The sequence below is a fragment of the Lysobacter sp. Soil_N_51 genome (genome assembly GCF_057655755.1).
This window is the reverse complement of sequence record NZ_JBDGLR010000011.1, coordinates 1-56374: the sequence shown is the minus strand read 5'-3', so window position 1 is coordinate 56374 and position 56374 is coordinate 1. Positions and strand designations below refer to the sequence as shown.

The following is a 56374-nucleotide window of genomic DNA, read 5'->3' as shown; positions in this document are numbered from 1 at the left end:
CAGGAACGTTGTTGCGTGGTCTTTGAGTTTCGCCGTCCAGGCTGCTGAAGATGTTTCGTCGTCATGGCCGTCACCATTGCGACCAACTCCAATTCTAAGCTTGAGGCTTGAGGCTTGAGGCTTGAAGCCGCGCAGTTCATCCAGCGCTGCGACGCTTGTAACTCGCGTTAGCAAAAGCACACCCGAAGGGCGGCGCGCATGGATGCGCGCCGCGCGCCACCGGGACATGGATGTCCCGTGTGGCGCGTGCCTGCGTCAGCACCGATCGTGCGGGCATTTGACTAACAAAAAAGCATTTTTCTTTGGTTACCTTTTGACCGAAGGGAATCCAGACGGACTTTTGTTGCTTTTGACAAAAGAAAGTGACCCGCCGCTTTAGTGGCGGAAGCTTTTGATCCTGCTTGCAGCTTCAAAGCTTCAAAGCTTTAGAGCCTTTGAGGCAAAGGCAACAGCTTTCGTCCGCAAGCGGCCGAGTTACTTTCTTTTGTCAAAAGCGACAAAAGAAAGCTAACCAAAGAAAAACGCTTTTTGTGAATCAAGAGCCCGCGCGTGCGGAGCAGACGCGGGCATGCGCCACACGAGACATCCTGTCTCGGTGGCGCACGGCGCACATCCATGTGCGCCGCCCTTCGGGTGTGCTCTTGCTAACGCGAGTCAGTGGCTTCGCAGCGCTGGAAGCGAAACCTGACCTAGGGCGAAAGCCACATGACCTACCTGTAGGAGCGGCGCGAGCCGCGACCGCGGGGTTGCAACTGCGGCGCGGCTGCGTCGTCACCTTATTCTCGCGGTCGCGGCTCGCGCCGCTCCTACAGTCGGATTGCGTGGCATACGACCGCTATGTGCCGGAATGCGCATAGCGACAACAACAAGAGTTACACCAACCGACCGACCAACGTCGCGCCAGCACAAAAACCGAATCACGCCACGTCCGGCCGACCGCGACGCATCACCGTCGCGATCGACCTTCACCCTCTCAAACCGCCGCCGTCACCACGATCTCAACCCGGAACTTCGGATTGGCCAACGGCGCCTGCACCGTCGCGCGCGGCGGCGTGTGGCCGGGGACGACCCAGGCTTCCCACACCGCGTTCATGCCGGCGAAATCGGCCATGTCGGCCAGGAAGATCTGCGCCATCAGAATCCGGCTCTTGTCGGTGCCGGCGCGTTCGAGCAAGGCATCGATCGAGGCCAGGGTTTCGCGGGTCTGGCCAGCGATGTCCAGGTCCTCGCTGTCGGGCACCTGCCCGGCCAGGTAGACGGTGCCGTTGTGGATCGCCATTTCCGACAGGCGCGCGCCGACGTCGAATCGCTGGATCATGTGTCACCTCATGCGTGTGGGGCGCCCATTGTGGGTCAGATCGGCGCCGCACACACCTCGTCGCGACGGGAGCGATGTCGTGCGAGCATCGCGACAGGCCGCGCTCGCAGCGAACGCGACCTCGTCGACACGATCGGCTTTATCGACTCCCGATTCCCGATTCCCGATTCCCGATCAAAAACGCTACAACTCCGGCGTACTCGACCGAATGATGCGTTCGTTCTCGGCGCGCTCGGCGCTGCGATCCGGACCGGCCAGGGCCGCGTCGGCATTGGCGCGGTGCTGGGCGCGCACCTCCGGCGGCAGCACGTCGATCTGGCGATTGCGCTGCGCCATCGCGCGCTCACCCGGCGGCAGCTGGCAGTTGCGGCTGAGGATTTCCAGTTCGTCGCCGGTGCGCGCCGCGCGGCTTTGCAGATTGACCACCACGCCGAGGGTGTCGCCCAGCGGTTCGAGCTGGGTGCAGATCGCATCGATGGTGTCGTAACTGCGCTGCGTGTTCTGGTTGACCAGCGCGAGCAGGTTCTCGCCGTCGATCCACACCACCGAGTTGACGCCCTTCACGCTCTTGGCGGCGACGCGCGCGTTCTCGCGATCGACCTTGCGCGCTTGATCGGCCAGGCGGATCGAACGGCTGACGTCGTGATTGAGCCCTTCCAGATTCTTCTGCAGGCCCTGCTGATCGCCGGCGAAGGCCTGGGCGCGCATCTTGACCAGACGCTCGGCGGTCTTGGCCGCGTCCAGCGGTTCGCCGGCGCGTTCGGGCTTGGGTTTGGTCGGCGCGGCGGCCTGCGGCGCGCTCGCGCGGTCGCAGGCGCTCAGCGCCAGGGTCGAAGCCAGCAGCGCGGCGGCTGCGATTGCGCTTGCTTGGTTCATCGCTTCACCTCGTGATCTGGATGGGCGTGATCTGAAGGACATGCCCCGGGAGAACCGGCGGACGTCGCGCCCCTGTATCGCCCGGGTTTTATACCGCGCCGCAGCGCGAAAGGGTTGCCGCATCGCAACGCGAATGCGACCGGGGTCGCGACTGCGCATCGCCGCCGTACGCCACCGCACCGCCATCGCGTTTTTCGCGACCGCCGCCCGGATTCAGCCGCAATCGCGCCGTTACAGTCGCCGGCAGGTCGCTCGCGACCGTCGCCACCACCGATCGTCTGTCACTGGCCCGCAACGGCCGGCAACGGGCGCGGAACCGCCCGGATATCGCCCCGGTCGCGGCGATGGACCGCCATCGCGACCGCCGCGTTCATAACCATAAGAAACATCGCTCGCAACACACGCATCCGTCATCGCTGCATGGCGTGCGTCGCCCGGGGGGACTCGCGCCCACACCCTGAGGATACGAAATGAACGCACGCATCACTACGCGCGGCCCGCGCGCCTGGGCCGGACACGGCCTGCTCGGCTGGTTCGGCCTGCTCTACCTCCCCGCCGCCTACGCCGCGCCGCAAACGCCGACCGATCCGGCCCCGAGCGCGTACACCAGCACCGCCGTGGTCGCGCCCGCGGCGACCTGCACCTTCGTCACCTGGACCCGCGGGGTCAACTACACCCTGGGCACGATCGTCAAATATCCGCCGAACAACCAGTACTACAAGCTGGTCAACGTCGGCACCAACGGCAGCGACGGCACCGACCCGACCATCAGCACCTGGTACTGGCAGCCGACCAACTGCGACACCACCAATCCGCCGACCGGCGGTTTCGTGGTCACCGAAGCGCAGTTCAATCAGATGTTCCCGAACCGCAATTCGTTCTACACCTACGCCGGCCTGGTCGCGGCGATCCGCTCGTATCCGAATTTCGCCAAGGAAGGCGGCGACACCATCGCGCGCCAGGAAGCGGCGGCGTTCCTGGCCAACGTCAATCAGGAAACCGGCGGGCTGGTGCATATCCGCGAATTGAATCAAGCCAACTGGGATCACTACTGCCAGCCGCAGGGCAGCTGCGGCGGCAAGCAATACTACGGGCGCGGCCCGATCCAGCTGAGCTGGAACTACAACTACGCCTCGGCCGGCAGCGCGCTGGGCCTGGACCTGCTCAACAACCCCGACCTGGTCGCGACCAATTCGGCGATCTCCTGGCAGACCGCATTGTGGTACTGGATGACCCAGCGCGGCGGCGCCAGCAACACCCCGCATCAGGCGATGGTCAACCTGCGCGCGTTCGGCGAAACCATCCGCGCGATCAACGGCGGCATCGAGTGCAACGCCACCGGCCTGGGCCATCAGCAGATGCTCAACCGCGGCGCGTACTACCGCAATTTCGCCGCGATCCTCGGCGTCGCCCCGGGCAATAACCAGACCTGTTGATCGGGCTGCGCGCCCGGCCGCCTGACGCGGCCGGGCGTGGAACTCGCGCAGTTTTCGCGTGGCGACGATAGCGCCCTGTAGGAGCGACGCGAGTCGCGACCGCGTAATTGCGGCTGCGACGAGACCTTCTAGTTCCCACGCAATTGACGGTCGCGGCTGCGACGAAACCCTCGTCGCCTTGCGCAATTCGCGGTCGCGGCTCACGCCGCTCCTACAGTCGGATTGCGTGGCTATGAAAAAGCTCGGCGACGCCGATGCCCCGGCCGCATCGCCGCGCCCCCAGCCCCCTGTAGGAGCGACGTGAGTCGCGACCGCGACATCGCGGCTGCGACGAGACCTTCCAGTTCCCACGCGATTGCCGGTCGCCGCTTCGACGAAACCTCCGCCGCCTTGCGCAATTCGCGGTCGCGGCTCGCGCCGCTCCTACAGTCGGATTGCGCGGCTATGGAAAAGCTCGGCGACGTCGATGCCCCGGCCGCATCGCCGCGCCCCCAGCCCCTTGTAGGAGCGACGTGAGTCGCGACCGCGACATCGCGATTACGACGACACCTTCCAGTGTCCACGCGATTGACGGTCGCGGCTGCGACGAAACCTTGTCCCCGCCACCCGAGCCGCCTCAGGCCGACAAGCCCAACGCCAGCGCCCACACCGCCCAACGCGCGATCGAATGCGTCATGCCCGCCTCCCGATGCCCGACCGCCAGCCCACTACCGAAGCAACGCACGCCGCGCCGTCGCCGCCACGAGCAACGGCCAGCCCGGCGCAACGTCGACCCGCGGACCAATACCGCGGCAAAGCGAGCATCGCGCCACATTTCCACATCGATCATCGCAACCGACTCACCGGGGCGGGCGTACAAGCAGCACACGAAGGCGCGCCACCGCGCCGCTTTCGCCTCCGGCGGCCGCAACGGCCCGCCACTTAAACGCACCCGCATCGCCCAAGGAAAGGAGCCCGTCATGTGCACCAACTTCTTGCTCGCAGTGCCCACCATCCCCGCCGTCCAAGGCAACCCGACCCAGTTCATCTCCACGCGCTGCATGGAACTCACCGGCGGGCTGGCGACGAATCTGTACCTGGTGCCCGCTCAGCAAACCTTCCCCATCGTCGCCAATCAGTCGAAAGGATGGATCGGCAGCTACGGTTTCGTCGGCCTCGGCGATCCGCAGTCGATGGCGAAGACCCCGTGTTTCGTCGACGGCATCAACGAAGTCGGACTGTCCTGCGCGGCGCTGTGGCTGCCCGGCACGGCCTACCCAAGCAGCGCCAGCAGCAATCCTCTGGAGTTCTGCGATATCGCCGCGTGGGTGATGAGCCAGTTCGCCACGGTCCCCGACGTGGTCGCCGCGCTGGCCGGCGTCAACGTGATCGGCCCGGCGGTCGGCACCGAAAGTTATCTGCCGCTGCATTTCATCGCCACCGACGCGACCGGCGCCAGCGTGGTGATCGAATTCGTCGGCGGCGCGATGAACGTCTATCCGCCCGACTACGCCGACGGCGCCACCAGCGACGGCGTATTGACCAACGCACCGACTTACGACTGGCAACGCACCAACCTGAGCAGCTACGTGCATCTGAGCGTGGAAGGCGCCGGCACCAGCACCTCGAACGATTCGGGCCCGCCGGTCGGCAGCGGCCTGCTGGGCCTGCCCGGCGACATCATGTCGGCCTCGCGCTTCGTCAAGGCCGCGACCTTCCGCCAGGGCTTCGGCCTGCTGCCCGACGACGGCGAAGGCTGGCTGCCGACACCCGCGACCGCCGGCGCCACCGACAGCACCCAGACCATCGTCAACGTCGCCCTGCAGATGGTGCAGATGATCCAGGCCACGCCTTACGGCACCGCGCTGCTGAGCCCGACCCATGCGTCGCTGTCGCAGTCGCCGCATCCGCACCTCAAGCCGCGCGCACCGAGCGTCGGCGACTGGACCATGTGGCAGGTCGCGCGCGATCACACCAACTTCGTTTACTACTACAGCACCGCGTTCAACAGCATCGTGCAGAAGGTCGACCTGACCAGCCTGAATTTCGGCGGCGGCAGCGTCGCGGCCAGCGCGCTGAAGTCGATCCAGGTGATGCCGGCCAGCAGCGCCTGGTACAACGACGCGAGTTCCAGCTTCGCTTGAACGCGCCGCGCCGATCGCCATCGCGCGCTCGGCTGCAACGGAACGACGCTTGACCGCATCTTCGAAGACAACGCTCCCGCATGCGCGGGCCGCGAACGGCAAGTCCGGCACCGACCGGGCTTGCCTCGTCCGTCGTGCCTGCCGCTCGCATGCGGCGGGTTCTTCCAAGGAGGTTTCATGCGCGTCGTTCCGCTGTATTCCCGTTCATTGCGCAATGCACTCAAGTGCTCGGCGCTGCTGTGCCTGTCGCTGCTGTCCGCCGCGACGCAGGCGGCCACGCCGTCGCCGCGCGCGACGGTCACCGAAGTCGCCGATGCGATCCAGACGTACTACTACGACATCGACCGCGCCAAGCAGATCGCCACCGCCTTGCGTGGCGAAGCCGCTCAGGGCCGTTACGACCGCTACGCCGATCCACGCGATCTGGCCACTGCGTTGAGCGAACGCATCCGGCCGCTGGACGGCCATTTCCGGGTCAACTGGCGCGCGCCCGATCCCGCCGGTAAAGCGCCCGGCCCGGGCATGCGTCCCGGGCCGGGGCCCGGTCCTGGACCAGGTGCCGGCCCCGGCGGTGCCGCGCCGGTCGACTTCAGCCCGCGCCGCAATTACGGCCTGCGCCGGGTCGAAGTGCTGCCCGGCAACGTGGGTTACATCGACCTGCGCGAATTGCCGCACTTCGAATTCGGCGACCCGAACGAGCCGGCGCGGCGCGCGTTGGAAGCGGCGCTGCAACTGGTGGCCGCGACCGACGCGGTGATCATCGACCTGCGCGATAACGGCGGCGGCTCGCCGGCCTCGGTCGGTTACCTCACCAGCGCCTTCACCCCCAAGAACGCCGACATCTACAACCGCTTCCGCCTGCGCCGCGGCGACGAGATGCGGTCCGAATCCGAAGCGCCGGCGGATTGGTATCCAACGCCGCGCCTGCAGGTGCCGTTGTACGTGCTGACCAGCGCGCGCACCGGTTCGGCCGCCGAAGCGCTGGCGTACACGCTCAAGAACGCCGGCCGCGCCAAGGTGGTGGGACAGGCCAGCAGCGGCGCGGCCAATCCCGGCGGCGACATCCCGCTCGCCGCCGGTTTCAGCGTATTCGTCTCCTTCGGCTCGCCGGTCAGCCCGATCACCCACGGCAACTGGGAAGGCACCGGGGTGATACCCGATGTCGCGGTCGCGCCGTCCGACGCCTTGGCGACCGCGCAGCGATTGGCGCTGGAAGCGGCGCTCAAGCAAGGACTCAGCGGCGCCGCCGCGGTCGACACGCACTGGGCCCTGGACGCGTTGCAGGCCCAGGCAAAACCGGCCGACAACGCGAGCCCGGCCGATTACCTGGGCCAGTACGAACGCATCCAGATCGGCCAGGACGGCGGCCGGGTGATCCTGCGCAACGGCAAGCGTCCGCCGCAGCCGTTGGCGGCGCTGCAACGCGATCTGTTCTACGTCGCCGCCGATCCCAGCGTGCGGGTCAAGTTCGAACGCGCCTCCGACGGCCGCGTCGCGGCGCTGGAAATCCTGCGTTCGGACGGGTCGTCGAACCGTTATCGGATGCACGACGCACCTTGAGGTCGCGACCGTCGCGATGTTCGACGTCGCTGTCGGTTGCGGTTGAAGTCGTACCTTCGAACACGCGCTTCACAGCGTCACCGCCGCGGCGTTCTCCCCAATGCAGGGCGTCGCGGCCGTGGTCTGCCCCCTATCCGATCGCAGCCGCCATGGTCGCCGACGCTCTGCTTCGTCCCGTTGCGTGGTGGGACCCCGCGCGCGGGAGCCAGCCGGATCGTGCTGCTCCCACGCCCTCGTCGGTCGCGATCGGTCGTCGCGGGCAAGGCGTTATGCGGAGGTGGCTTACGACGGATTTGTTTGGGTCATGAATCGCGGTTGCGAATGCGACGGTGGCGCGAGGGTTGCGTCGTGGATGAGGTGTCGCGGTCGCGGCTTGCGCCGCTCCTACAGTGGGATACGTGGCATCAGTAGCTTCCTGTAGGAGCGGCGCAAGCCGCGACCACGACACCGCGCCTACGACGTCACCTCACGCCAGCGATAAAACCGCCGATCCGCTAGCGCCAGCAACTCGCGATCCTCGACCGTATCGCCATAGGCATGCACGCTCGCGTAATCCCGCAAAGAGATCCGCTCGCGTACCCGCCGCGATTTTTCCGGCCCGCAGCAATCGCGGCCGAGGTAACGCCCGGTCAGCACGCCGTCGCGCACTTCCAGATGAGAGCAGATGTACTCCAGCCCCTGCTGTTCGCACCAGGACGACACGAACAGTTCCAGATTGGCGGTGACCACCACCACCCGGTCGCCGCGGTCGCGATGCCAGGCGATGCGTTCCAGCGCTTCAGGGCGAATCTGTTTCGCGACCACTTCGCGCAGATAAGCCTCAGCGGCCGCGCGCACCTGGCTTTCGCGACGGCCGCGATAGCCGAACGCGACGATGCTACGGCGCACCGCTTCGCCCGATACCCAGCCGAGCTTGTAGCCGATCACGCGCGGCGCCAGCAGCAACCTGCCCCAGCGCAGCCGTCGCCGGTCGACGGTGGCGCGCACGAACCCGGGAAAGGTCTCGCGCTCGGTGATGGTGCCGTCGAAATCGAACAAAGCCAGATCCATGCACGACGAAACCATCGCGGGCCACGGCGGCCCGCGCGGAGTCTAGCCCGCCGCGCTTATCCGGCGCAGCCGCCGCCGTGCGCCGCCGCCCGGCTCACTTGCGCAGCGCGACCTGCGCGAACTCGTAGCCGCGCCCGTGCTCGACGATGCCGCGGATCTGGCTCAACGAAATCAAGATGCAGCCGCAGGCGCAGAAATCGCCGTGCCGCGCCGCTGCCTTACCGTCGAGCAGATGCGCCGGATCGCCGGTCACGATGGTGGTCGGCCCGTGCACGCCGCATCGCACCGCATCGCCCAGGCGCGCGCAGCACGCATCGATGCCGGCGCCCGGCGCCACGTCGGGGCGCGGCCCGCCCAACACCGTGCCGCCGCCGCTGGTCGTATCGCCGACCGTGATTCGTTGCCGCATCATGACCCACCTCCGCTACCGGCTTCGTCAGACCCCATGCGGAAAAACGCCGCCGCGCCGCGCGCGTGACCGACCCTTCCGCGTTGTTCGACCGGGATCATCTCTAACGGCCTTTTCGGTTGCGATCAAGAGCAATTAATAGTTGCACCTCACCCAACCTCACGCTTTGTGTGCCCGACGTCATACGCCGGCGCCGAGCGCGATCGCCGACCCGGTAAAGGGCAATACGAGGTCGTACCTGGGTGGATGCGGCGCGATCGCGCGAAGTGCGACGGGCACCGTGGAAGCGCTGCCGAACTGGGTGACGCCGCGGCCGAGCAGCTGCGCCAGATCGTAGCGGCGGCCGCCGAATTCGAACGGCCGGCTGTCGGTCAACAAGGCGCTGAACACATTGTCGGCGAACACTGGCACTGCGCTGGTGCCGACCTGCGCGCTGAGCGTGGTGCCGACCACCAGGCCGGTGCGCCGGAAGGTCGCGATGCGTTCGCCCTGGGCGAACGACTCGGGCCAGTCGAAATCGCCCGCCGGTTCGCGTTGCAGGTACACCGAAAACTCGCCCGCCGGGTCCAGGCCCAGCTGCAGCGCGCCGTTGCTGACGCCGCCGGCGACGAACGGCTTCGCGGCGAAAGTGAAATGCGCGGTGGTTTCGCCGATCGCGCCGGCGAACAGGCCGGCGTCGATACCCGACAGGTGCAGGAAGTAGCCGTAATCGGCCAGGGATTGATCGGGTCGGCGGTAGAAGCGGCCGGTGACGTACCAGGCCAGTTCGGCGGGAGACAACAAGGGCATGGCGAAGCTCGCTGCGTGGGGACGGCGTGGGCCGGGCGCGACGCCGGACGGCGTCGCAAACGATCAACGCACCCAGGCGGCGGTCGGAGGACACGGCCGCGGCGCCAATATCGCGAACCGTGCGCCAGCGCTCACTCCGCGTGGCCGCGCGCGGCGCGAGGGCGGTTCGCCTTGCTCAGTCGAGCGCGGATGTTTCCATGCCGCGCTCGCTGGCGACTTGTTCGCCGATCGCGTGCTTGCCGATCTGGGCGACGAATTCGTCCAGGTCGGTGGCGTCGGTGTTGGCCAGCACGACCACCGTCAACCCGGCTTCGACGATGCGATACAGCTGCGCCTGCGCGCCCATGATCCGGCCGGGCCGCTTGACCGCGCGGTAGCGGCGGCCGTCGATGCGCACCGGGTACGACCACACGCCGAAACCGTAATCGTCCAGCCCCGGCGCGATCATCGCCGCCAACGCCTTGTCGCCGATCAGACGGCCGCCGAACCAAGCGTCCGCGAACCTCGCCAGATCGGCCGGGGTGGAATACATCGCGCCGGCCGCGTACCAGTTTTCCGGATACGCCGGCAGATCCGGCGTCAGCGCCTTGCTGTCGTCGCGACGGAAATAGGTATCGGCCAGCCCGGCGACGATGTCGCGCTGATGCAGCATGCCGGTGTCCTTCAATCCCAGCGGATCGAGAATGCGCTGCTGCAACACCTGTTCGTAGCTTTGGCCGTAGGCACGCTCGATGATCAGACCCAATGCGATGTAGTCGCAGTTGTTGTAATCGAACTTGGTGCCGGGTGCATGCACCAGATCGCCGCTGCAGTAATCGTCGAGCAACTGCCGCGCGGTATGCGGCAGTTGGTAATTCGGCAGGCCGTTACGGATGGCTTGCGCCGCATCGGTGACCTGATCAAAGTTGACCAGCCCCGAGGTGTGGTTGAGCAACTGCCGCACGCTGACCCGGTCGCCGCCGCTGCCGCGGTAATCGGGCAGATAGCGGCGCATCGGCGCGTCCAGGTCCAGCCGGCCCTGCTCGTGCAGTTGCAGGATCAGCAGCGCGGTGAAGGCCTTGGTGATCGAGGCGATCTTGTACTTGGTCGACGCGTCGTTGGGTATCGCGAACGTGCGGTTGGCCAGGCCGTACTGGCGCGCGAGCAAGGGCGTGCTGTGTCGCACGATCAGCACCGAACCGCTGAAATCGTGCTGGCGTGCGTAGTCGTCGACGAAGGCGAGCAACTGTGCGGGATTGGATGTAGTCGGCGTCGACGGGTTCGAGGGCGTCTGTTTTGAAGCTGTCTGTTTCGAAACGGCCTGCGCGCGGTCGCTTGGCTCGACCGCGGCCTGCGCAAACGCGGCGTTGGCGGCGAGCGCCGCCGCCAGGGCGACGACAGTGATCGTATTGATCCGCGAATAGCGCATGCCAATGTCTCCCGTAAAGTCGCCGACGCCGGGCGCTGCGCGATCGAATGCCGTCGGCGCAGGCCTGTTGCCAAGCAGGGATACGGCCGGCGCGCGCGCGGTTGCGGGCGAGACCGCGCGGTGTGCGCTGCGCCCGGCGCATGCGACGATGCGGCCTGTCGCGACTCCAGTCACCCGGCCGCCATGACAGATGCCACCTGCTGCCGCGACCCGCGCAAAACGGGACTTCCGACCCAGGCATGGCGCAGCGCACGCTGCCACAGTAACCGCCAGCACACTTCGTTCAACGGACCCCGCCATGCGCCGACTGCTGTGTAGCCTGTTGCTGTGCCTGCCCTGGATGGTCTTCCACGCCGACGTGCGCGCCGATCCGCGCAAGGATTGGGACGACTTCCGCGCCGGCCTGACCGAACAGGCCGCCGGACCGACCGGCATGTACGCGATCCAGGACGTCGCCGTGATCGCGCCGGGCGAAGCGGCGCATCTGGCGGTGGCGGCGCGCCCCGCCGATGTGCGCTGGGCCAAACAGCGCGGCGATGCCGGCGCGATCACCCTCAGCTACCGCGACGGCAAGGCCGTGCTCGAAGGCAAAGGCATCGCCACGGTCGACCTGATCCAAGCCAAGGACCACCAGCAGACGCTGCCGAACGGGCTGACGGTGCGGATCACGCCGTACGAGGACTCGCTCAAGGCCTGGCTGTACAACCCGGCGCTGACCGCGCAACGCTTCAAGGGCCTGTCGTTCTTTCCTTACGATCCCAAGGGCGTGGTCACCGGCCGCTTCACCCGTAAGGACGTGCCGGTCGCGGTGAGTCATCTGGATTCGCGCAACCACACCGGGGTGATGTACTGGATCGGCGACGTCGCCCTGCCGATTCAGGGCAAGACTTACACCCTGCGCGCGTTCAACAAGCAGAAGGACTGGAAGCGGATCGACCACGTGCTGCTGTTCTTCACCGACAAGACCTCGAAGAAAACCACCTACGGCGGCGGCCGCTCGCTCGAGACCCACTTCCCCGCCGGCGCCGCGCCGCAGTCGATGACGTTCAACTTGAACACGATGTACAGCTTCCTGTGCGCGCATTCGCAGTACTACAACTGCCCGATCAACCTGACCACCTTCGTGCCGGTGGAGTTGAAGTACGGCGAGAAGTATCCGCCGTCGGCGAAGTAGACGCGCCGAAGACGAAGTAAATCCGGAAAAGACGTTTGTCGCACACCGGTTCCCCCCTTTGAAAAAGGGGGGCCAGGGGGGATTTGCTTTGGCTTTGGCTTTGGCTTTCCTCAACCAGAGCGCGGAGCAACAGCAAGAGCAAATCCCCCCTAGCCCCCCTTTTTCAAAGGGGGGAACTGCATGCGTGGCTCGAGGGGATTCGTCGGGGAACAGACACGACGTCACCGCCGATGCGTGAGGCGACGTCGATCGTCCGCGCAGCCCAGATGAGCCCGCTCAAGTCGCAAGCGCAAAGGCAGTCTGCGTTAGCATGAAACTCCCATCGCAAACCGCCAGCGCTACGATGCCGCAGGAACACAACCACCAAACACATCTTGCGCTGGCGTGGATCGGCGGCGTGCTGGTGTGCTGCGCGACATTGCTGTTTGTCTCGCACACCTGCTTCGACTACAGCCAAGGCGTAATACCCCTTTCCAGTAACTCTTACCTACGGGTACAAGGGCCGTTGCTCGACTTGATACTTCCAATGGCCTGTCTGTGCATGGCGCTAGGACTTGCAGCGCTGATTTATTCGCGACTTCTCCGCGCCGGCTGAGCGCAACCGAATCGATCGCATCACCACGCTTCAAGCTCAACCACTCGCGCCCGCGCCCGCCCTCGCCCATCGCGTCAAACCGGCAACGCACTCGCCTGGTACTGCTCGACGAATTCCCCGCTCGGCGCGATCGGCGTGATGATGTCGATCAATACGCCGTTGGGATCGGCGGTGATGAAGTGGCGCTGGCCGAAGGCTTCGTCGCGCAGGCTCAGCAGGATCGGCAGGCCGGCGGATTGAAGCCGCGCATGCACCGCGTCCACGTCCTCCACTTCGAAGTTCAACAGCAGGCCGCTGACCCGCCCGCGCGCCACCTCGGGGATGGTGTGATGCGCGCCGTCGAGCACGGCCAGGTTGATCGAGGGGTCGGCGGCCGACTGCAGATGCACGTACCAGTCGGCGGTGAACAGCGCGACGAAGTCGAAATGGGCCTGGTAGAACGCGGCGGTGCCGGCGACGTCGGGGGTCATGATCACCGGGTAGTAGCTGGTCGCTTGCATGGTTGTGGGCCTCGGCATGGGTGACATACAGTCTGTATGTAGATTGAAATTAACATACAGGCTGAATGTATGCAAACCCCCGAGCGCCCCAACGCCCCCCGAACCAACCTGGAGCGCACCCAGGCCACCCGTCACGCCTTGCTCGAGGCCGCGCGCGCCCTGTTCGTGGAAAAAGGCTACGCCGACACCTCCACGCCCGAGGTCTCGGCCGCCGCCGGCACCACCCGCGGCGCGCTGTACCACCATTTCGTCGACAAGCGCGACCTGTTCCGGCACCTGCTGCTGCGCGAGGCGCAGGCGGTCAAGGCCGACATCCTCGCCGCCAGCGCCGACGGCCTGAGCCCGCGCCAGGCGTTGATCGACGGCGCCCAGGCCTACCTGCAGGCGATGACCGTGCCCGGCCGCACCCGGCTGATGCTGATCGACGGCCCGGCCGTGCTCGGCCTGAGCGACGCCACCGCGATCGACGACGACAACGCCGCCGACACCCTGCGCGAGGGCCTGGCCGCCGCGCTCGACCGCAACCCCACCCAGATCGACGCCTTGGCCAAGCTGCTGTCGGCCGCGTTCGACCGCGCGGCATTGGAAATCGACGCGGGTGCGGAACCGCAAGCGATGCGGGAGTCGATGTCGTGGTTGCTGCGGCGGGTGTTAGGCGATAGCGGCGAAGCAGTCGATTGACCGAAATAAATCGGCAGCACGTATCCGCAACTCCGCAGCTACTGAAGCATCTTCGCGTTCGGTCGTCGCACCGTCGCATCTCTCCTGACAAACCCTGTCAGCGGCACCGCCTAACGTGATCTGGAACCGGGCATCTCCCCACCCGCGCCTCCCATAACGCCGGAGCTTCGCCATGACCGATCCCAACTTCGTCCTGCTCTACGTCGACCGCCCCGAGGCCAGTGCCGACTTTTATGTCGATCTGCTCGGGAAAACGCCGGTCGAACGCTCGCCCACGTTCGTCTTGTTCGCACTCGATTCCGGCATGAAGCTCGGCCTGTGGTCCAAACACACGGTCGAACCCGCCGCTCCGCCGGTGTTCGGCGGCGCCGAGCTCGCATTCCAGGTGGACGATTACGCGCGGGTCGATGCGATCCATGCCGACTGGGCCGCGCGCGGGCTGCCGATCGCACAGGTGCCGACCGATCTGGATTTCGGCCACACCTTCGTCGCGCTCGATCCCGATGGCCATCGTTTGCGCGTGTATTCGCGCGCGTCGGAGTAAGTCGCGCGCGTGTCGGCGGCCCGCGTCATGCGCGGCCGTCGGCAAATCGCCGCGGGCCGAAGTTCAAGCCGCGGCGCGCGTGATCCACGCGGCGAACGCGTTCGCGCCGTCGCCGACCGGCTTCAACGCCAATCGCGTCAACCAATAGCCGCCCGCATCGAGTTCCACCGCGAACGGCTGCACCAGCCGCCCTTCGGCGAGCTCGCGTTCGAACATCTTCGGCGGCGCGAGCGCGATGCCCAGGCCCTGCAGCGCGCACTGCACCATGGTCAGCGACGAATCGAAGATCGGGCCGTTGATCGGCCCGTCGGGCACTGCGTCCGCGGCTTCGAACCACAGACGCCAGTCGTCGACGAAGTACGAACGCAGCAGCGGGAACCGCGACAGATCGGCGGCGTCGCGCAACTGCGCTGCGAGCTTCGGCGTGCACAAGGGCGAGATCGGCGCATGCATCAGAAAATCGGCCTGCATCCCGGGCCAGGTGCCGCGTCCGTAGCGGATCGCGAAATCCAGGCCCTCGGCGGCCGGGTCGACGCGGTTGTTGTGGGTGCTCAGGCGCACGTCGACCTGCGGATGCAGGCGCGCGAACTCGGCCAACCGCGGCAGCAGCCAACCGCTGGCGAAGGTGCCGACCGCGCCGACATGCACCACTTCGCGCGCGAGGCCGTCGCCGACCCGATCCAGCGCGGTGTCGATGCGTCCGAATGCTTCCTGGATCGCCGGCAGCAGGCTCAGTCCTTCGTCGGTCAGGGCCAGGCCGCGCGGCAAGCGCCGGAACAGTTCGACCCCGAGCTGATTTTCGAGCAGGCGCACCTGATGGCTGACCGCCGCCTGGGTCACGTTGAGTTCGTCGGCGGCGCGGGTGAGGCTCAAGGCCCGTGCCGCGGCCTCGAAGGCCTTGAGTGCTCCGAGGTTGATCCGTGTATGCGCCATCGCCGCTCCAATGCAAAAAAAGTGAATGCCGCCGCGCGGCCGCGATGCGAAGCAAGAGGCCACGACGAACCGCATCGACGATGCGCAAACAACGCGACAGCGCAGTGCCCGCTTCGGCGCACCACGTTGCGCATCGCCTCGCGTATTCAATCCGAACCCGCATTATCGCCGCGATCGACGCGGGCGACGACACTTCAGTCGCGGCGATCCGCGGCGTTCACGGCGTCGGCCACCGGCACCCGCCATCCGATCTCCGGTTCGCCGCCGAGTTCGACCTTTTTCTCCAGCAAATAGCCGTACCACTCGGCCTGTATGCGATCGAGCGGCCCGATCGCCGCTTCGAACGCGGCCACCGAGCCGTCGCCGCGCAGCAGTTGCCGATAGCCGCGCGCGTACTTGCCGCGTTCGTAGTGGAACAGGAAGTGCGACAGGCTCCAGTACTCGATGTAGTACACGTTCAAGTAACGGCCGGAAATCGGCGGGCCGGTGTTGGCGATCAGATCGCGCAGCGGGATCAGCGCGCCTTGTTCGAGATCGCGCTGCAGCGCGCCGCTGAGCGGCATGTCGGCGACCCACCAGATCGGATAGGCGTCCGCATCGATGCTACCGGGCGTAAGCACGCCCTCGCGCAGGCGGCTGGCGCCGAAATAACTCGCCAGGCCTTCGTTCATCCACTTGGCCTTGGCGATCCCGGCGACCTCCGCGTTCAACTGATGGGTCGCCTCGTGCAGCATCCAGTGGTACGGGTTGGCAACGCCGTGGGTGTAATAGGCATGGCAATACGGCGTGCGGTAATACGCCTCGGCCCAGGGCATGCTGGCGTTGTAGGCGGAAAATTCCTGGCGATCGCGATACAGGATCAGCTTGAGCTTGTGCTCGCGTTTGACGTCGGTCGGCAACTGGAAGAAGCCGTGATACGCGCCGTACAGACTTTCCACCGCGGCGGCGACCGCCTGGGTGGCCTGGTCTGTCGTGGTGCTGGAAATCGTGTAGTGCCCGGTTTCGAACGGCTTGGCGTGGGCCGGCATGATCGGCCGCGCCGCGGGTTTGTGCGCGGACGTCGGGGCCGCGCTCTTGCGCTCAGGATCCTTGCCGCAGGCGACACAGGCCGCCACCACCAGACACGTCGCCGTCAGACGATTCCATCGCATCGCGTTCTCCCTGTCCCAGGCGCAAGCTTGCATCAGCGCGGGTTTACTCGAAACCCCGGGGCAGCGGCGGGCGATCGCCCCACTCCGCGCAAGTGGCCTGGCCGGCGCGCTCAGATTGGCCCTGGTCCGTGCGCACCGCGCGGCGCAGATTGCCGCGATACCGCTCAGTCGAGCCATCGAGGTCCGCCATGACCATGACCGCCCGGATCGCCGGCCCCCTTAGCATCGTCATCCTGTCGTGCGGCTTGATCGCCGCCCTGTGCGTCCTGCCCGCGTCCGCGCAAGGCTCGCCCGAACCGATCACGGGCGAACGCAAACTGCCGCTGCCGAACGGCCCGGGCGGCTTCGACTTCGAGATCGGCCGCTGGAACAGCGTGGTCAAACGCCTCAAGCGCCCGCTGAGCGGTTCGCACGAATGGGTCGAACTGCGCGGAACCACGGTGGTGCGCAAGCTGCTCGACGGCCGCGCCAACATCGCCGAACTGGATATCGCCGGGCCATCAGGGCGCATCCAGGGCGTGTCGCTGCGCCTGTACGACGCGCAGTCGCGGCAGTGGAGCATCCACTACGCGAATATCGCCGCCAGCGCGCTGACCGCCCCGATGGTCGGCGACTTCAAGCACGGCCGCGGCGAGTTCCACGGCGACGACAGCCTCGACGGCCGTCCGATCAAGGTCCGCTTCGTGATCGAGTGCGAGCGTCGCGAGTCGTGCCGGTTCGAGCAGGCGTTTTCCGCCGACGCCGGCAAGACCTGGGAGTTGAACTGGCTGGCGACCGACACGCTGATCGGCGCGCTCGATCCTTCGCCGCGTTGAGCCGCATCGCCCGACACAACGACCGATTCGGCAAAGCCCAGCCTGGACGCGACTCACCGCGCCCGTCCGATACTCCGTCCCTGAAAACCGCGCTTGTCAACGCCTGACGCGGCGCGCGCATCTGCCTACAATGCCGCCCCCATTGCAGCAACGCGGCCGGTTTCATGGACATCGTCATCAACGAATCGCTCAAGGCCTATATCGACCCGTTGACCGCCGACGAGTACCAATCGCTGGAGCAGAGCATCCTCGCCGAAGGCTGCCGCGATGCGTTGGTGCTGTGGGGCGAGATGCTGGTCGACGGCCACAACCGCTACGGCATCTGCCGCAAGCACGGCCTGCCGTTCCAGACCGTGCAGAACACCCGCTTCCGCTCGATCGAAGACGTGCATCTGTGGATGATCGATCAGCACCTGGGCCGGCGCAGCGTGTCGGATTTCCAGCGCGGCATCCTGGCGCTGCGCAAGCGCGAGATCCTGGCCGAACGGCGCCGCGCCGAGGCCGAGGCGCAGCCCACAGAAGAAAGCGAAACCCCGGCCGCCGTCGACGATCACGACGACAGCCCGCCGTGGTCGACCGATGCAAGCGCCTTCGACAGTCGCGAAGCCCTGGCCAAGGCCGCGCGACTGAGCAGCAACCAGGTCGGCCTGATCGAGAAGATCCAGAAACAGGCCACGCCCGAAGTCGTGGCGGCGGTCAAATCCGGCACGATCTCGATCAACGCCGCCGCCGCGGTTGCCACCTTACCGGCCGAAGAACAACGCGCCGCGGCGATGGCCGGCGGCAGCGAGTTGAAGGAAGCGGCCAAGCGCGCGCGCGAATCCAAGCGCAAACCGCGCGAACCCAAGGAACCCGCGCCGCAGCCGCAAGACGAGGCCGCCGACACCGAACTGCACGCGCTGCGCCAGCGCGTCGCCGAATTGACCGCCGAGAATCAGGCCTTGCGCGACGAGATCGCGCAGTTGCAGGCGGCGCTGGCCTGAGTCTTCACCGCCGCGGATAACGCCGCGCCGCGCGCATTACTCCGCCGGCTTTTCGCACTTCCCGTCGCGGAACAGCGCCCACTCCTCGCACACGCGTCCGTCGGGCAGGTTGCACAGGCCGTACTGGCCGCCGTCCTTGCCGGTGCGGATCTCGAGTTTGCCGCCGAGCGTTGTGCAATGCACCGAGGCCGGGTTGGCCATGCCGACACGGGGTTCTATCGGTTTGGCCTCGGCGGCGGACGATGCCGGGGTGGATGCGGCCGCGGCCGGCGAGGCTTGCTTGGAGGTGTTGCATGCGGCCAGGCCCAGGCTCAGACCGATCAGCAACAGCGGCAGGCCGCGGCGATTCGAAAGACGATAGCGGTTCATGGCGAGGGCACCGTGGAAGTGGCGATCACTATAAATACGGCCGGCGTCATGGCGCGGTGACGCACGGTCCGCCATGCATCGGACCGGTCGCCGGATCGCTCGCCGCGGCTGAAACCCGCTCCGGTCAAACCTCGTCGCCGACTGAAGCGATCCGGCCAGGCATTCGCCGCATCAAGCAGCCTTCAACAAGGATTGATACGCACCGACGCCCGCCATCGCCCCGGCCGCCAACGCCAGGGCCGCGCTCTGCATGGCCGCGGCCGCATCGCCGGCGGCGAACACGCCGCCGACGCTGGTCGCCTTCATCGGATCGACCCGCACGTAGCGGCCCAGCGGCCCATCTTCGAATTCGCAACCCAGTTGCTCGGCCAACGGGCTGGCCATGCGGCTGGTCGGCGCGGTGAACAAGGCCGCCAGCTCGATCACCCGGCCGTCGGCGAGCCGCACGCCGTCCAGATGCGGCGCCGAGCCAAGCAGCTCGACCACCGGCACGCGTTCGATCGTCACCCCGCGTCGGGCCAGATGCGCGGCTTCGGCCTCATCGGGTTCGAACGTGGCCTGGGTGAAGTACGTGGTCGGGCCCCAATCGGGAATCATCCCGGCCTGATGCGCCGACAAGGGATGATTCGCCAGCACGCCCAGGGCGCGATCGGCGTACTCGAAACCGTGGCAGAACGGACAATGCAGCACCGACACGCCCCAGCGCTCGTGCAGCCCCGCGATCGCCGGCAATTCGTCGCGGATGCCGGTGGCCAGGATCAGGCGCGATGCGCTGCGTTCGCTGCCGTCGTCCAGATTCAGCACAAACCCACCCTCGTGTTCGCGCGCCGCGGTCGCGGTGGCGTTGACGAATTCGACGCTCGGATACGCCAGCAACTGCGCCCGCCCTTCGTCGAGAATCTGCGCCGGCGATTTGCCGTCGTGACCGAGCATGCCGTGCGCCGCCGACGAATAGCGATTGCGCGGTAGACCGGCATCGATCACCAGCACCCGACGGCGCGCGCGCGCGAGCTGCAAGGCCGCGCTCAGGCCGGCGAAACTGCCGCCGACTACGGCTACGTCATGACGCATGACCACCTCCTCCGATTTTCATATGGCGCCTGCCGTGCAGACGTTGGGCATGAGCGGCCAGATCGGCCAGAGTGAGCGTGGCGAGGCGGCGATCGAGCACCTGCTCGGCTTCGCGCATCGCCTCGTCGAGCACATCGACCACGGCGCGGACGATCAGGCATTGCGGCGCGTCGTGCTTGGCCGCGAGCGGCACCATGCGCTCGCCGAGCGCCTGCTGAATCTCGGCCAGACTGACCTGATCGGGCGCGCGCGCCAGCCGCCAGCCGCCGCCGTGCCCTTTCACCGAACTGACCACGCCGGCCTCGCGCAAACCGGCGAAGCTGCGGCGGATCACCACCGGGTTGGTGCCGACGCAGGCAGCCATTTCTTCCGAGGTCATCGGCTGTTCGGGCCGCTCGGCCATGTGCAACAGCACGTGCAGGGCGACGGACAGGCGTTCGGGGGCTTTCATGTAACTTACATTATTGCGTGAAAAGACGCGCGTCAATAACGATGCGAAATGCCCATGCCACATGGCCATGCATCTGATAAAACCCGGAAGCCTCGGCAGATGCAGCGGCGGACACGTCGACGCGTGGGCCGAGCGATGCGGCGGCCCACGCGTCGGTTATTGCGTCACGACGTCAAGGAACGCAACGCGCATTCAGCGCAGCAATCAACTGAACATTCGCGCCATGCAGGACTTGCGCCAGAGCTTCAAGAGCTTCGTTCTGCGTGCCAGCCCAGTTAACCGAGGATTCCGACGTCCGCAACAAAAACGGTGACTGATCGTCGATGCCGACGGCATAGACCGCTATCGGCACCTTGGAGGTCATGCTCTGAGTCAGATACAAGCGCTTCAACTGCACGGTCACCTTCGGCGCCGAGGGGACGGATTGGTCCCTCAGCCCGGCCTTCGACAACTGCGCCTTGATCATGGCGCGCGCGTCACCGAGCACCAGCTGATGACGCCCCAGCCCGCCCACATCGTCTCCGTTAGGGCGCGCATCGATTACATCGACCAGACGATAAGCGCAACGCAGCCCGGGCATCGGCTCCGGACTATTCAGCCGCCTGGTATCCACTCGCACCTGATGCACCTGAGTATTGCAGCCCGACATAGAGAGCATCGCCGCAACGATTGCGCTGCGATACAACATCGTGGTCATGGAGAGCCTTGCTCCTCCGACGGAGCAACGGCCGGAGCATCCTGAGCGGGAACTTCGCCATCCGGCGCGGCGCTGGCCGGCACGGACGCTTCGGCGGTGGGCGCGCCTGAGATGGGGTAATAACCGATCAGCGACTGATACTTACCATTATTGTTTCGCGTCCAAGCCCAGTCCGCTTCGCCGCGAATACGACGGCCGACGTACGTCTCGCCCTTCAACAAAGTTCTTTCGGCGCCGACCCGCTTCGCCGCCTCGGCTCTTCCCTCGGCGGAAAGATCGTAGATCAACATATCGGTCACTTGCTGGGTCGCGCGATCGAGCAAGGCATGCAGCGCGGGCTTGCCCATGCCGATCCAGCGCTTCGCGTCTTCGTCGGCCGTGCTGCCGACGATTTTGTCCATTGGGATACGCAACGAATAGTTGCGAGCAAAGCCGACATCCACGTCGGGCTTGCCGTTTGGCTTGACCCTGCGATGCACCATTCCGACACTCAACGCCACGGTCATCGATTCAAATGTATTGGTCAGCGCATAGGTCGGCGTCAGGACCAGGGCATCGGCCGCGAAGTCGCCTCGCTGCTCGGGGCTCAGCGTTTCCCATGAGCGCTTGCGCACGGTGAACACCGGATCGGGCGAAATGCCGGGGGACGGCAGCTTGGCGCGCAGTGCCTGTTCGAAGCGATCGTTGAACGGATAGTCGATCAACATATTGCGAATTTCGGCCACGCGTTTTTCGCCGTTGGCGACTTGAGTCTGGCTTATGGCGACGCCGACCAAGGCCCCGACCAGACCGAAGGCCCCGGCGGGATTGGGTGGCACGGTGACCGCGATTTCCTCCTGCGGGAGGACGATATCGACTGGAAGCTGCTGGGCGATCGGCATCGGCAGAACCGCGGATTTCGCCTGGACACCCTGAATCGGCAGGCAAGCCAAGGCAGCCGCCATGATTGTACGCTTGAGCATGTTTTCCCCTGTTTTTTCGCTGCGACGCTCGCCGATGCCTTCCATTGGCGATTCCCCGTGCCGCGACCGCGGAATCATTTCATGACGAAACGCACATAACAACAGGACTTATCTCAAGATTACTGGCGCCTGGGCTCCTCCCGACCACGGTGACCCAACCTCCATTCATGGTGGGGCGGCCGCCTCGCTGGCAACTGCCGCCCATCAGTCAATGAATGAATCATTCTTGGCTATTCCGCTGACCGGCTACCAAGCGCGTCGATCGCTCACCCAGGCGATGCCGCGTTTCTTTCGAATGCCATGTGCTGCTGCATCCGGTCCGCCCATTGCACGTCCGCCGAGGCCGGCGGGAAGGTGCTGATCATGGTCAGCGAGGTGTCGACGTAATCGGGGAACTGCCCGGCCCACTGCTGTGGATTGTTGGGCAAGGCATTGGCCAGCACCGTGGTCAGGTTGACCAGGGAGTGGCGCGACAACAGATGCGGGAACCATTCGCCAGCGACATAGAACGCGGTGCGGAATCCGCTGCCGACCGCGCGGTAGTCGAACTGCGACGGCGGCAGCGACGGCACGTAGTCCCAGTAGTTGTACACGCGCAGGCTGGCGCTGTCGGCGATGGTCTGCTCGTACACGGTCTGCCAGTCCTCGGTGCCGACCATCGGGCTGGAGAAATTGAGATTGAGCGAGGACAGCGGCTGACTGATCGCCAGATCGAGCGAGAACAACTGGCTCAGCGCCGCGCCGAGGCTGTGGCCGGTGACATACACCTGATTGGGCGCGTACTGAGCGATCAAGGCGAACAGCTGCTGACGCATCGACTGGCTCATGCCGCCGCCGACGCCGTCGTAGATGCCGTAGAACCCCGACGACACCCGCGGCGTGGGGCTGATGCTGCCCTGGGTCGGAACGAAATCGGTCGGGATGAAATGTGCGTCCTCGTAGGCGTCCATGTCCGAGTCGGTGCCGCGGAACGCGAAGATGTAGGTGCCCGGATCGTTGATCGCCTGGAATACCAGGCCGTACTTCTCTTCCGAACCGCTGAAAAGAATCGAGTCCCAACCGGTCCACGCGCCGACCTGCTGGTAACCGTCGGGCGAAGTGAACGGCAGGCCCTGGTAGTAGTCGTAGGCGGCCTTGGAGGCGATCGCCAGAGCGATGGTCAGGGCCGGATCGAGTTCGGGCTGGACGGTGCTGACAGTGTTGGGGCTCATGAAGTGTTCCTCGTCGAAGGGAAGACGAATGCATGACCACGGGTGCGACGCATCGGCGTTACGCACGACCGCATACGCTCCGCGGCGGCGGCGCAGCGCGGCATCTAACAGGCCGTCGGACCGCGGCGCGCAGCCTCCCTTACAACGCGAAACCATTGAGCCTGAGGCCAACAAAAAGGCAGGCATGGCGGCATCCCCCGCCATGCCTGCCTTGATTGCCATCACACCGGCGCACGCCCGCGCGAAGGACTGCATTGCAGCCGATCGAGAACCGTGACCCTGACCTCGAATCCCTAACCTCGAATCCCGAATCCCCAATCCCGAATCCCCGCCCTCAAAGCGGCGTGTCCTGCAGCACGATATCGTCGAGATAGAACGAGGCGCCGATCCCGGCCGAGCCCGAACCGACCACCACGATCCACACGCTCGCGGTCGCCGGCGGCGGCACCACGTCGGTCACCACCTGCTGCCAATCACCGGTCAGGGTCGGCAGATAGACGTTGCTGACCGAGGTGTCCGGGTCGCTGGTCGCCGCGCTGCCGTCTTCCTTCGCCCAGCGCAATTGCACGCGCGCGTTGGCGGTCGGCAGCGGCGTGCCGCTGGCGTGCTTGACCCAGAAGCTCAGGCGCTTGCTGCCACCGTCGGAGCGATAGCCGGGATGATTGGCGATCTGCACGCCCCAGTAGCTGTCGTCGACGGTCACCTGCAAACCGAAGGCGCCGCCGTGGGCGACGCCGACGCGGGCGAGATGCGCGCCGTACCACTGCGACCACAGGCCCGCCGAGGCTTCCAGGGTCGCGGTTGGCGTATCGATCACGTTGAACAACGCGCCGTCGGTGGTGCTGCCGGCATCCTGCAGATACGGCGCGGCCCGCCACACCGGAAAGCTGATCGCCTCGCCGTAGCGCTTGGCGAAGCGCCACGGCCCGTAGTAGTGGTTGTTGCTGAAGCGGTTGTTGTTGTTGAACATCACGTCCTGCTGCACTTGCTGCACGGTGTACGGCGACCAGGCGATGTTGTCCGTGCCGGTCGCGTACAGCGCCTGCGCGCCGCAGTAAGCCGAATTTCCGCACGGCACCACCGCGGGATCGAAGTAGAACTCGTTGTTGCTGACCTCGATGTTCTGCGCGCGCCAGCGACAATTGGCCTTCAGACTGGGGTCGCTGCCGATCTGCGTGTAGCACGGGTGCAGATTGCTGACCGGGTCGGGATAGACGCTGGGATGCGCGGGATCGGGACGGACGATCACCGAGGGATGCACGAACGGCGTGCAATAGGTCGAGCTGGTGTTGCCGTTGGAATTGCAGAAGCGGTTGGCGTTTTCGTAGATGGTGATGCCGGAGAAATTGTTTTCGAAATAATTGTCCTGCACGCGCAACTGGGTCGAACCCGACACCGCGCTCGCCAGCCGGCTGTCGCCGCCGGATTCGGACAGGTAGATCGCCGGCGCCGGCGAACCGGTGTCGCGGTTGCCCGAGGCCCAGGCGTTGTTGATGAAGGTGTTGCTGCGGATCGTGGCGTTGTAGCTGATCTCGTACCACAGCCCCACGCCGTCGTTGTCCTTGATGTAATTGCCTTCGAACAGGAAATCGATGTTGTTGGTGTCGGCCCACAGCCCGGTGCCGTGGTTGCCGTGGACGTAGTTGCTGACGACCTTGGCCCCGCCCACGTCCCAGAACTTGCCGCCGCCGGTGCAGCCGCACTGGGTCGAGGTTTCCCAGTCGTCGGTGTTGTTGCCGGTGATTTCGTTGTGACTCAACTCGATATCGACGATCGCCGAACGGCCGGGCACTTGTTCACCGGGCTGCGGCGCGGTGCTCGGCACCGGCGGCTTGTACATGCTGAAACCGTACTGGCCGTTGTCCTTGAGACAGTTGAAGCGGACCGTGTTGTGGCTGCCGAGGAAGACGCCGGCGCCATCGTTGTCGATGATGGTGTTGTATTCGACGGTCCAGTTGTCGCCGGCGTCGTGGTTGACCACCGCCTGGTCGAAATTGTCGCGGCCGCGGCCGAAATTGCGGATGGTCAGGTAACGGATGGTGACGTTGCTGGCGGCGTTGGTGAAGGCGTACAGGTTCTTGTTCTGGCCGTCGAGGATCGCGCCGGGCGCGCCGAGGTACACGTTGTTGTTCTGGGCGATGATCTGGCCGTAGATCTCGTCGCTGAAGGTATGCACGCCGGGCTCGAACCAGAACGTGGTGTTGGCGCGGCGAAAATCGACGTTGCTGTTGTCGCCGGCCGGCACCCGCACCGCGTTGGCGGGCATCGGGTCGGGATTGCTGAGCAAGGCGGTGTTGCCGCAGATCCGCGCCGGCGGTTCGGCCGGCCACAGCGCGCCCAGGTGCGCCTGGCCCTCGCCGCCCACGCGTTGCGCGGCGGCGGGCATGGCGATCAGCGAGCCCAGCAGCAACGCCGGCAGGCTCAACCGGGCAAGGCGGGTATGCAAGAAGCGTTCGGGTCGTTCGGTGGCCACTGCGTGAGTCCCCATGATGGCGAGCGTTGCGAAGATGGAAAGGCCGCGGCGCGCGGGCGCTTTCATCGCCTCGCGCGCCCGCGCCGGTCGGGCCAGCGCGATATCCCATGCCGTGCCGGCGGCCGATAGTGGTCGCTGTCATCCCTCGCGGGTGATAGCGGCGAAGCTGTGACTCGAATCGCAATCCATCGCGGCGGCGGTCGCGATCGTCGTTGCGCGCTCCCACCGTCCCGCTAGCGCCCGAGCATCGCAACGATCTCGCGTCGACGGGTTCGCCGCGCCGGCGCGCCCGCGATTGGCATCGATTGCGCTTCGAATCGCCCGCGATCGCGAGCAGGGTCAATTGTCGCCGCCGAGCAGGCGGCTTCGCGATGTCGGCACATCGTCGGCCGATCGGCTTGGCTACCGTGCGTCCACCCTCCGCAGCACACAAAGGAATGGTCATGACCCACCGCATCAACCGCAGCCTGCTCCCGCTCGCCCTGTCCGCGCTGGCCGTGTGCGTGAGCGGCAGCGCGTTCGCCGCCGGCCCGGGCAACGCCGCGCCGCAAAGCCTGAGCGGCGACAACATCCTCACTCGGATCTGCGCGCGCCAGTTCGAAATCGCTCAGCGCACCGACATGGAGTCGTTCCGCGACTACGACGCGGAAACCTTCCGCGCCGTCCACGACGATCGCGCCATCACCGTGTTCGACAGCGGTGCGACCCGCATCGGCATCGACGCGATCATGACCGCCCTGGCCAACCACTTCTCCGGCCGCGAAGCCAAGTGGAGTTGGACCGAACGCTACCGCGTCGTCGACGGCTGCCGCTCGGCCTTCATCCTGTACGAAACCACCTACGAGATTCCGCGCATCGGCTACAAGCAGAAAGCGCTGACCGGGGTGACCTACAGCCACAACGGCCTGCGCTGGCTGGCGATCGCCGACCAGGGCACCAAGTTGCCCTGAGTCGGCCCGCGCATCGCGCGACTGGCGATGCGGGTATCAGCGAAAAGGCGGCCTTGGCCGCCTTTTCTTTTAATCGCGGGTACTACGCGGCCTTGGTCGCCTTTTTCTTGTATCGCAGGTACTCGGCGGCTTCGGCCGCTTTTTCTTTTACTGCGCAAATCCCGCGGCGCAGATCGCATTGTCCTTCATGACATGTGTCAGGACGCTTCGGCCGCTCTTTTGCATAGTCTGTATCGGACGGCCTCGGCCGTCTTTTTGCTTGTGGCGCATAAGCGCGCCCATGTCGAAAGTAACGCCTTGTACGCGCAACCGCCCCGCGCTCGACCGCATCACTTTCATCGACGCAAGCGAACCATCCGGTCGCCGTCGTCATCGCAGTATCCACCGCCCCGTCGCCCCACCTCGAAACCGCGTTCTGGAGTTCCCTCATGAAGACGATGCATCTGCTGATCGCCCTGCTGTTGAGCTTTGCGCCCGCGGCCCAGGCCGCCGAATGCAAGGACACCTCCGGCTACGCCAAGGCCCGCGAGATCGTCGAGGACTTGAACCGCATCGTCGCTCCGAACGGCATTCAGGAGGCCTACGCTGCCCGTATCGGCGGCGTCGAACAGTGGATCAGCGTGCGCGGCCAGGACAAGGCCAATCCGATCGTGCTGTTCACCCACGGCGGCCCGGCCTCGCCGCTGATCCCGACGATGTGGCAGTACCAGCGTCCGCTCGAGGAGTACTTCACCGTGGTCAACTGGGACCAGCGCGGCGCTGGCAAGACCTTCGCCTCGCACGACCCCGACGCCTACGCCGACACCCTGAAGATCGACCGCTACGCCGACGACGCGATCGAAATCGCCGAATACGTGCGCAAGCGCTACGGCAAGCGCAAGCTCATCCTGATAGGCCACAGCTGGGGCACGGTGGTGGCGATGAGCGCGGCGCTGAAGCGGCCGGACCTGTTCTACGCCTACGTCGGCATCGGCCAGGTCATCAACGTGCGCGAGAACGAACGCATCAGCTTCGAATTCGGCCTGCAGCAGGCCCGGGCGCGCGGCAACACCGAGGCGGTCGCGGAAATGCAGACGATCGCGCCCTACCCGGGCAACCAGCCGATCACCCGCGAACGCATCATCACCGCGCGCAAGTGGGCGCAGTACTACGGCGGCATGACCGCCTACCGCAACGAATCGCTGTATTACTACCGCGCGCCGCTGCTGTCGCCGGAGTACAACGACTGCGACCGCGCGGCCGTCGACCGGGGCAACGAATTCAGCCTGGGCCGGATCCTGCCCGAATTCCTCGACGTCGACTTCACCAAGGTCAAGGAATTCCCGATCCCGGTGGTGATGTTCATGGGCCGCCACGACTACACCACGCCTTCGCAGCCGACCGCCGACTGGCTGGCGCGGACCAAGGCGCCGTACAAGCAGGGCGTGTGGTTCGAAAACGCCTCCCACATGATCATGTGGGAGGAACCGGGCAAGACCTTGGTCAGCCTGCTGCAATACGTGCGGCCGTTGACCGACGAGGCGAAGTCGAATGCGCCGCATGAAGCGAACACGAGCAAGCGCTGAACGTTCCCGGACAGGCGCGGCTTCGCGCCTGTCCGGATGCCGCCGGCTCTGACGCCGCCTGCGACGCGGAACGCGAAGACGTTTTCGTCAGTGCTTTACCCGGCGGCGGAAATTCCAGCGGCATTGCGCGATTCAGGCGACTGACCGCGACGCGGCATGACGCCATGCGCGTCGCGGTATCGCTCACTCAAGAACCCTTGCCCGAAGCAGGCCGTCGGAGCCGATCGAACCACGCTCAACGCTGGCTGTCGCGCTCACGGCAACTCAGGCTGGCGTACTTGCCCTTCGGCAGGTCGTTGGCGATATCGAAGTGCTTCAACTCCGCGCCGGGGTCGTCGAGCTCGCTGTAGCTGCAGGCGTTGTCCTTGGCGAACGCCTTGAGCTTGCCGGCGTCGCCGTCCAGCCGCACCGTCACGCCAACGCCTTCGCTGACGCAGCAGCCGATGTAGGCGGTCATGTACTCCTCTTCGATCACCACCAACGTATGGCCCATCAGGGTCGCCGGCTTCTTCACCAGCCGGTAATCGGTGTAGTCGGCGCGCGCGTTGGGCTTGGCGTCCAGGTAACCCGCGCGGATGTAGGCCTGCAACGCCGGGCCGGGGGGCGCGACGCGCTCCTGACGCTTGGCGTCGAAGCGCAACGCGTCGATCAAACCGCTTTCCATCGCCTTGCCGCCCTGCGCGCTGGCGAGGGGCGAGGTGGCGATGAGCAGCGCGAGGGTGGTCGAAGTGAATGCCTTGATTCTGGATTGCATGCGAGGTTCCTGCCTTGGAAGATCGCGTCCGGACGAATGGGCGCCGGACGGCGTGTCGGGGCGGCCAGCGCGATCGCGCCGCCGCTTGGGTGAAGTGAGCGATGCCGTCGCGCTTACCCCGCCGCGAAGAACATCAGATACACCAGACGGCCGTTGTGCAGGCTGTCGCCGAAGCCCGGCCCGGCCGTATGCCACAGCCACGGACGCAACAGTAGCAGCCGCCGGTTGAAACGCATCGGCACGCTCATCGTCGTCTTCCAGCCGCTGTCGTCGAGGCCGTCGCGCTCGATGATGTCGCGAGGGCCGCGTCGCGCAGTTCGGCCGCTTGTTCGAGGAAATCATCGACGGCGATCAGGGACGTGGTCATGGGCCGGTGGAGACAGAACGGGAGGCGACGGAAGTCCGGCCATGGTAGGCGAGCGGCGGCGCGCAGGCGATGCCCGGCGGGGTTGCCGCCGCGCCGCGCACATCGCGGCATGGACGACGCGCGGCCGGCATGCGCGCCGCAAGCCCGCCATCGCGCATGAAAAAGGCCGGCGCCTCGCGGCGGCCGGCCTTCGTCGTTCGCGGCGTCGTGCTCAGCCGCTGGACTGCTGCAACTGGATCTTGTGCTTCTTGGCGTAGGCCATCTGGGCGTCGTTCAACGCGCTCATCTGGCCGTCCAGCGCCTTGCCCAGACGCTCGAGTTCGCCGCCCAGCGGCGCGAACTGTTCGTCGGCGAAACCATCCGGCAACGCGGCGACCTTCTGCATCGTCTCGTACAGGCTGTCGGCGGTCTTCAGGTAGGTCACGGTCAGGTCGCGCAGCGCCACCGCATCCTCCGGCGGCGGGTAGGTCTGCACCTGGACCAGCACCTGCGCCAGTTCGGCGCGCGCGTGGCCCAGCGGGCTGGCGTACTGCTTCAGGCCCTTGCGTTCCTGCAGCGAGCGGGTCAAGGCCTCGCCCTGTTCGCCACCGGTCCAGCGGTTGACGTATTCGGTCACGCCGTTCCAGGCCGAGACGTTGTGCAGCAGGTATTCGTCGGGGGTCATGGTGCTGCGGCCGCCGCTGGAACACGCGGCGACGAGCAACGACAGCAGGCCGATCAGTACGAGGGAACGAAACTTGTTCAAGACGATGTCCTTTCAGTGAGGTGAATGCTTCCGATGCCGGACCGCGCCCTTGCGCGATCCGCGGGTATCGAAGCCGATGACGAACGCGCTCGTCCCGACCGATCGCGCGCGACCTCGCGCCGCCGTGAGCCACGGCGGCGTCGATCTCGGCGGAACGATGCGCGAGCCGCAAGCGCGGATGCGCGGGAACGAACACAAGGGCGATGAAATCGCGCTTGCATGGTAACCCGCGCCTGTTCGGCGACCAAACCCGGGCGCGGACACGGCCGACTCGGCAAATGCGGCGATCCGCGGCGATGGTGGCCGATAAGCTCGATCCGGCGCGAGGAATCGTTGCGAAGCAACCGAACGCAAACCTGCGGCGAGCCGTATCCGTACGGCAGCCGCTCCACGCCGCCTAACCGAGGCCTCGACGCATCCCTATGTCGGCCGTCGATAACCGTTGCTCACGATTCGCCGATGTTTGCAGCCGTCCGTCGCCTGCCCGCCAGCCCATGGCGCTCGCCATCGATCGCGCTATCGCGCATCACAGTTTCCGGAAAACTCCCGGACTAGGCTGACCGCGACAACAAGGCCTGCGTGGATTACGGCCGCCTATCAGGACAGCCCCTGCGCCCGCCCAATCCCTTGTCTTGCGCTCGCGAGAGCGCCAACGGGAGCGTGCGATGAAACCGATACGCCGCAGTCGATCAAACAACAATCCATCCTCGAGCCACAACGCCTCACTCGCCCGCAGACCAACGCGACGATGCCTCCTGGCCGGCGCGTGGCTCGCTGCGTTGCTCGCGCCGACGGTCGCGAACGCGAGCTGCGCCGTCGACACGATCAACCAGAAAACGGTGGTCACCGCGACCGTCGTGCTCGGCCTGAGCGAACGTTGCGAAGCCCCGATCCCGGCGTTTCCGGCGCCCTTCACCTGCGCGACCGAACTCATCGGCACGCGTTCGGGCGGCAGCGACTCGTATCATCTGTACGACACCGACATGCTCGACATGGCCGAGTGCACCACCGAGGACGGCATCGAATACTGCTACGCCGACGGCGCGGTGCCGCCGTCCGAGGTCGCGTTCCAATGCGTCGCCGAGATTCACCGCGCCCTGCTCGATCTGTTTCCGGCGAGCGCGCAATCCTGGTGCGGCTGCGCTTCGTTGAAGCAGGCCGGGCGATAACGCGACGACGGCCGCGGTTCGAACCGCGAGCCCTCGCCCATAGGTGCAATACCCAACCCGCCTCCCCAGGCCCACCATCGGAGCGATCCGATCCGTTGTCGTCGAACAGCCTGGGGAGGCGCTCATGTTCCGCAACACGCTTACGAACACGCTCACGCTCGTATCGTCCGCTCTGACGGATCTTCGTCGCCGATCCGCGGCGGCTTCGGGCTTCGCAATCGCCTTGCTGTTGCCTGTGGTGGGCGGCGGCGCGCTGCTGATGCCGTCGAGCGCGCAGGCCCTGGATTGCGGCAGCAACAACGGCTACACCTGCCTGGGCACCGCCAGCCAGTACGCCGGCGGCTTCAGCCCCGGCGTGGGCAGCGGCGGCTTCGGCGGCGGCGACTGCATCGCCACGCGCACGCCGGTGGTGTTCGTGGCCGGCAACGGCGACAGCGCGATCAGCTTCGATATGCCGCCCGCCGCGGTCAGCGGCTACACCACGCCGGCCAATTCGGTGTACGACGAACTCAAGGCACGCGGCTACAACGATTGCGAACTGTTCGGCGTCACCTATCTCAATGCCGACGAACGCGGTTCGCCGCAGAACAACTACCACCAGCCGGCCAAGTACCAGATCCTCAAAACCTTCATCGACAAGGTGAAGACCTACACCGGCCGCAGCCAGGTCGATATCGTCACCCATTCGCTGGGTTCGTCGATGACCCTGGCGATGTTGAAGTACCACGGCTATCAGGCCAGCGTGCGCCGTTTCGTCAACATCGGCGGCGGCCTGCGCGGCCTGCAGACCTGCCTCAGTACCGGCTATCAGTCGCCGTATGCGCCGACCTGCAACGCCGAAGCCTATGTGTTCCCGTACGACTACTACACCTTCGGCCTGTACCCGAGCAGCGGCGTGGCCTATTACGGCTACAACCGCTGGACCGGAAGCGGCAGCAACAGCCTGCGCGCGATGCCGACGATGTACAGCTCGATCTCGTTCTACACCATCACCGCCGGCCTCTACGACCAGGTGCAGTGCTTCACCACCAGCTACTCGGCCGGCTGCAGCAGCGGCGCGCTGTTCACCGCGGCGAGCAACGTCAAGGCGCAGGTCGACATCGGCGTGGGCAGCAGCGCCTACGCCTACGACTGGAACTGGAGCGACGGCAGCCCGTACAACGCCGGCGGCGGCGACACCAGCAACGGCATCGGTCATTTCCGCTCCAAGACCAACGCCGGCCGCATCGTCTACAACATGCTCGCCACCACCTGCACCACCGGTTGCGCGAACGGCTACGTCGGCGTCAACGGTCCGGCGGTGAATCGCTGATACACCGGTATTCGCCCATGACACCGGCACGAACGAATCGTGCCGGTGTCGCGATTGCCCCTGAGCGGGTCATCCGGATCGCCAGCAACACCGTCAGACCATTGATGTCCGAGCGCATCTGATCCTCCGGCGAACTGCCGACCGAAGCGAAATCCTCGCGCGAGCTCCACCGGACAATGCTCCGCTCCGAGTCGCGATCGAGCGACACACCGCATCCAACGCCCCTGCTTTTGTGATCTCAATTACAAATCGCAAGCTCGCGCGCGATTTGTGTCCGTTACCCCGTGGCCGGCCCGTTCACACAGAGAACACCGATCCTGATCGGCGCGGCGCCAACCGTCGACGCCGACCGTCGACACCGAGCGCCCGCGGCGACGCGCCCGCCACGGATCGCCGATCGCCGATCGCCACCACCACAGGGGAGCACCACTCGATGCGCTACACACGCCGCGATTTCATGACCACCGCCGCCACCGCCGTGGCCGGCACGATGCTTCCGCTCGGTTCGCTGCTCGCCGCCGGCCCCGGCGCGCAGGGCTCGGACCCGACCGCGCGCTATCGCCGCCACGACGTCGCCACGCCCGAAGGCCAGCGCATGCTGATCAGCTACGCGCGCGGCGTCGAAGCCATGCTCAAGCTGCCGGCCGAACATCCGCACAACTGGTTCCGCAACGCGTTCACCCACTTCCTGGATTGCCCGCACGGCAACTGGTGGTTCTACGTCTGGCATCGCGGTTATGTGGGTTACTTCGAACGCAGCATCCGCAAGCTCAGCGGCGACGCCGGCTTCGCCATGCCGTTCTGGGACTGGACCCGGCATCCGGAAATCCCGGCCGGCATGTTCGACGGCGTGCTCACACCCACCGACAGCGCCTATGCGCCGTTCACCGGCAACCTGCTCAAGTTCACCGAGTTCGTCAAACCCTCGCTGCTGAAGTACTGGAACAGCCTGAGCAGCGATCAGCGCGCGCAACTGAACTCGCGCGGCTATCCGACCTTCGACGACGCCTGGAACGACGTCACCGGTTACAGCCTCGCGCAGAAAGCCGGCCTGTCGGGCAACCAGAGCTACGCCATCACCTGCGGCGCGCGCTATCTGTCGCGCTCCAATCCCAAGCTCGACGCGAAGACCGCCTACGACGTGTCGCCCGATATCGTCAGTTCCGGACTGACGCCGACGCTGTTCTACGATCCCAGCATCAGCAACAGCTTCGCCAGTTCCAAGACCGCCACTCATCTGGTCCAGCCCGACGGCTCGACCAATTTCTCGATCCTCGAAGGCTTCCCGCACAACAAGGTGCACAACTACATCGGCGGGGTCGGCGCGATCGACCCAGGCCCGTACGGCAACATGACCAACTTCCTGTCGCCGGTCGATCCGATCTTCTACCTGCACCATTCCAACATGGATCGGTTGTGGGACCTGTGGACCAAGAAACAGCTCGCCGCGGGCCTGCCGATCCTGCCGACCGGCGCCGACCTTGCGACCTTCATGGACGAACCGTTCTTGTTCTACGTCGACGGCGATGGCGGCTTCGTCGGCCCCGCCAAGGCCGGCGACTACGTCAGCACCCGCGTGTTCGACTACGACTACGGCCCGGGCTTCGGCAGCGAGTTGCCGGTCACGCCGAAGCGAAAGTCCAGCGCGGCGAAATACGGCGTGATCAAGGGCGGCATCGAAGCCGGCGCGGCTTCGGTGCTGCTGCCCAACGCGCTGGTCGAACAGCATCTGGCCAGCGCGCAACCGGCATCGTTGATCGCCGAAGTCACCTTGGATCGCCCGGAGGGTCTGGCGGTCACGCGCGAATTCGACGTGCTGGTCAACGCACCGGCCGATGTCGAACGGGTCGATGCGAACAGCCCCTACTACGCCGGCACCCTCGCCTTCTTCGGCCCGACCATGCCGAACATGGCGATGTCGCACTCGGCCACCTTCGCCGTTCCGTTGCCCAAGACCCTGCGCGCGTTCTCCAACGCCAAACTGCTCGGCGCGAACGCGCAGTTCAACATCCGCCTGGCGCCCTCGGGCCAGCAACCGGCCGATCCGGTGCCGGTGCGCGGCGTGTCGATCAAGCCGGCCGGCTGATCGCCATGCAACGCGGCGCGTTCGCCCTCGCGCCTGCCCTCGCACTCGCCCTGCTGCTCGCGCAGGGCGGGTGCGTGGCGAGCGGTGGCGCACGCACGCTCACACTTCCGCGCGCGCTCGACGCCGCCGACCGCGTCTATCTGGAAGTGCGGCTGGGCGCGCTGGCCGGCGGACAGGAGATCGAACTGAGCACCGACCGCGGCCGCCGACTCGGCGTGATCTCGCCGCACGCCATACGCCCAGGACGCGAGGCGGGAACCTACACCGTTGCGTTGCCCGTCGATGCGATTCGCGACGGCCGGGTGCGCATTCGGTTGATTACCACGCTGGCTGGTGGGAAGGCTCGCGATGCGACTGCGGATGAGGTGCCGGAGATTCGTTTGATCGTGAATACGGACCGCGCGAATCCGCAGAAAAAACCATGATCCCAACAGCCAGATTCAACTCCGGAAAAATCAGTCCGGCAACTCGGCATGCCCCGCCTGACCGTTCATGAGCCAGGCCCGGGCCAGATCCAAGCTCGCATGCTTCTTCGGCAATGCCCCTGATGGCACGGCTGGATCGCGGCTCACGAGCGCTTCGCTGTTCCCCAGCGCCATGCCGATGCCGCGCAACAGGCCGGCCGCCGTAAACCCCCAAAGACACCGACCACCAGCGCAGATGGAAACTCTTTGATGGCCGCGGCGGCAACTGCAACGGCCGCAGGCTTGGTATCCGACCGCTGTGGAGACGCGTAGTATCCAATGGCGCCTTGCCAACCGGCCACTGGGTAACAAACGCCTATGAAAGAAGCCGATGAAAGAGCTGATTCAAGCACTGGTGGACAGCGACATGCCGACAGCCAGGTTGCGCGAACACTATCTCGGTCTGGCGAAAAATGTCCGTGCCGGCCATCAGGCCGAGCTTGAACTGACCGGAAATGCATTCAACGTGACCTTCTCACGCGAAGGCGTCCGGATAACCTCCATCTGGGACGATGACGCCGCGGGCGGGCGGATGGACCTGGATGAATTCATACGCCGGCTATCGGCTTGGCCGGCGAGATAGAGCGATGTGAGAACTAACGCGCCGCGGCCTGCGCCAAGGCGCGCAGCGGCGCCGATACCCTCCGCGATGGCGCCCGTTATGCCATCGCGGATGATTTGCCCGCATTGCGCACACACCGCGGTTGTCGCGATTGCGGCGCGCCATGCGCCTCAACGGATCGACGCGGTCGGATCAACCCTTCGCCAACGCAAAATCAATCGCCGCGCACACCGCCGCCGCCTGCGCCGCATTGCATTGCTCGGGCGTGGCGCGCGGGCTGTCGGGGTAGACCTCGGTGGTGGTGCGGTAGCGCGCGTCGGTGATGCCGGCGCACAGGCCCAGCGAGCGCACCGGGTAATTGATCACGCCCGGCGCGACCACGGTGGCGCCGATGATCTCGCCGTTGGCGTCGGCCGGGGCGATGTGGGTGACCAGCGCCACCGCCGCGACCACGGCTTGCTGGAATTCGGGCTGCGGGTCCTCGCTGTCGCCGACCAGGTAGAACCCGTCGGGGATTTCGCCCGGCTCGTACGGCTTGCCGTCGCGCGCGGCCAGCGCCGGACGGAACTCGGACTCGTCGCTGTCGGTGGTCTCGTGCAGGTCGATATGCATCAGCACGCCGGCGCGCAGCGGCGCGACCAGTTCGATCAGCGCGGCCGATTCGCGCGCCGGGCTGTCGTCGCGGAATGAGCGGTTCGGATCGATCGCGTCGACGTTCCAACGATGAATCCGCTCGTAGGCCCAGGGGCTGATGCAAGGCGCGATCAACACATTGGCGCGGCCGGCGTAATCGGCGGCGTGGCGCTGCGCGAACAACAGCGCGCCGTGCACGCCGCTGGTTTCGTAGCCGTGCACGCCGCCGGTCACCAGCATGGTCGGCAGGTCGGCGCGCCAGTCGCGGCTCTTGAGCGCGAACAGCGGATAACTGTCGGGCGCGTAGTCCAGGCGACCGTACTGCACCACCTCGAAATGCGGGCGCAGCGTCTCGATCACGCTCAGCACATCGGCCTCGTAGCTGCGCTGGCGGATCTGGGTCGATCGCCACTGCGCGACCTCGGCGGCGGTCCAGGGCTGGCCGGGCGTACCGATCGGATAAAAGGCTGGGGCGGTCATCGCGTCGCTCTGGCTGGATGGCGGGAAGACCGGCATTTTACCATCGTCGTCGCGGCCTCCCGCGGCGTGGCCGAAATGCCGGCCCACTTACGTCATGATTGAGGCCGCACGCGCATTCGCAAGGACGGGCGACAATGAACAGAGCAGTGCTTTTGATCGGCGTAAGCCAGGCCGGCGGCTTGGGCAAGCTCAAGGCGGTCGAGTCGTCGATCGACAAGATGGCGGCCTGGGCCAGGCGCCAGGGCATTCCCGACGACCAGATCATCCGCCGCACCGATGCCGGCGGCCTCAAAGTGACCGTCGCCGATTTGTTCAACGACATCAAGGCGCTGACCGACCGCGATACGATCGAGCAGCTGATCGTGTATTTCTCCGGCCACGGCGTGGTCAACAACCGCCAGGAATACTGGCTGTTGTCGGATGCGCCGGTGAACGCGGCCGCCGCGGTCAATATCGAAGGCAACGTGTCGCTTGCCCGCGCCGGAGCGTTCGAGCACGTGGTGTTCCTGTCCGATGCCTGCAGGACGCCGACCAAGGGCGTGCAGTACGGCCGCATCATCGGCAGCGATATCTTCCCCAATATCGAAGACGCCGAGTTGGAGCGATCAGTCGACATCTTTTTCGCCACCTCGCTGGGCGCGCCCGCGCTGGAGGTGCAGCAATCCGAACAGGGCCAGCAATACCAGGCGATGTTCACCGAGGCGCTGCTCGACGCCTTGAACGGCAAGATTCCCGAAGCCATCCGCGACGGCCGGGTGCGGCCGCGCCCGCTCAAGAAAGCGCTGCCGAAAAGAGTCTGGGACAAGTTGAAGGCCAGCGGCTTGTCGCTGTCGACTTCGCAGACGCCCGACGCGCGCATCACCTCCGAAGACGAGGCCTGGCTGGCCAGCCTGCCGCCGTCGGTGCCCGCCACCACCACACCGCCGGACATCGACGAGATCAGCGCGACGCCGCCGGACACGACCGCGCCGTTGTCGACCCGCGAAGTCGCGCAACTGGTCGTGGAAGAAGCTCTGCGCAATGACAGTTACGGCCGCGCCGCGACCACCGCGGTCGAGCTCAAGACCCTCACCGGCCGCGGCATTTCCAAGAACGCCACCGCGATGCTCAAGAGCATGGCCCGCGTCCTCGGTGATCGGCGCCCGCCACCGCAACCGCTGCCGGAAAAACCCGGCTTCGAGATCCACGGCCGCGGCGTGACCGGCGTGACCTGCAGCGACGGCGCCGCCCATCTCGGCGAGGAAGGCGATGCCGTCACCGTCAGCGTGGATACCGACGAACGCCAGAGCCAGGCGCTGATCGAGTTCGACGACGGCAGCGGCGTGTTGTTGCCGGTGATCGCCGGTTTCGTCGGCGTGCTGCGCCTGCACGAGCGCGGATTGGACGAAGTCTGGTACGAACCGGCCGACGAATCCGATGCGTCGCTGAGCCGCGAGGAACTCGACTATCTGCGCCAGGCGATCATCAAGGCCTCGTCGCTGGGCGTGTTCGCGCTCGAATCCGACGATGCCGACGCGCTCGCGGTGCGCATGCAGAACCTGAAGTTCCAGGACCCCGCGCTGGCCGTGTACGCCGCGTATGCCTACCACGACATCGGCCAGTTCCGTCGCATCGAGGAGATGCAGAACTACCTGCAAGCGCGGATGGACGTGCGCCTGTACGACCTCGCCCTGCTCTCGCGCGGCCTGCTCAAGGACGCCTACCTCGCCGATGCCGTCGTGCCCGCGCTGCCGATGCTGTCGCAAGGCTGGGCCCTGACCGGCGCACTGAGCGGACGCATTCCCACCGAACTCGACGGCCTGCGCCAGCAACTGCGGCCGTCGTTGTGGTCGCTGTACACCCCCGAAGGCGTCCAGGCCATCCGCGCATGGATGCGCCACGCCGCCGAAAAATCCTCTCGCCTCACCCTAGGAGCTGCGTAATGAAGCAACTGGTGTTCATTCACGGACGATCGCAAGCCGGCAAGGACGCGGCGACGCTGAAAGCGACCTGGATCGATGCGTGGAAGAAGGGCCTGGCCAAGAGCGGCCTGGAGCTGCCGATCCCCGAGGATCGCATCCGCTTCCCGTTCTACGGCGACACGCTGCAGCAGATGGTCGACGGCGCCAGCGCCGAAGACGCGGCCAAGATCATCGTCAAGGGCGCGAAGGACGACGCGGCGGCGCAGGCCTTCCTGTCGGCGATGCTGCAGGAGTACATCGACGCGGCGAACATCAGCGACGAAGAGATCGAACAGGAACTCGACCCCGCGCAAGCCGCGGTGATCGAACGCGGACCGCAGAACTGGCCCTGGGTGCAGGCGGTGCTGCGCGCGATCGACAAACGCACCCACGGCGGCAGCGCGATGATCGCCCTGCTGACCAACGACGTGCATCAATACCTGAGCAAGTCGAACCTGCGCGCGCATATCGAGGACGGCGTGCTGCAAGCGATGGATCTCGCGCAGGAAAACGTCGTGGTCGCCCATTCGCTGGGCACCGTGGTCGGCTACACCTTGCTGCGCCGGCTGCAGAAGGAAGGTCAGGCCTGGCGCGTGCCGCTGCTGGTCACGCTCGGTTCGCCGCTGGGCATCCGCGCCCTGCGCAGCAAGTTGCGTCCGATCGGCCATCCGGCCAGCGTGACGGCGTGGTTCAACGCCTACGATCCCAACGACGTGGTCTCGCTCAACCCGCTGGACAAGGACAACTTCGCGATCACCCCGGCGATCGAGAACAAGGGCGACGTCGACAACTGGACCGACAACCAGCACGGCATCATCGGCTACCTCGACGACAAGGTCGTGGCGAAGCGGATCTACGACGCTTTGGTCTGAGCGGCGGCGCTCACACGTAGCGCAAGGCGATCGCCGCCACGACCGCGTAACGCGCGGTCTTGGCGATGCTCACCAACACGAGGAACGTGGACAGGCGTTCGCGCATCACCCCAGCGGCCAAGGTCAGCGGATCGCCGACCACAGGCAGCCAGCTCAGCAGCAGGCTCCATTTTCCGTAACGGCCGTACCAGACCCGGGCGCGCGCCAGCGCCCCGGGCTTGACCGGAAACCAGCGCCGGTCGCTGAAACGCGTCAGCTCGCGGCCGAGCCACCAGTTGAGCAGCGAACCCAGCACATTGCCGACGCTGGCGACGGCCAACAGCGCCCACAGCGCATAGCCGTCCACGATCAAGCCCGCCAGCAGCGCCTCGGATTGCGCGGGCAGCAAGGTGGCGGCGATGAAGGCCGCGGCGAACAATCCCAGATAGACCATCGGATGCTTGCAGTGACGCCGGTATTTGTATGTCGCGGTCGCGGCTCACGCCGCTCCTACAGGGAGGCCCATGTAGGAGCGGCGTGAGCCGCGACCACGACCCCGCAACCACGCCGCCACCGCCCTACCCTCACGAACCCAAAAACCAAAAAAACGAAAGGGCGAATCCACCGACCCACCGGCCGGCAAACCCGCCCCTTCGCCTTCACCCGCGACCCGCAACCCCGGGCCGCGCCCGAATCACCAGATCCGCACCCGCTGTTCCGGCGCGATGAACATCTTGTCCTGCGGCTTCACATCGAACGCCTTGTACCAGGGATCGAAATTGCGCAGCGGCCCGTTCGCGCGGTATTGCGGCGGCGAATGCGGGTTGGTCTTGATCAGATTGAGCAGCGCCTCGTCGCGGTACTTGCCCTTCCAGATCTGGCCCCACGACATGAAGAAACGCTGATCGCCGCTCAACCCGTCGATCACCGGCGCAGGCTTGCCGCCCAGGCTGAGCTGGTACGCGGTGTACGCCATCGAAATGCCGCCGAGGTCGCCGATGTTCTCGCCCATGGTCAGCGCGCCGTTGACGCACTGGCCCGGCAACGGACAGAACGCGTTGTACTGCGCGCCCAGCGCCTTGGTGCGCTGCTCGAAACCGGCGCGGTCGGCGTCGGTCCACCAATTGCGCTGGATGCCGGCCGAATCCGACTTGCTGCCCTGATCGTCGAACCCGTGGCCCATTTCGTGACCGATCACCGCGCCGATGCCGCCGTAGTTCACCGCCGGATCGGCGTTGAGATCGAAGAACGGCGCCTGCAGGATGCCGGCCGGGAACACGATCTCGTTGAAGGTCGAATTGTAATAGGCGTTGACCGTCTGCGGGGTCATGAACCACTCGTCGCGGTCCGGACGGGTACCGATGCGACGGACCTGATCGTTGCGGCCGTAACGGCGCAACTGCATCACGTTGGCCATCAGATCGCTCGGCACGATGCTGACGCTGCCGTAGTCGCGCCACTTGTCCGGATAACCCACCTTCGGACGGAAGGTCGACAACTTGCGATAAGCCTCGGCCTTGGTCGCATCGCCCATCCAGTCGATCTTTTCGATGTTGCTGCGCAGCGCCTTGCGCAGATTCTCGACCAGCGCCTGCATCGCCGCCTTGGCCTGCGGCGAGAAATGCTTCTCGACGTAGAGCTTGCCCATTGCATCCCCGAGACCGTCGCTGCCGGTGACCGCGGCCACCGCGCGCTTCCAGTCGTCGCGCTGCGCTTTCTGGCCGCTGAGCACGGTGCCGTTGAACGCGAACGCCGCGTCGTCGATCTCGCGGCTGAGCAGCGAGGCGTTGTTGCGCACCGCGTGGAAGCTCAGGTAATCGCGCCACACCGGCAGCGGCGTGCGCTCGATCACCTGCACCACCGGTTCCACCGCGCTCGGAGTGACCACATTGACCCGGTCCAGCGCCGGCAGACCCTGCGCCTTGGCCTGCGCGGCCCAGTCGTAACCCGGGTACTTCGTGCCCAGCTCGGCAAAGGTCGCGACGTTGTAGGTCTTGTCGCGATCGCGCAGCTGCGCGCGTTCCCACTGCGGCTTGGCCAGTTCGGTTTCCAGCGCCAGCACGGCCTGCGCGCGCGCCTTGGCGTCCTTCACTCCGGCGAAGCCGAGCATGCGTTCGATATGCGACAGGTAGGCGGTGCGGATGCCGACGAAACGCGCGTCCTGATTGAGGTAGTAATCGCGGTCCGGCAGGCCCAGGCCGCCGACGCGCAGACCGACCAGGTACTTGTCCGGGTCCTTGCGATCCAGATCGACGCCGAAGCGCAGCGGCGAGGTGGTGCCGTCGAGGTCGTTGGCGCCGAAGGCATCGATCAACGCGCCCTTCGAGTCGATCGCCGCGATCTTGTCCAGCACCGGCTTGAGCGGCGCGATCCCGGCGGCATCGCGCGCGGCGCGGTCCATGTAGCTGGCGTAGTAGTCGCGCAGCTTCTGCGCGTCGCTGCCGGGCGCCAGGTCCTTGCGCTGCCGCAGCGATTCGATGATGGCGTGCACCTGCGCCTCGGATTGATCGCGCAGCATGTTGAACGAACCGAACGACGTCTCGTAATCCTTCAACTGATAAGTGTCGAGCCAGTGGCCGCTGACATAGCGATTGAAATCGTCGCCGGGCTTGACGCTCTTGTCCTGCGCGCTGAGGTCGATACCGAAGCTCCCCAACTGCGGCTTGCCCTTGGCCCCGCCGTCGGCGGCATGGACGGACGAAACGGCGAGCGTGGCGGCCAGCGCCAGGCTAAGACTCAAACGTGAAGGCTTCATGGGCGGTCCCCGGTGGAAAGGGAGGAGCGTAGCTCAGTGGATGCGCAGGTGTCGTGGGCCGTTGGTTTAGCCGCCCACCGGCCCGGAATCACAAAGCAGCGGCCGCACAGCGCCAATCGGGGCCGTGTCCGGCATACTTTTCGCCCCTCCGGCCCCAGAGAGACCCGCCGTGCCGCATTACTCAGGCCCCCTGCTCACCCGCCCCGTCGCCGAGGAACTGCAGGCTGCGCGCGATGCCGGCACCGGCGCCTGGACCGGTTCGCTGGACCTGGGCCGATCGCACGGCGAGGCGTTGCTGGAGGCCGACGCCTGGACCTGGCGCGAGCAGCATTATCCGTATCCGGCCAAGCTCAAAGATCGCACGATCTACCACTGGGACGGCGAGGAGTTCGCACCGGTGTCGCGCTTCTCCGGCTCGCTGATCAAGCTGGTGCCGACCCAGTGGGGCGCGCCCACCTTCGAGATCGACGGCATCAAGATGCTGCCCACGATGAAGGCCTCGCCGATCGAGGACGCGCGCAGCAAGGTCGCGCTGGTCGAGCCGCGCGGCAAGGTCGTGCTCGACACCTGCGGCGGCCTGGGCTATTTCGCCGCGTGCTGCCTGGAGACCGGCGCGACCGCCATCCACTCGTTCGAAAAGAACGAAGACGTGCTGTGGCTGCGCACCCTCAACCCGTGGTCGCCCGACCCCGACGCGGCCAGCAGCGGCGGACGCCTGCGCCTCACCCATGCCGACGTGTCACAGGCGATCGCGCAGATCGGCGACGCCTCGGTCGATGCCCTGCTCCACGACCCGCCGCGCTTCGGCATCGCCGGCGAACTGTATTCACAGACCTTCTACGACCACCTGGCGCGCGTGCTGCGCCGCGGCGGGCGCCTGTTCCACTACACCGGCAGCCCGAACAAACTCACCAGCGGCCGCGACGTGCCGCGCGAAGTGGCGAAACGGCTGGAGAAAGCCGGGTTCAAGGCGCAGCTGGCGCTGGATGGTGTATTGGCGACCAAGCGCTGAATCACTGGCTGCTCAGGATCGCGCGTCGCCTCAAGGCACCTCGCAAGTCCAGATCGAATCGGCGAGCCACAGATTGGCGCGAGTGACGTGGTTGTACACCTCCTGGATCGGCGTACCCGATTGCGCGACGCACTCAGCAGCGGCGTCGGCGCGCGCGTCCGCGAGCGCGATGCCCGGGTCGTAGCTTTGACCGTGGCCGCTGACGTGCACGACGGCGGCCAGGGCCGAACTGGAGATCAAGAGCAGCGACGCGAAAAGGATCGTAACGCGCTTTTTCATCGCCATTTTCCCGATAAGGATCGAGCGCTCATTCGAGCATGCCACCCGAAGGTGGCCGTGAAGACAAGGTAATGGCACGGTAAAACCGGACCTGTGCCGCTTCGCTTACGCACACGACACGGTTATGCTCGGCCGCAAGGAGGGATACCTGCGTGCTGATCAAATCCAAGGACGACGAATCGGCTTTTCTCAAGGAACTTGAGCTTCGGGCCGCCGGTACGGGCCCGTCGGCCAAACAGGCCGCGACCGAACTGCGCATCCGCAAGGCCGGCCTCAAGGGCGAGGCCGAATCGGCCTATCTCATCGACTTCCATTTCGAACGTTCGCCCAACTGGGCGGTGATCCACGACCTGCGGCTGGAATATCGCGGCCGCACCGCGCAGATCGACCATTTGCTGATCAACCGATGGCTCGACATCTACGTGCTGGAGTCGAAACACTTCAATGCCGGCCTGAAGATCACCCAGGACGGCGAATTCCTGCGCTGGGACGATTATCGCAAAACCTACACCGGCATGGCCTCGCCGCTGGAGCAGAACGAACGGCACATCGCGGTCTTGCAAGACGTCACCCAAACCCTCGAGTGGCCGCAGCGGCTCGGCGTGCGCATCGCGCCGACCTTTCACTCGCTGATCCTGATCGCGTCGACCGCGCGTATCGATCGCGCCAAGCGATTCGACTCATCGCGTGTGATCAAGGCCGACCAGCTCAAGAAACAGATCGACAAGAGCTTCGAAACCGAGAACGCCTTTCTCGGCTTGCTCAAGACAACCGCGAAGCTCGTCTCCGGCGAGACCGTGGAATTCGTCGCGCGCCGGCTGACCGCGCTGCATCGCCCGCTTATGCGCGGCCAGCAAAGCGAGCCCGCAGCGCCCGCGGTTACCCCATCGGGCAAGGTGCGCATCGAGCCGACGATCGCTCCGCCGCCGTTACCGAGCCCACCACCGTTGCCGTCGGTGGCACCGCCTTTGCCGACAACGCCCACCCCGCCGTTGCCGGCCGTTGCCGCAACGCCCGCATCCACCGAACAAGCCGCCGCGCCGGCCTGCAAGACCTGCAGCGCGAAGACCGGAGACATTCTTTACGGCAAGTTCGGCTATTACTTCAAATGCGAGGCATGCGCGGGCAACACCACGATCCGCTTCACCTGCCAGCCCGGGCATAAGCCGCGGCTGCGCAAGGACGGTTCCGCGTTCTATCGCGAATGTGCCGACTGCGGCAGCAGCGTGCTGTTCCACCGCAACCGGGCCTGACCCATGATCGTCGCGATCCTGACCCTGCCGGTGCTGCTGTATCAGCTTCTATTCGTCGCGATCATGTACGTCGCCAGCCGCTTCGGTCACAAGCCGATGCTGATCGCCCTGGCCGCCTGCCTGGCCTGGACCGTGACCCATCTGTTTTTTCCGCCGCTGGCGATCGTGCAAAGCGCGGTGATCGTCGCCAGCTATTTTTTCTTCCGGCGCAAGCATCTGTCCACGCAACCGGTACGTCCGGCGCTGATCGCCAAGGCGGACGACGAAAACCGTCTCGAATAGCACCGCCTGGTTGCCCGACGACGGCGTTGCTCAGTCGATGAGCGGCGCCGTGAAAAAGAGAAAGAATCAGCAGCTTCGTCAGCATTCTCTGGCTACCGGTCGCCAGTCATCCCGACAACCAAATGAATTCATCCGCACTTGCGCAGACGGTCTGCGCAAGTGCGTAGCGCGCCGCCCTCGGAGCCTACGGATTTCGCAGCACCATGCCGAAACCCAGGATGATCAAAAGCAAGGTCAGCGCCTTTACCCCGGTCGGCGCCGCGGCCATGGCCGCAACCGACGCCTGCGACATGGCCTTGCCCTTGTCGAGCGCACCGGCGAGCAGCGCGAGGGGAAATGCTCGCGTGGCTCCATGCGCGGGTGCGGATTCGGATACGTGCGCCTGCGCGGTAATCGCGTCGCCTTCACTGCCGCCGGACGGATCGACGGCCACCGTGCCATCGACCGGGATGCTCACCCGGATCGGCACGTTGGCGTAGAGGGCTTCCTGGTAGCCAAGGCTTGCGCCGTCACTGGCATCGGGCAGCGGCACGCGGATATGGGAAACCCCCGCCGATGGCCGAGTCACGGTAATGGCCTTGCCCGCGCGGGGGAATATGCCCGGCAAGACGTGCTCGTACATCCCCGGCTTGAGCGGAACCGACAGCGTGATGTTGAGTTCCTTCGCGGACAGATCGTGGATCGGATCGCTGGCGCTGAGATCCCAACTCGTTCCATTGTCGTGGAGTTGGATCAGCGCCGGCTGATCGACCGCGACCGTCATGCCCGCATCCCATGTCGCGACACCCTCGGCATGGAAGGCCAATTGCAGCGTCCTGGTGCCGCGATCGTAGATTCCCTGGAGCTTCTCGTCGTTGGCGACCACCTTGATTCGCTCCTGCATCGCGACCAGACGCGCGGGCATCTGTTCGACGCTGATGTTCGGCACGATTTCGTAGTGGTATTTCGCTGCCTGCGGATTCGTGCCGTGGTCGATCGCCAGATGGATCAGATTGACCGCGGGATCCGCGTCGCTGCCGGTCGGCACGATGGCGCTGCCGCCACGGATGCGCACCTGCTGGGCTTGTGTCGGAAACACGAAATAGCCCGTTCGCCCCTGATGGAACCAGGAAGGCGCGGTGACGGCGAGGGTCTGATCCAGCGCGGCTCCCTGGGTCACCGTCGTTTGCGCGCCGCCGCCGATCGAATACGTCAGATTGCCTGTCCAGCGCGTCTGATCCAGCGTGGTGAGAATCGCACGACCTTGTCCGTCAGCGCGGCGCGCGATGCCGCTGCCTAGCGCGATCGCTTCATCGCCCGGAAAGAACCAGGCCTTGTCCGCCCGCGCGCTCGCATAGGTCTGCGTGTCGGCGGGACGGTATTGCATGGCGGCGAATCCGCGCACGCCATCGGAGGCCGTGCCGGCATAAGCGCTGCCATCGATCTGATCGGCATGGGCGCCGCCGGGGATCGCATCGGTGCGCAACTCTTCGGTCAATCCGGGCAAGGCATGCCAATCCCAGCGCCTGCGCGCATCGAGCGCATATTCCGATCCCTCCGTCCTGGCGAACAACAGGCCGCTCGAGACATGGAACAGCTTGGGAGGATCGTCGAAATCGTCGGTTGTTCCCATCGCGTCATTGCCCATCACCACGGAGAACATATAGGAGCCGGCGTCGCCGGCCTGACCGCCCTTGCGGTGCACCATGTAGTTGCCGACCCAGAACGGAAAATTCCCGCTCGACTGCTGGGTACCGCCCTTCAACGCGGCGCCCCATGCCACCAGCTCCTGCTCGCGATCGATCGGCGTGGCCGCCGGCCTGGCGGCGATCAATTGGTTGATCGTGGCCGGCATGCCGCCGGTGAATTTCTTCGCATCGCCCAGATAACTGCGTCCCAGCAGCGCCGCATCGATCTCTCCGCGGTAGATCAGCTTGTCGTAGGTATGCAGGTACATATTCGAGATCAGGCTGAAGTCGCCGCCGCCCGCGTCCAACCCCAGCTTCTTGTACAGCGTATTGCCATCGATGGGAGCGACCATCCACTCGTAGCCATAGGCCCACATCGCCCGGCCGTCCACGCCATCATCGTAATGATGGGTGATCATCCCGTCCGGATGAAATCCGGACTGCGGATACGAGTGCGCGGGCACCAGGATGTTCGTCGTCCAGAACCGCAAGTCCTCCAGCGAACCCCGCGGCGACCAGCCCGGACGAAGCTGAAAGCCCGGATAGGCCGAGTAGTATCCGTCGTACCAGTACGGAACATAGGTGATCGGGCGATTGTAATCGGCCCAGATCGTCGGCAAGGCCAGCCATCCGCGCAGACGATGGAAATGATTCGCGTCGGCGAACGCCCCTTCCGTGTAGTGGCTGTTGACGAGTTGGCCCCAACGCGCGGAAGGATCGTTGACATCGCGATTGTCGATGGGCAGGCCGTACCCGATCTGCAGAAATCGCAGCAGACTTTCATGCAGCGCCTTGGCTACGGCATCGCCTCGGGCGATGTCGTTCAGCAGGTCGGACTGCAGCCATACCGCCGGCCCCGTCACCGCATCCGTCCATATCCACGAGTGCGTGGTGTCGTTGTAGCTCAGGATTTTCTTTTCCGACAGACGCATGATGCCGTCGCCGTAGTCGCTGCCGATCGGTGAACCGTTGACGATCACCTCCGCCGGATCGATCGGCACCTTGTCGATGTATTCGCGCAGTGCGGCATACAGCGCATGCTTCAGGCGCTCATGATTCGCCGGCGCTCCGTTCGGGCCATAGGTGAGCGGATACTTGCTGTCGACATTCTGATAAGCAAAGCCCAGTCCGCCGATCTTGGTGGCCACTTCCTGCCACTGCGTCGACAGCGTCTTTCTTCCCTGCCCGGTCCCCGGGCCACCGGGGAGATAGTCGGTGATCGGCCGGGTGTAGAACTCGTAGCCACTGAAGCGTCCGCCGTTATTCTCGACCTCGACGATCAGACGGGTAATCTCCGCCTCGGCATAACGAGCGCGGCCGAACAGACGATCCTGGGTGATGCAATAAGCCTTCGTATACGCCAGCATCTTCTCCAGTTGGGTCTGCGCCAGGGCGCGCACATGGAAGGACGCGGTCGCCAGCGTCACGCCTCTGTGCAGCAAGGCGACGGTCACCGGATAGTCCGCGGGTGCGACAGGCACCGTCTGGCCGGATTTCACCCGCAGGGCGCCGAACAAACGGCTCTGCGCGTCGCGCTGATTGACGATCTGGAAAAGATTGGAAGGATCGGAGGCGATCGCGAGCGTGTAGTCCGCCGGCACCGGTATCTTGTGCGCATCCTTGTTGCTCAACAGATTGACCTTGCCAACGACCTCGGTACCGGCGGCACTGCCGGCCTTGACGTCGAAGTAATGAGCGAGCAGCGTTTCGCCGGCCAGCGCCGTGGCACTGAGCGAAAGCAAGCAGGCCGCCAGCGCCGACAACAGCACGCGATGGATAAGTACGCTCATGTCAATCCTCGCTTGTGATGATCGCTACCGCATCGATGGGATCGGGCCCTTTTGCCGAGCGCGACGAACAGGAAAGCAGCACGGCCTTCTTTCGCCTGCTCCGCGGATGGACCGCCAATACGTAGCGGCCGAATGACTCAACCGCGACGTGCGCAGTCGGCCTTGACCGCGAGGCGTATTGCGAATCGTCGCTCCCGCAAGCTGTCCCTGTACAGCCCTGTAGGCGGCTTCGAACCGACGCGGCTTAGAATTTGCGCTTGTGTTCCACGTCGCAGTAACGATCCGGCATGCCGAAACTGTGGCTACAGCCGACGCCGCGGCAACGCCCGCGATCCGCCCCACCTCCCCCGATGCTTGCATTCCATGGCGTAGACAACTTCGTCATCCCTCGATGCCGGATGCACGAATACCCCGGAATGCCTGTGACTTCAGACCAACGTCCGGTCGAATGCTGCTTCCTCGATATCGTGAGGCCGCGATGCCCAGTCGATGACCGGCAATATGAAAGAATCGCCGATCGCACTGCGGCTTGATGCCCGAGAAATGGACTTGTGAGCGACAACAGCGATAGCACCTCATCCATCTGGAACGTTCCGGCCTTCCTGCCGGCGCTTCAACCCGATCTGACCGACGATGCGATCGTGGACGTCGAGACCAGGCTCGGCATCGTGTTGCCCACGGCGTTGATCGCGGTGCTGCGAGAACAGAACGGCGGCTATCTGCGGCGCACGCTGTCCGACAGCGGCAACCGGATGATCTGGGGGATCGGTCCGCGCGCGCAGAGCATCGGCGACAACTATTGGTGGAAGCTGCTCGACGAGCCCGAGGCGTGGTATCCCGCCGATGGCTGGCTCCCTGAACAACCGCGCCGGCTCGTGCCGTTCGACAGCGACGGGCACTGGTACCTCTGCCTCGATTACCGCAGCGGCGGCGAGCCTTGCATCACCTGTTTCGATCTCGACGAACAGGCGGAGCAATCGGTGGCCGCGAACATGAGCGAGTATCTGGCCATGTTGCGGGCACACGACGAGACCAAACTGGGCTTGGTCACGGACCTGTCGCTGGACGACTGCGCAAGCCGCTTCGACGCTGTGTTCTCACGCCCATCGGAACCCCGCGAGCCCGAAGACCTCTACGGGTATCCGTTCTTGCGCTGGTTTCTCGACGGCGGCTGGATTCAACTGGAACCCAACCAGGTCGCGCGCGGCTTTGTTTCCAGACACGACGAAGCGACCTATCAAGCGCTCAAGGACCGACTTCCCGGAACCGCGTTGCGTTTCCCCGAACATCCGGACGCCGCCTTGATCGTCCATTGCGGCAACGAACGCACGACCGCGTCGACCGAAGCGGCGCTGGCCCACGCGGGCTTCGATGTTCTCCGACTGCAGACACCTCACGCTCGATAAGAGCGCGTTCTTGCCGAGCAACGCAAACGACCTGAGCCGTCGCGCGCCGCAAGACTAAAGCGTCGTTTCGATGACGGGCAACCAATCGTGCCGATCAGAACCGGTGAGCCGGCGTACACGAGCGCTGCTCACCGATCGTCTGAATCCTCTTCGCTGTCGTCCTCAGGCGCATCCTCGCCAGGCAACGGCTGATGGCCTTCGCCTTCCGGCAGGTCCGCGTTCTGGACATGCTTGCGCTTGGCCTGTCCGTCACCGGCGGACGGGTTTTCGCCCGGCAGCGGTTGATGGCCTTGCCCGTCCGGCGGTCGCGCCTGCTCGTCCGGCTTGCCGTGCTGCGCGGCTTGTTTCGCGTCGTGATCGGACCGGTTCCGGCCCGCAGTGTCGTTGCCCATCTCAGTCGCCCTCGTAGGACGCCGGCCCGACCATCGGTATCGGCGATAGCCCACGCTGGGCGTCAGGCGGTTAACGGCAAGTCGTGTACGCATGCCGGTATCGTCACGTACGCCGAACATCGTCGTATTTATCGACTTCATCGACTCTTCCGCGATGGCGATTGCTTCCGGCCTCGACGGCAGCGGTTTCTTCTCGGGCGGTGGCCTCGTCGCCCGATCTTCATGGCCTCGCGCGATCGCCCTGGACTAGCGGCTGCAATATTCATTCATGGACCAGAACGCAAGGGAGCCCTCGAAACGCGGCAGGCATCACGCTTAAAAACGAATGAAGTCGCAATTCATAGGTAGGGGGACGCCGATTGGTGCCCGTTGTATCCATTAGGTCCGTCAACCGCCGCTCCAACGCCGATGCCCCGGCGCCGGCGTCCGACGTGCCGCACAGCAGTTCGCGTCCCTCTCGCCCTAGGAGTTTCGGAATGCGTAAGTTCAGTTTGTCGATCCTCACCGCCACCGTCGCCATGACCGTCTCCGGCGCGGCCCTCGCCGCCGACGACCTCGCCCCCGGCCTGAAGGCGGCCCTGCAGCGCGACCTCGGCCTGTCCGGCGCCCAAGTCAGCGAATACCTCAAGGTCGAGCGCCTCGCCGCTCAGCAAGAAAAAGCGCTGGAGCGACAGCTCGGCCGCAACTTCGCCGGCACCTGGCTGGAGCGCAAGGCCGACGGTTCCTTCGGCGTGGTCGCCGCGACCACCTCGATCAAGGCGGCCAAGGCCGCGTCCGGCGTCGAAACCCGCCAGGCCCGCCACAGCCTGAGCGCGCTTAACGCCGCCAAGGGCCAGCTCGACAGCCAACTGGCGCGCAACGGCAAGGCGCCGAAGGGCGTGTACAGCTGGGCGGTGGACCTGCCGAGCAACAGCGTGATCGTCGGCGTGGCCCCGGGCGCCGAAGACGCCGCCGTCGATTTCGTCGCGCGCAGCGGCCTCGACACCGCCTCGGTGCGTTTCGAAACCATGGCCGAAGCCCCGCAGCGCCGCATCGCCATCCAGGGCGGCCGCGGCTACCTGCGCCAGCCGGGCGACGGCTTCCTATATGCCTGCTCGGTCGGTTTCTCGGTGACCAAGGGCACCACCCCGGGCTTCGCCACCGCCGGTCACTGCGGCAATGTCGGCGAAGTGGTCTACAACGAAGATTCGCAGTGGGTGCCGGGCGTGCGCCTGGGCTCGTTCGCCGCTTCCAGCATGCCCTCCGGCAACGGCACCGGCCCCGATCGCGGCTGGGTCCAGGTCGACAGCACCCACACCCTGTCGGCCAGCGTGTACGGCTACGGCAACGGCGACGTCACCGTGCGCGGCAGCACCGAAGGCGCCGTCGGCGCCGCGCTGTGCCGCTCGGGCCGCACCAGCGGCTGGCGCTGCGGCGCGATCCGCAGCAAAAACATGACCGTGTCCTACGTCGACGACGCCGGCAACCCGGACGGCACCGTGACCGGTCTGACCCAGACCACCGCGTGCGCGGAAGGCGGCGACTCGGGCGGCTCGTTCATCACCACCGCGGGCCAAGCGCAGGGGGTGCTGTCCGGCGGCAGCGGCAGCTGCAAGGGCAAGCAGGGCCGCACCGGCGGCGGCAACAGCTACTACAGCCCGATCAACCCGATCCTGAGTGCGTATGCGTTGACGTTGCGGACCAGCCCGTAAGTCAAAGCGGTTGAGGTGTGAGTTGAAGCGCCCCGGGGTCCGGGGCGCTTTTTTTTGCGGAATATTTTCGCAAACCACGTCTCTTGCACCTACTGGCCAGGATGCGATTGGCGCATCTGATGTGCCGTAACAAACAGTAATCGCAACTATTAATTGCCCTTGTGGCAAACACAAAAATCGGGAAATCTTCTATTGCCCGTTATCAGTCCGATTAGAGGCGCTGCATGCTTCCGGCAACGATAAAAATTCATCTATACAAACGTCCTCGGACTGAACTCCGCGCTGACGCCATGCCTCGCACTAAGCGCTTGTGTGTATCCAACAGCAATCATTCGTACGGAACCCAACACTTTCAACTGACTCCCAGATGGACCGTGGCATGGCTGACTCCGATCATCTCCGTATAGTCGCCCATGGAATTCAGTGGGCGCGTGACAATAACCTCTACCGCGACCTCGCTATCATCAATGAAAGGACTCGCAAGGAGCTTGGAGCATTCATCTCCAACTTGCCGATCGAGCCGAGGCGCAAGCCCGCGTTTCAACGCCCTGCTTACATAAGCGCTCCGCCGGATGGACAACTCCCCCAAGAGGCAGATGACATGAACCTCAAACATTTAGCCGCGGTGGCCGCTGTCGCCACGTCGGGGCTAGTGGCTTGCCAGCAAGGCACAGCCTCGGCAAGCGACCCGGATAGCAAAAAGTCCAAGATCGAGCAGGTAGCACCAGTCGCTTCAAGCGACATGCGCGCTGCGGCCGAGCTGTTCGCCAGCGAAAAGGGGCGGCGCTGGGATGCATACGAGTCTCTACCCGAGGTCAAATGGATCGACCCGTCGCAGAAGCAGTACAGCCCAGGACGCTACTCGCGCTCGGGAAAAATCCTTCTGCTTGGATTCTCGATCAAGGATATTCCCAATGGAAAACCGGGGCCGGAATTCGAAGTCACCAAGCGCAATGAGGGCGAGTCGATACTGTCCCTTACAGGCTCTCAGGCCGAGGTGGAATCCATTTCGATCAGCAAGCCACTCTACTCAGACAACTATCTGGACACACTGAAAAAACAATTCGGCAACACGGCGGAAGTAGCCATGATCGCCGAGAAATGTTCCGCTGGAGAGTACGAGGAAGGGGCCGGCGAAGGCGCCTTCTTCGCTGTACCCATCGCCGGCAAGGATCCGATTTACGTACAAGCGAGCCAGCAAGACGGCGGCAAGTACACCGCAGGCTACACGGTGTTTAACCTGACTCGTGGCAAGCCGTCAGAAGCCATTGCGCAGTTGAACTGCAAGCAAGACAGGCCGTGAAAGCAGGAGTTGAAATATGCCAGGGACAAGAAGGCAAGAACGGGCCGTTCTGACGGCAAACCAATACGCCCAAGGCGACATCGAGGGATTGAGCGACTACGCGACGCGCAGACTGGTCGCGTCAACCGTGCTTACGGAGAGCAACGGCGGCGAACTGGGCATTGTCAACAGCGCCGGCTACGTCGGCCGATATCAAGCCGGAGCCACTTGGCTGGCCGACGCCGGCTATGTCGATGCCGACAAAGTCCGCGCCGCGATGGCCGGATATAGAAGGGAGTGGACCTGGGCAGAGTCGGGAGGAATGACCCGCTTCCTTGAAGACTCATCCAACTGGAAAGACGGATTGAGTCTGGAGCAGTACAAGGCATCCGCCGATCTGCAAGATCAGGCATTCAAACGCAACAGCGATGCGGCCTATCGCACCGCCGTGAAGCAGGGTGTCTTGCAAGAAAGCGACTCGGAAGAACATATCGCGGGCTTTCTGAAAGCACGCCACATCTCCGGATATGGCGGCGCGGTGAAGGTTGTCAGAAACCAACAGGCGCTTACGGACGATTACGGAACCAGCAGCTACGACTACTACAACGATATCGCGTTGAATCGTGATGGCCTCAATCAACTCCTGGTCATCGAGGCGCAATTCAAAGGCGTTCCGTACAAATTGCCAGTCGAGAAGGAACTGCGTCCAGGCGATGCCAACCTGGCCGTAAGTGCATTGCAGGGAAATCTCAAGCTGGTCGGCGCTCTCGATGCCGGCGGCAGAGCTCTGCAGGTCGATGGAGACTACGGAAAAAGCACTCGTGAAGCCGTTGCGGCGTATCAGCAGCAACACCAGCTTCCTGCGACCGGCACCGCCGATACCGTAACGCTCATGGCGCTGAAGAAACACGCTGAAGCCATTTCAGCGGCACCGGACATCCAGCAGGTAGCGCAGCAGTTTCAAGTACCCGGCCACCGTAATGACTGGATGAAAACAAATGGCCAGGGATTGCCAACATATTTGCAGACTCAGGCACCTGCCACCCTTGCCGCCCACGCACCTCGCGACGCACTGGCCGATGGCGTACTCAAAGCGGGTGACCAAGGTCCTAAGGTCGCGAGACTTCAGGAAAGCCTGATCCAACTGGGCATCAACGACCACGTCAAGCAGCCAATCAAAGCTGACGGCGTATTCGGTCCGGACACGCAGCGCGCGGTGCAAGCCTTCCAGCTCTGGCACGGCATGGAACAAGTCAATGGAATCGCCGATCGGCAAACCCTCACCGCAGTCAACACTCAAGCCGGATTGGCTATCATTCAGCGAAACACGGACCAGGCAACCGGCCACACATCTCGGGACTTCGTCGCGAACGTCAATCTTGGTGTGCCCATCCTTCCGGAGGCGGCGGCACTTCCGCGCGAGGCGAACCAAGCCTCAAACGTAGCCATACAGCCTACTCCTAATCCAATACCGGCCGCCTCGACCTCTCTTGCACCTCCTTCAGGACGTGCTGAGCCAGCATTGAACATTTCACAGCTACCTCCAGAAGATCAGGCCATGTTTGCCAAGATTCGACAGGCCGCCCCTGGCCGGATATCCGATGAAAAGGTGGCGGAGGTGATGCTGCAAGCCAAGCAAAACGGCATTCCGGACGCAGGACGTATTCAGCGTATCGATGCTGTAGACGGAAATTTGTGGGTAACGAGTGTCACTCCGGGCTTCTATGCCCGGGTCTCAACCTCCGAGCAGGCACCATCCATGCAGGACACCTTACGCCAGACACAGTCCTTCAATCAGCAAATAGAACAGGAACTCACGCAGCGCGTGCATGACGATCCGAGCCGCGGGCCAAAGCAGTAAACAGGCGAGCTATGAATGCTCTTTCGTCCTTTGCAGAAAGAGCAATGGCAACCTCTCTATTACGCGCCTATCCACGACCGGGCATATGGCTGGGGCCTCTTCTACTCGTTACCAGTTGTGCCAGCACCGGGAAAATAATAATTCCTCTAGAAAAGTATGAGCAAGCAACTGAGAAGTTGCTACTGCTCCCTATCCAACAGGGACATGATGGTGTTGATCAGGTCGTTCGCGATCTGCAACGTTACTACGGCGTGGACGCCAAGACAGGTATATCGGCGCTTACGAATGCTGGTCAGACGATAACACTGGGAGACGGCACCGTCATTACACAAGCCTTGTCCGGCACACGGACACACACGCCCGGTTGGGATGAAGTCGCCTTCGACTTGAAGGCACAGCCGTGCGTTCGCATCGAACGGGCCTTGGCGCTGACCGGAGCGACAAAAGTGGGCGAATCTTCCGGCAGCGATACCGTTCTCGCCAGCGTCACCTATCAGTTCCGGAACAACGACATTCGAATGGATATCACGGCCTACGCATCGAATCCGCAATGCGTCGGCACGGTTTGGATCTACAAGGTCGGCGCCCCGAAGGCCCCCTAAACGGCACCCGCGTGTATCCGACGCGTACGTGATCGGCCAGCCACGCATTGCTATGCTTCGCCTGCCCTTTTACAGAACACAGCTATGGACGCCGAGTCGTTCCGCAGCATATTCGAAAACTTTCTAGGCACGGAGCGCTTCGTCAAATTCGTCCGCCAAGGCGCTGTACCGCGCCTGCTGTACTGGCAGGAGCGCGAATGGGATCGCTTCATCGAGAAGCACCCGGAGTTTGCCTCCGCGTTTCCGCAGTTGGAGGTACTGCTGCGTTTCTGTTTTCTGCACCGACAAGAGTTGGTACAGGACCGCATCGAAGTGTTTCACGGCACCGTCCGATACAACGATGCCTACACGGCCGAGCAAAAACGTCTGTTTCCCTACGCCAACGCCGCGCCCTACATCACCAATGGCCGAGCCTATCCAGACGACACCATCGAGGTATGGCATTGCCCGCTCTGCCGGCAGTTCGCGTCTCGCTACACGGTCGTAAAGGAAGATTGAGCCGGTGTCTTTCAAAACAGGGGTCAGAGTAGAGCGCCCCGGCTTCCACAGACAGGTAGTCAGGATACATATTTAGTTTCGAGATAATCGCGCTCTGCTTGCAACGGCGTACGATAGCCAAGCGATGAGTGTAAGCGCGCGCGGTTG

General features: G+C 65.0%; 53 protein-coding genes. 27 read left to right on the top strand and 26 right to left on the bottom strand.

What is annotated here, in order from left to right; genetic code table 11:
* Positions 1 to 973 precede the first annotated feature (973 nt).
* Together AC3A4T_RS20905 and AC3A4T_RS20900 are read right to left on the bottom strand one after the other, a co-directional pair.
* Positions 974 to 1318 (bottom strand): RidA family protein, encoded by a 345-nt coding sequence (locus tag AC3A4T_RS20905; protein WP_487677164.1) that lies wholly within the window; start codon positions 1316 to 1318, stop codon positions 974 to 976.
* 183 nt (positions 1319 to 1501) lie between these two features.
* Entirely contained in the window at positions 1502 to 2194 is a 693-nt protein-coding gene (locus tag AC3A4T_RS20900) for a hypothetical protein (protein WP_487677163.1), read from the bottom strand.
* 470 nt (positions 2195 to 2664) lie between these two features.
* Between AC3A4T_RS20900 and AC3A4T_RS20895 the strand changes: the two genes are divergently transcribed.
* The 3 genes from AC3A4T_RS20895 (at position 2665) to AC3A4T_RS20885 (ending at position 7313) form a co-directional block, all read left to right on the top strand.
* Positions 2665 to 3630: a chitinase gene (locus tag AC3A4T_RS20895; RefSeq protein WP_487677162.1), complete on the top strand. Its 966-nt coding sequence runs from the start codon at positions 2665 to 2667 to the stop codon at positions 3628 to 3630.
* Between the two features lie 959 nt (positions 3631 to 4589).
* Positions 4590 to 5753 carry a linear amide C-N hydrolase gene (locus tag AC3A4T_RS20890; RefSeq protein ID WP_487677161.1) on the top strand — a complete coding sequence of 388 codons (1164 nt, stop codon included), beginning with the start codon at positions 4590 to 4592 and terminating at the stop codon, positions 5751 to 5753.
* Positions 5754 to 5930: 177 nt separating this feature from the next.
* Positions 5931 to 7313: a S41 family peptidase gene (locus tag AC3A4T_RS20885; protein ID WP_487677160.1), complete on the top strand. Its 1383-nt coding sequence runs from the start codon at positions 5931 to 5933 to the stop codon at positions 7311 to 7313.
* 453 nt (positions 7314 to 7766) lie between these two features.
* Here AC3A4T_RS20885 and AC3A4T_RS20880 read toward each other — a convergent pair whose 3' ends face one another.
* The 4 genes from AC3A4T_RS20880 to AC3A4T_RS20865 form a co-directional block, all read right to left on the bottom strand.
* The gene (locus AC3A4T_RS20880) at positions 7767 to 8363 is read right to left on the bottom strand and encodes an HAD family hydrolase (protein WP_487677159.1); all 597 of its coding nucleotides are present in this window, start codon (positions 8361 to 8363) and stop codon (positions 7767 to 7769) included.
* A 94-nt stretch (positions 8364 to 8457) separates the two neighbouring features.
* Complete coding sequence (locus AC3A4T_RS20875) at positions 8458 to 8775, bottom strand: PAAR domain-containing protein (protein WP_487677158.1); 318 nt, start codon at positions 8773 to 8775, stop codon at positions 8458 to 8460.
* Between the two features lie 177 nt (positions 8776 to 8952).
* A complete protein-coding gene (locus AC3A4T_RS20870) occupies positions 8953 to 9561 on the bottom strand; it encodes a hypothetical protein (RefSeq protein WP_487677157.1) in 609 nt (202 codons plus the stop codon).
* Positions 9562 to 9736: 175 nt separating this feature from the next.
* A complete protein-coding gene (locus AC3A4T_RS20865; RefSeq protein WP_487677156.1) occupies positions 9737 to 10969 on the bottom strand; it encodes a serine hydrolase domain-containing protein in 1233 nt (410 codons plus the stop codon).
* A 298-nt stretch (positions 10970 to 11267) separates the two neighbouring features.
* Between AC3A4T_RS20865 and AC3A4T_RS20860 the strand changes: the two genes are divergently transcribed.
* Positions 11268 to 12143 (top strand): DUF1684 domain-containing protein, encoded by an 876-nt coding sequence (locus AC3A4T_RS20860; RefSeq protein ID WP_487677155.1) that lies wholly within the window; start codon positions 11268 to 11270, stop codon positions 12141 to 12143.
* A gap of 669 nt (positions 12144 to 12812) precedes the next feature.
* On the opposite strand, the gene AC3A4T_RS20855 is transcribed toward AC3A4T_RS20860, so the two are convergent.
* Positions 12813 to 13238 (bottom strand): VOC family protein, encoded by a 426-nt coding sequence (locus AC3A4T_RS20855; protein ID WP_487677154.1) that lies wholly within the window; start codon positions 13236 to 13238, stop codon positions 12813 to 12815.
* Between the two features lie 69 nt (positions 13239 to 13307).
* Between AC3A4T_RS20855 and AC3A4T_RS20850 the strand changes: the two genes are divergently transcribed.
* On the top strand, positions 13308 to 13919 hold the full coding sequence (locus AC3A4T_RS20850) for a TetR/AcrR family transcriptional regulator (protein ID WP_487677153.1): 612 nt from the start codon (positions 13308 to 13310) through the stop codon (positions 13917 to 13919).
* Between the two features lie 172 nt (positions 13920 to 14091).
* Positions 14092 to 14463, top strand: coding sequence for a VOC family protein (locus AC3A4T_RS20845; RefSeq protein ID WP_487677152.1), 372 nt, complete (start codon positions 14092 to 14094; stop codon positions 14461 to 14463).
* Between the two features lie 63 nt (positions 14464 to 14526).
* On the opposite strand, the gene AC3A4T_RS20840 is transcribed toward AC3A4T_RS20845, so the two are convergent.
* A complete protein-coding gene (locus AC3A4T_RS20840) occupies positions 14527 to 15396 on the bottom strand; it encodes a LysR family transcriptional regulator (protein ID WP_487677151.1) in 870 nt (289 codons plus the stop codon).
* A gap of 194 nt (positions 15397 to 15590) precedes the next feature.
* On the bottom strand, positions 15591 to 16547 hold the full coding sequence (locus AC3A4T_RS20835; RefSeq protein WP_487677150.1) for a hypothetical protein: 957 nt from the start codon (positions 16545 to 16547) through the stop codon (positions 15591 to 15593).
* A 188-nt stretch (positions 16548 to 16735) separates the two neighbouring features.
* Here AC3A4T_RS20835 and AC3A4T_RS20830 point away from each other — a divergent pair, with 188 nt between their 5' ends.
* Complete coding sequence (locus tag AC3A4T_RS20830; RefSeq protein WP_487677149.1) at positions 16736 to 17362, top strand: hypothetical protein; 627 nt, start codon at positions 16736 to 16738, stop codon at positions 17360 to 17362.
* A 164-nt stretch (positions 17363 to 17526) separates the two neighbouring features.
* Positions 17527 to 18345 (top strand): ParB N-terminal domain-containing protein, encoded by an 819-nt coding sequence (locus AC3A4T_RS20825; protein ID WP_487677148.1) that lies wholly within the window; start codon positions 17527 to 17529, stop codon positions 18343 to 18345.
* Between the two features lie 36 nt (positions 18346 to 18381).
* On the opposite strand, the gene AC3A4T_RS20820 is transcribed toward AC3A4T_RS20825, so the two are convergent.
* The 7 genes from AC3A4T_RS20820 to AC3A4T_RS20790 all read right to left on the bottom strand — a co-directional run bounded on the left by AC3A4T_RS20820 (position 18382) and on the right by AC3A4T_RS20790 (position 25552).
* On the bottom strand, positions 18382 to 18714 hold the full coding sequence (locus AC3A4T_RS20820) for a putative hemolysin (protein WP_082648550.1): 333 nt from the start codon (positions 18712 to 18714) through the stop codon (positions 18382 to 18384).
* 171 nt (positions 18715 to 18885) lie between these two features.
* Complete coding sequence (locus AC3A4T_RS20815) at positions 18886 to 19785, bottom strand: NAD(P)/FAD-dependent oxidoreductase (RefSeq protein WP_487677147.1); 900 nt, start codon at positions 19783 to 19785, stop codon at positions 18886 to 18888.
* A complete protein-coding gene (locus tag AC3A4T_RS20810) occupies positions 19775 to 20236 on the bottom strand; it encodes an Rrf2 family transcriptional regulator (RefSeq protein ID WP_487677146.1) in 462 nt (153 codons plus the stop codon). The genes AC3A4T_RS20815 and AC3A4T_RS20810 overlap by 11 nt, the downstream gene beginning before the upstream one ends.
* Positions 20237 to 20408: 172 nt before the next feature.
* Complete coding sequence (locus tag AC3A4T_RS20805; protein ID WP_487677145.1) at positions 20409 to 20933, bottom strand: hypothetical protein; 525 nt, start codon at positions 20931 to 20933, stop codon at positions 20409 to 20411.
* On the bottom strand, positions 20930 to 21940 hold the full coding sequence (locus tag AC3A4T_RS20800) for a hypothetical protein (RefSeq protein ID WP_487677144.1): 1011 nt from the start codon (positions 21938 to 21940) through the stop codon (positions 20930 to 20932). Before AC3A4T_RS20800 ends, AC3A4T_RS20805 begins: the two co-directional genes overlap by 4 nt.
* Before the next feature lie 221 nt (positions 21941 to 22161).
* Entirely contained in the window at positions 22162 to 23106 is a 945-nt protein-coding gene (locus tag AC3A4T_RS20795) for a lipase family protein (RefSeq protein WP_487677143.1), read from the bottom strand.
* A 334-nt stretch (positions 23107 to 23440) separates the two neighbouring features.
* Complete coding sequence (locus tag AC3A4T_RS20790; protein WP_487677142.1) at positions 23441 to 25552, bottom strand: right-handed parallel beta-helix repeat-containing protein; 2112 nt, start codon at positions 25550 to 25552, stop codon at positions 23441 to 23443.
* A 470-nt stretch (positions 25553 to 26022) separates the two neighbouring features.
* On the opposite strand from AC3A4T_RS20790, the gene AC3A4T_RS20785 reads away from it, so the two are divergent.
* Positions 26023 to 26529: a hypothetical protein gene (locus tag AC3A4T_RS20785; RefSeq protein WP_487677141.1), complete on the top strand. Its 507-nt coding sequence runs from the start codon at positions 26023 to 26025 to the stop codon at positions 26527 to 26529.
* A gap of 428 nt (positions 26530 to 26957) precedes the next feature.
* Positions 26958 to 28094: an alpha/beta fold hydrolase gene (locus AC3A4T_RS20780; RefSeq protein WP_487677140.1), complete on the top strand. Its 1137-nt coding sequence runs from the start codon at positions 26958 to 26960 to the stop codon at positions 28092 to 28094.
* Positions 28095 to 28329: 235 nt separating this feature from the next.
* Here AC3A4T_RS20780 and AC3A4T_RS20775 read toward each other — a convergent pair whose 3' ends face one another.
* The 4 genes from AC3A4T_RS20775 to AC3A4T_RS20760 form a co-directional block, all read right to left on the bottom strand.
* Positions 28330 to 28848, bottom strand: coding sequence for a hypothetical protein (locus tag AC3A4T_RS20775; protein WP_487677139.1), 519 nt, complete (start codon positions 28846 to 28848; stop codon positions 28330 to 28332).
* 113 nt (positions 28849 to 28961) lie between these two features.
* Entirely contained in the window at positions 28962 to 29096 is a 135-nt protein-coding gene (locus tag AC3A4T_RS20770; RefSeq protein WP_487677138.1) for a hypothetical protein, read from the bottom strand.
* Positions 29093 to 29215: a hypothetical protein gene (locus tag AC3A4T_RS20765; protein ID WP_487677137.1), complete on the bottom strand. Its 123-nt coding sequence runs from the start codon at positions 29213 to 29215 to the stop codon at positions 29093 to 29095. Before AC3A4T_RS20765 ends, AC3A4T_RS20770 begins: the two co-directional genes overlap by 4 nt.
* Before the next feature lie 211 nt (positions 29216 to 29426).
* Entirely contained in the window at positions 29427 to 29960 is a 534-nt protein-coding gene (locus AC3A4T_RS20760) for a hypothetical protein (protein WP_487677136.1), read from the bottom strand.
* A 49-nt stretch (positions 29961 to 30009) separates the two neighbouring features.
* Between AC3A4T_RS20760 and AC3A4T_RS20755 the strand changes: the two genes are divergently transcribed.
* From AC3A4T_RS20755 to AC3A4T_RS20730, 6 genes are all read left to right on the top strand, one after another.
* Complete coding sequence (locus AC3A4T_RS20755; RefSeq protein WP_487677135.1) at positions 30010 to 30186, top strand: hypothetical protein; 177 nt, start codon at positions 30010 to 30012, stop codon at positions 30184 to 30186.
* Between the two features lie 553 nt (positions 30187 to 30739).
* A complete protein-coding gene (locus AC3A4T_RS20750; RefSeq protein ID WP_487677134.1) occupies positions 30740 to 31129 on the top strand; it encodes a hypothetical protein in 390 nt (129 codons plus the stop codon).
* A 223-nt stretch (positions 31130 to 31352) separates the two neighbouring features.
* The gene (gene phaZ7, locus AC3A4T_RS20745) at positions 31353 to 32441 is read left to right on the top strand and encodes an extracellular native short-chain-length polyhydroxyalkanoate depolymerase PhaZ7 (protein WP_487677133.1); all 1089 of its coding nucleotides are present in this window, start codon (positions 31353 to 31355) and stop codon (positions 32439 to 32441) included.
* A gap of 433 nt (positions 32442 to 32874) precedes the next feature.
* The gene (locus AC3A4T_RS20740; RefSeq protein WP_487677132.1) at positions 32875 to 34527 is read left to right on the top strand and encodes a tyrosinase family protein; all 1653 of its coding nucleotides are present in this window, start codon (positions 32875 to 32877) and stop codon (positions 34525 to 34527) included.
* Between the two features lie 5 nt (positions 34528 to 34532).
* Positions 34533 to 34952, top strand: a complete 420-nt coding sequence (locus tag AC3A4T_RS20735; RefSeq protein ID WP_487677131.1) for a hypothetical protein — start codon at positions 34533 to 34535, stop codon at positions 34950 to 34952.
* 370 nt (positions 34953 to 35322) lie between these two features.
* Positions 35323 to 35574, top strand: coding sequence for a hypothetical protein (locus tag AC3A4T_RS20730; protein WP_487677130.1), 252 nt, complete (start codon positions 35323 to 35325; stop codon positions 35572 to 35574).
* A gap of 171 nt (positions 35575 to 35745) precedes the next feature.
* Here AC3A4T_RS20730 and AC3A4T_RS20725 read toward each other — a convergent pair whose 3' ends face one another.
* Positions 35746 to 36666 carry a M14 family metallopeptidase gene (locus AC3A4T_RS20725; protein WP_487677129.1) on the bottom strand — a complete coding sequence of 307 codons (921 nt, stop codon included), beginning with the start codon at positions 36664 to 36666 and terminating at the stop codon, positions 35746 to 35748.
* 134 nt (positions 36667 to 36800) lie between these two features.
* Here AC3A4T_RS20725 and AC3A4T_RS20720 point away from each other — a divergent pair, with 134 nt between their 5' ends.
* Together AC3A4T_RS20720 and AC3A4T_RS20715 are read left to right on the top strand one after the other, a co-directional pair.
* Complete coding sequence (locus AC3A4T_RS20720; protein ID WP_487677128.1) at positions 36801 to 38588, top strand: caspase family protein; 1788 nt, start codon at positions 36801 to 36803, stop codon at positions 38586 to 38588.
* On the top strand, positions 38588 to 39478 hold the full coding sequence (locus AC3A4T_RS20715; protein ID WP_487677127.1) for a hypothetical protein: 891 nt from the start codon (positions 38588 to 38590) through the stop codon (positions 39476 to 39478). The genes AC3A4T_RS20720 and AC3A4T_RS20715 overlap by 1 nt, the downstream gene beginning before the upstream one ends.
* Positions 39479 to 39488: 10 nt before the next feature.
* Here AC3A4T_RS20715 and AC3A4T_RS20710 read toward each other — a convergent pair whose 3' ends face one another.
* Positions 39489 to 39911: a YqaA family protein gene (locus tag AC3A4T_RS20710; RefSeq protein WP_487677126.1), complete on the bottom strand. Its 423-nt coding sequence runs from the start codon at positions 39909 to 39911 to the stop codon at positions 39489 to 39491.
* Positions 39912 to 40151: 240 nt separating this feature from the next.
* The gene (locus AC3A4T_RS20705; protein ID WP_487677125.1) at positions 40152 to 42212 is read right to left on the bottom strand and encodes a M13 family metallopeptidase; all 2061 of its coding nucleotides are present in this window, start codon (positions 42210 to 42212) and stop codon (positions 40152 to 40154) included.
* 169 nt (positions 42213 to 42381) lie between these two features.
* Between AC3A4T_RS20705 and AC3A4T_RS20700 the strand changes: the two genes are divergently transcribed.
* A complete protein-coding gene (locus tag AC3A4T_RS20700) occupies positions 42382 to 43224 on the top strand; it encodes a class I SAM-dependent methyltransferase (protein ID WP_487677124.1) in 843 nt (280 codons plus the stop codon).
* 30 nt (positions 43225 to 43254) lie between these two features.
* Here the strand turns inward: AC3A4T_RS20700 and AC3A4T_RS20695 are convergent, their stop codons facing one another.
* On the bottom strand, positions 43255 to 43503 hold the full coding sequence (locus tag AC3A4T_RS20695; protein ID WP_487677123.1) for a hypothetical protein: 249 nt from the start codon (positions 43501 to 43503) through the stop codon (positions 43255 to 43257).
* A 152-nt stretch (positions 43504 to 43655) separates the two neighbouring features.
* Here AC3A4T_RS20695 and AC3A4T_RS20690 point away from each other — a divergent pair, with 152 nt between their 5' ends.
* Both AC3A4T_RS20690 and AC3A4T_RS20685 read left to right on the top strand, forming a co-directional pair.
* Entirely contained in the window at positions 43656 to 44756 is a 1101-nt protein-coding gene (locus tag AC3A4T_RS20690) for a nuclease-related domain-containing protein (protein ID WP_487677122.1), read from the top strand.
* 3 nt (positions 44757 to 44759) lie between these two features.
* The gene (locus AC3A4T_RS20685) at positions 44760 to 45038 is read left to right on the top strand and encodes a hypothetical protein (protein WP_487677121.1); all 279 of its coding nucleotides are present in this window, start codon (positions 44760 to 44762) and stop codon (positions 45036 to 45038) included.
* A gap of 184 nt (positions 45039 to 45222) precedes the next feature.
* Here AC3A4T_RS20685 and AC3A4T_RS20680 read toward each other — a convergent pair whose 3' ends face one another.
* Positions 45223 to 48495 carry a polysaccharide lyase family 8 super-sandwich domain-containing protein gene (locus AC3A4T_RS20680; RefSeq protein WP_487677120.1) on the bottom strand — a complete coding sequence of 1091 codons (3273 nt, stop codon included), beginning with the start codon at positions 48493 to 48495 and terminating at the stop codon, positions 45223 to 45225.
* 551 nt (positions 48496 to 49046) lie between these two features.
* On the opposite strand from AC3A4T_RS20680, the gene AC3A4T_RS20675 reads away from it, so the two are divergent.
* A complete protein-coding gene (locus AC3A4T_RS20675; protein WP_487677119.1) occupies positions 49047 to 49901 on the top strand; it encodes an SMI1/KNR4 family protein in 855 nt (284 codons plus the stop codon).
* 128 nt (positions 49902 to 50029) lie between these two features.
* On the opposite strand, the gene AC3A4T_RS20670 is transcribed toward AC3A4T_RS20675, so the two are convergent.
* On the bottom strand, positions 50030 to 50293 hold the full coding sequence (locus tag AC3A4T_RS20670; protein WP_487677118.1) for a hypothetical protein: 264 nt from the start codon (positions 50291 to 50293) through the stop codon (positions 50030 to 50032).
* Positions 50294 to 50769: 476 nt separating this feature from the next.
* Here AC3A4T_RS20670 and AC3A4T_RS20665 point away from each other — a divergent pair, with 476 nt between their 5' ends.
* The 5 genes from AC3A4T_RS20665 to AC3A4T_RS20645 all read left to right on the top strand — a co-directional run bounded on the left by AC3A4T_RS20665 (position 50770) and on the right by AC3A4T_RS20645 (position 56227).
* Positions 50770 to 51984 carry a S1 family peptidase gene (locus tag AC3A4T_RS20665; RefSeq protein ID WP_487677117.1) on the top strand — a complete coding sequence of 405 codons (1215 nt, stop codon included), beginning with the start codon at positions 50770 to 50772 and terminating at the stop codon, positions 51982 to 51984.
* Positions 51985 to 52363: 379 nt separating this feature from the next.
* Positions 52364 to 53287, top strand: coding sequence for a hypothetical protein (locus AC3A4T_RS20660; RefSeq protein ID WP_487677116.1), 924 nt, complete (start codon positions 52364 to 52366; stop codon positions 53285 to 53287).
* 16 nt (positions 53288 to 53303) lie between these two features.
* Positions 53304 to 55127 (top strand): peptidoglycan-binding domain-containing protein, encoded by a 1824-nt coding sequence (locus tag AC3A4T_RS20655; RefSeq protein WP_487677115.1) that lies wholly within the window; start codon positions 53304 to 53306, stop codon positions 55125 to 55127.
* Between the two features lie 11 nt (positions 55128 to 55138).
* Positions 55139 to 55729, top strand: coding sequence for a hypothetical protein (locus tag AC3A4T_RS20650; protein ID WP_487677114.1), 591 nt, complete (start codon positions 55139 to 55141; stop codon positions 55727 to 55729).
* An 84-nt stretch (positions 55730 to 55813) separates the two neighbouring features.
* A complete protein-coding gene (locus AC3A4T_RS20645; protein WP_487677113.1) occupies positions 55814 to 56227 on the top strand; it encodes a hypothetical protein in 414 nt (137 codons plus the stop codon).
* The last annotated feature ends 147 nt before the right edge of the window (positions 56228 to 56374 follow it).

Excerpts from the sequence above, each read along its gene's own strand:
- AC3A4T_RS20785 (WP_487677141.1), top strand. The coding sequence starts at position 26,023 with ATGACCCACCGCATCAACCGCAGCCTGCTCCCGCTCGCCCTGTCCGCG.
- AC3A4T_RS20800 (WP_487677144.1), bottom strand. The coding sequence starts at position 21,940 with ATGGAAGGCATCGGCGAGCGTCGCAGCGAAAAAACAGGGGAAAACATG.
- AC3A4T_RS20770 (WP_487677138.1), bottom strand. The coding sequence starts at position 29,096 with ATGAGCGTGCCGATGCGTTTCAACCGGCGGCTGCTACTGTTGCGTCCG.
- AC3A4T_RS20765 (WP_487677137.1), bottom strand. The coding sequence starts at position 29,215 with ATGACCACGTCCCTGATCGCCGTCGATGATTTCCTCGAACAAGCGGCC.
- AC3A4T_RS20855 (WP_487677154.1), bottom strand. The coding sequence starts at position 13,238 with ATGCAAGCGACCAGCTACTACCCGGTGATCATGACCCCCGACGTCGCC.
- AC3A4T_RS20730 (WP_487677130.1), top strand. The coding sequence starts at position 35,323 with ATGAAAGAGCTGATTCAAGCACTGGTGGACAGCGACATGCCGACAGCC.
- AC3A4T_RS20840 (WP_487677151.1), bottom strand. The coding sequence starts at position 15,396 with ATGGCGCATACACGGATCAACCTCGGAGCACTCAAGGCCTTCGAGGCC.
- AC3A4T_RS20795 (WP_487677143.1), bottom strand. The coding sequence starts at position 23,106 with ATGAGCCCCAACACTGTCAGCACCGTCCAGCCCGAACTCGATCCGGCC.
- AC3A4T_RS20880 (WP_487677159.1), bottom strand. The coding sequence starts at position 8,363 with ATGGATCTGGCTTTGTTCGATTTCGACGGCACCATCACCGAGCGCGAG.
- AC3A4T_RS20710 (WP_487677126.1), bottom strand. The coding sequence starts at position 39,911 with ATGGTCTATCTGGGATTGTTCGCCGCGGCCTTCATCGCCGCCACCTTG.
- AC3A4T_RS20665 (WP_487677117.1), top strand. The coding sequence starts at position 50,770 with ATGCGTAAGTTCAGTTTGTCGATCCTCACCGCCACCGTCGCCATGACC.
- AC3A4T_RS20895 (WP_487677162.1), top strand. The coding sequence starts at position 2,665 with ATGAACGCACGCATCACTACGCGCGGCCCGCGCGCCTGGGCCGGACAC.
- AC3A4T_RS20860 (WP_487677155.1), top strand. The coding sequence starts at position 11,268 with ATGCGCCGACTGCTGTGTAGCCTGTTGCTGTGCCTGCCCTGGATGGTC.
- AC3A4T_RS20865 (WP_487677156.1), bottom strand. The coding sequence starts at position 10,969 with ATGCGCTATTCGCGGATCAATACGATCACTGTCGTCGCCCTGGCGGCG.
- AC3A4T_RS20735 (WP_487677131.1), top strand. The coding sequence starts at position 34,533 with ATGCAACGCGGCGCGTTCGCCCTCGCGCCTGCCCTCGCACTCGCCCTG.
- AC3A4T_RS20870 (WP_487677157.1), bottom strand. The coding sequence starts at position 9,561 with ATGCCCTTGTTGTCTCCCGCCGAACTGGCCTGGTACGTCACCGGCCGC.
- AC3A4T_RS20890 (WP_487677161.1), top strand. The coding sequence starts at position 4,590 with ATGTGCACCAACTTCTTGCTCGCAGTGCCCACCATCCCCGCCGTCCAA.
- AC3A4T_RS20670 (WP_487677118.1), bottom strand. The coding sequence starts at position 50,293 with ATGGGCAACGACACTGCGGGCCGGAACCGGTCCGATCACGACGCGAAA.
- AC3A4T_RS20815 (WP_487677147.1), bottom strand. The coding sequence starts at position 19,785 with ATGCGTCATGACGTAGCCGTAGTCGGCGGCAGTTTCGCCGGCCTGAGC.
- AC3A4T_RS20825 (WP_487677148.1), top strand. The coding sequence starts at position 17,527 with ATGGACATCGTCATCAACGAATCGCTCAAGGCCTATATCGACCCGTTG.
- AC3A4T_RS20810 (WP_487677146.1), bottom strand. The coding sequence starts at position 20,236 with ATGAAAGCCCCCGAACGCCTGTCCGTCGCCCTGCACGTGCTGTTGCAC.
- AC3A4T_RS20885 (WP_487677160.1), top strand. The coding sequence starts at position 5,931 with ATGCGCGTCGTTCCGCTGTATTCCCGTTCATTGCGCAATGCACTCAAG.
- AC3A4T_RS20850 (WP_487677153.1), top strand. The coding sequence starts at position 13,308 with ATGCAAACCCCCGAGCGCCCCAACGCCCCCCGAACCAACCTGGAGCGC.
- AC3A4T_RS20905 (WP_487677164.1), bottom strand. The coding sequence starts at position 1,318 with ATGATCCAGCGATTCGACGTCGGCGCGCGCCTGTCGGAAATGGCGATC.
- AC3A4T_RS20660 (WP_487677116.1), top strand. The coding sequence starts at position 52,364 with ATGGCTGACTCCGATCATCTCCGTATAGTCGCCCATGGAATTCAGTGG.
- AC3A4T_RS20835 (WP_487677150.1), bottom strand. The coding sequence starts at position 16,547 with ATGCGATGGAATCGTCTGACGGCGACGTGTCTGGTGGTGGCGGCCTGT.
- AC3A4T_RS20875 (WP_487677158.1), bottom strand. The coding sequence starts at position 8,775 with ATGATGCGGCAACGAATCACGGTCGGCGATACGACCAGCGGCGGCGGC.
- AC3A4T_RS20775 (WP_487677139.1), bottom strand. The coding sequence starts at position 28,848 with ATGCAATCCAGAATCAAGGCATTCACTTCGACCACCCTCGCGCTGCTC.
- AC3A4T_RS20705 (WP_487677125.1), bottom strand. The coding sequence starts at position 42,212 with ATGAAGCCTTCACGTTTGAGTCTTAGCCTGGCGCTGGCCGCCACGCTC.
- AC3A4T_RS20680 (WP_487677120.1), bottom strand. The coding sequence starts at position 48,495 with ATGAGCGTACTTATCCATCGCGTGCTGTTGTCGGCGCTGGCGGCCTGC.
- AC3A4T_RS20645 (WP_487677113.1), top strand. The coding sequence starts at position 55,814 with ATGGACGCCGAGTCGTTCCGCAGCATATTCGAAAACTTTCTAGGCACG.
- AC3A4T_RS20655 (WP_487677115.1), top strand. The coding sequence starts at position 53,304 with ATGCCAGGGACAAGAAGGCAAGAACGGGCCGTTCTGACGGCAAACCAA.
- AC3A4T_RS20845 (WP_487677152.1), top strand. The coding sequence starts at position 14,092 with ATGACCGATCCCAACTTCGTCCTGCTCTACGTCGACCGCCCCGAGGCC.
- AC3A4T_RS20780 (WP_487677140.1), top strand. The coding sequence starts at position 26,958 with ATGAAGACGATGCATCTGCTGATCGCCCTGCTGTTGAGCTTTGCGCCC.
- AC3A4T_RS20820 (WP_082648550.1), bottom strand. The coding sequence starts at position 18,714 with ATGAACCGCTATCGTCTTTCGAATCGCCGCGGCCTGCCGCTGTTGCTG.
- AC3A4T_RS20900 (WP_487677163.1), bottom strand. The coding sequence starts at position 2,194 with ATGAACCAAGCAAGCGCAATCGCAGCCGCCGCGCTGCTGGCTTCGACC.
- AC3A4T_RS20715 (WP_487677127.1), top strand. The coding sequence starts at position 38,588 with ATGAAGCAACTGGTGTTCATTCACGGACGATCGCAAGCCGGCAAGGAC.
- AC3A4T_RS20720 (WP_487677128.1), top strand. The coding sequence starts at position 36,801 with ATGAACAGAGCAGTGCTTTTGATCGGCGTAAGCCAGGCCGGCGGCTTG.
- AC3A4T_RS20740 (WP_487677132.1), top strand. The coding sequence starts at position 32,875 with ATGCGCTACACACGCCGCGATTTCATGACCACCGCCGCCACCGCCGTG.
- AC3A4T_RS20695 (WP_487677123.1), bottom strand. The coding sequence starts at position 43,503 with ATGAAAAAGCGCGTTACGATCCTTTTCGCGTCGCTGCTCTTGATCTCC.
- AC3A4T_RS20805 (WP_487677145.1), bottom strand. The coding sequence starts at position 20,933 with ATGACCACGATGTTGTATCGCAGCGCAATCGTTGCGGCGATGCTCTCT.
- AC3A4T_RS20650 (WP_487677114.1), top strand. The coding sequence starts at position 55,139 with ATGAATGCTCTTTCGTCCTTTGCAGAAAGAGCAATGGCAACCTCTCTA.
- AC3A4T_RS20685 (WP_487677121.1), top strand. The coding sequence starts at position 44,760 with ATGATCGTCGCGATCCTGACCCTGCCGGTGCTGCTGTATCAGCTTCTA.
- AC3A4T_RS20830 (WP_487677149.1), top strand. The coding sequence starts at position 16,736 with ATGACCATGACCGCCCGGATCGCCGGCCCCCTTAGCATCGTCATCCTG.
- AC3A4T_RS20725 (WP_487677129.1), bottom strand. The coding sequence starts at position 36,666 with ATGACCGCCCCAGCCTTTTATCCGATCGGTACGCCCGGCCAGCCCTGG.